Annotated in this window: 52 protein-coding genes, 2 tRNA genes and 1 riboswitch (1 of these 55 cut by a window edge); of the genes, 41 read left to right on the top strand and 13 right to left on the bottom strand. The window is 66.0% G+C overall.

Annotated elements, in window-relative coordinates:
- A protein-coding gene (locus ACUCV3_RS18065; RefSeq protein ID WP_279730572.1) for a TCR/Tet family MFS transporter crosses the window boundary here: on the top strand, positions 1 to 378 show its final stretch. Its footprint begins 858 nt before the window's first position; 378 of the gene's 1236 nt are visible here — the last part of the coding sequence; its start codon lies off the left edge, out of view; it ends in the stop codon at positions 376 to 378.
- A 182-nt stretch (positions 379 to 560) separates the two neighbouring features.
- On the top strand, positions 561 to 2132 hold the full coding sequence (gene guaA, locus ACUCV3_RS18060; protein ID WP_010336491.1) for a glutamine-hydrolyzing GMP synthase: 1572 nt from the start codon (positions 561 to 563) through the stop codon (positions 2130 to 2132).
- 74 nt (positions 2133 to 2206) lie between these two features.
- Here the strand turns inward: guaA and ACUCV3_RS18055 are convergent, their stop codons facing one another.
- Positions 2207 to 3043 carry a LysR family transcriptional regulator gene (locus ACUCV3_RS18055; RefSeq protein ID WP_279730571.1) on the bottom strand — a complete coding sequence of 279 codons (837 nt, stop codon included), beginning with the start codon at positions 3041 to 3043 and terminating at the stop codon, positions 2207 to 2209.
- Positions 3044 to 3145: 102 nt separating this feature from the next.
- Between ACUCV3_RS18055 and ACUCV3_RS18050 the strand changes: the two genes are divergently transcribed.
- Positions 3146 to 4606 (top strand): amidohydrolase family protein, encoded by a 1461-nt coding sequence (locus tag ACUCV3_RS18050; protein WP_279730569.1) that lies wholly within the window; start codon positions 3146 to 3148, stop codon positions 4604 to 4606.
- Between the two features lie 4 nt (positions 4607 to 4610).
- On the opposite strand, the gene ACUCV3_RS18045 is transcribed toward ACUCV3_RS18050, so the two are convergent.
- Positions 4611 to 5387, bottom strand: coding sequence for a carbonic anhydrase (locus ACUCV3_RS18045; RefSeq protein ID WP_279730568.1), 777 nt, complete (start codon positions 5385 to 5387; stop codon positions 4611 to 4613).
- A 169-nt stretch (positions 5388 to 5556) separates the two neighbouring features.
- Here ACUCV3_RS18045 and ACUCV3_RS18040 point away from each other — a divergent pair, with 169 nt between their 5' ends.
- Entirely contained in the window at positions 5557 to 6741 is a 1185-nt protein-coding gene (locus ACUCV3_RS18040) for an aminotransferase (protein ID WP_279730566.1), read from the top strand.
- Here ACUCV3_RS18040 and ACUCV3_RS18035 read toward each other — a convergent pair.
- The 3 genes from ACUCV3_RS18035 to ACUCV3_RS18025 form a co-directional block, all read right to left on the bottom strand.
- Positions 6696 to 7208: a hypothetical protein gene (locus ACUCV3_RS18035; protein WP_482240949.1), complete on the bottom strand. Its 513-nt coding sequence runs from the start codon at positions 7206 to 7208 to the stop codon at positions 6696 to 6698. The genes ACUCV3_RS18040 and ACUCV3_RS18035 overlap by 46 nt on opposite strands.
- Positions 7209 to 7328: 120 nt before the next feature.
- Positions 7329 to 8114 (bottom strand): SDR family NAD(P)-dependent oxidoreductase, encoded by a 786-nt coding sequence (locus ACUCV3_RS18030; RefSeq protein ID WP_482240948.1) that lies wholly within the window; start codon positions 8112 to 8114, stop codon positions 7329 to 7331.
- 133 nt (positions 8115 to 8247) lie between these two features.
- On the bottom strand, positions 8248 to 9078 hold the full coding sequence (locus tag ACUCV3_RS18025) for an alpha/beta fold hydrolase (RefSeq protein WP_482240947.1): 831 nt from the start codon (positions 9076 to 9078) through the stop codon (positions 8248 to 8250).
- A gap of 130 nt (positions 9079 to 9208) precedes the next feature.
- On the opposite strand from ACUCV3_RS18025, the gene ACUCV3_RS18020 reads away from it, so the two are divergent.
- A complete protein-coding gene (locus ACUCV3_RS18020) occupies positions 9209 to 10192 on the top strand; it encodes a GlxA family transcriptional regulator (RefSeq protein WP_279730912.1) in 984 nt (327 codons plus the stop codon).
- Positions 10193 to 10269: 77 nt separating this feature from the next.
- Positions 10270 to 11751: a DNA recombination protein RmuC gene (locus ACUCV3_RS18015; RefSeq protein ID WP_279730914.1), complete on the top strand. Its 1482-nt coding sequence runs from the start codon at positions 10270 to 10272 to the stop codon at positions 11749 to 11751.
- A 12-nt stretch (positions 11752 to 11763) separates the two neighbouring features.
- Here the strand turns inward: ACUCV3_RS18015 and ACUCV3_RS18010 are convergent, their stop codons facing one another.
- Positions 11764 to 12780 carry an acyltransferase family protein gene (locus ACUCV3_RS18010; RefSeq protein WP_279776294.1) on the bottom strand — a complete coding sequence of 339 codons (1017 nt, stop codon included), beginning with the start codon at positions 12778 to 12780 and terminating at the stop codon, positions 11764 to 11766.
- A 35-nt stretch (positions 12781 to 12815) separates the two neighbouring features.
- On the opposite strand from ACUCV3_RS18010, the gene ACUCV3_RS18005 reads away from it, so the two are divergent.
- From ACUCV3_RS18005 to ACUCV3_RS17960, 10 genes are all read left to right on the top strand, one after another.
- A complete protein-coding gene (locus tag ACUCV3_RS18005) occupies positions 12816 to 13445 on the top strand; it encodes a nicotinate-nucleotide adenylyltransferase (RefSeq protein ID WP_279730917.1) in 630 nt (209 codons plus the stop codon).
- Positions 13446 to 13457: 12 nt separating this feature from the next.
- Complete coding sequence (gene rsfS / locus ACUCV3_RS18000) at positions 13458 to 13847, top strand: ribosome silencing factor (RefSeq protein ID WP_004209841.1); 390 nt, start codon at positions 13458 to 13460, stop codon at positions 13845 to 13847.
- Between the two features lie 53 nt (positions 13848 to 13900).
- Positions 13901 to 14323 (top strand): 23S rRNA (pseudouridine(1915)-N(3))-methyltransferase RlmH, encoded by a 423-nt coding sequence (locus tag ACUCV3_RS17995; protein WP_004209840.1) that lies wholly within the window; start codon positions 13901 to 13903, stop codon positions 14321 to 14323.
- A gap of 57 nt (positions 14324 to 14380) precedes the next feature.
- Positions 14381 to 15631 carry a murein hydrolase activator EnvC family protein gene (locus ACUCV3_RS17990; protein ID WP_482240946.1) on the top strand — a complete coding sequence of 417 codons (1251 nt, stop codon included), beginning with the start codon at positions 14381 to 14383 and terminating at the stop codon, positions 15629 to 15631.
- 119 nt (positions 15632 to 15750) lie between these two features.
- Positions 15751 to 16206 (top strand): hypothetical protein, encoded by a 456-nt coding sequence (locus ACUCV3_RS17985; protein ID WP_279730922.1) that lies wholly within the window; start codon positions 15751 to 15753, stop codon positions 16204 to 16206.
- Between the two features lie 103 nt (positions 16207 to 16309).
- Entirely contained in the window at positions 16310 to 17665 is a 1356-nt protein-coding gene (locus ACUCV3_RS17980; RefSeq protein ID WP_004209836.1) for a S41 family peptidase, read from the top strand.
- 73 nt (positions 17666 to 17738) lie between these two features.
- A complete protein-coding gene (locus ACUCV3_RS17975) occupies positions 17739 to 18233 on the top strand; it encodes a disulfide bond formation protein B (protein ID WP_010336967.1) in 495 nt (164 codons plus the stop codon).
- Positions 18230 to 18784 carry a demethoxyubiquinone hydroxylase family protein gene (locus ACUCV3_RS17970; RefSeq protein WP_482240945.1) on the top strand — a complete coding sequence of 185 codons (555 nt, stop codon included), beginning with the start codon at positions 18230 to 18232 and terminating at the stop codon, positions 18782 to 18784. The genes ACUCV3_RS17975 and ACUCV3_RS17970 overlap by 4 nt, the downstream gene beginning before the upstream one ends.
- 15 nt (positions 18785 to 18799) lie before the next feature.
- Positions 18800 to 19360, top strand: a complete 561-nt coding sequence (locus ACUCV3_RS17965; RefSeq protein ID WP_278983557.1) for a hypothetical protein — start codon at positions 18800 to 18802, stop codon at positions 19358 to 19360.
- Between the two features lie 97 nt (positions 19361 to 19457).
- Complete coding sequence (locus ACUCV3_RS17960) at positions 19458 to 19859, top strand: hypothetical protein (protein WP_017501498.1); 402 nt, start codon at positions 19458 to 19460, stop codon at positions 19857 to 19859.
- Positions 19860 to 20057: 198 nt separating this feature from the next.
- Here ACUCV3_RS17960 and ACUCV3_RS17955 read toward each other — a convergent pair whose 3' ends face one another.
- Positions 20058 to 20474: a DUF1801 domain-containing protein gene (locus tag ACUCV3_RS17955; protein WP_279730926.1), complete on the bottom strand. Its 417-nt coding sequence runs from the start codon at positions 20472 to 20474 to the stop codon at positions 20058 to 20060.
- Positions 20475 to 20508: 34 nt separating this feature from the next.
- Positions 20509 to 20617, top strand: a riboswitch (yybP-ykoY riboswitch).
- 93 nt (positions 20618 to 20710) lie between these two features.
- Here ACUCV3_RS17955 and ACUCV3_RS17950 point away from each other — a divergent pair.
- From ACUCV3_RS17950 to gltB, 6 genes are all read left to right on the top strand, one after another.
- A complete protein-coding gene (locus tag ACUCV3_RS17950; RefSeq protein WP_010336962.1) occupies positions 20711 to 21289 on the top strand; it encodes a TMEM165/GDT1 family protein in 579 nt (192 codons plus the stop codon).
- 162 nt (positions 21290 to 21451) lie between these two features.
- A complete protein-coding gene (locus ACUCV3_RS17945) occupies positions 21452 to 22381 on the top strand; it encodes a complex I NDUFA9 subunit family protein (protein WP_279730927.1) in 930 nt (309 codons plus the stop codon).
- 183 nt (positions 22382 to 22564) lie between these two features.
- The gene (locus ACUCV3_RS17940; RefSeq protein WP_279730929.1) at positions 22565 to 23374 is read left to right on the top strand and encodes an undecaprenyl-diphosphate phosphatase; all 810 of its coding nucleotides are present in this window, start codon (positions 22565 to 22567) and stop codon (positions 23372 to 23374) included.
- A 165-nt stretch (positions 23375 to 23539) separates the two neighbouring features.
- Positions 23540 to 24991, top strand: coding sequence for an NAD(P)-dependent oxidoreductase (locus ACUCV3_RS17935; RefSeq protein ID WP_482240944.1), 1452 nt, complete (start codon positions 23540 to 23542; stop codon positions 24989 to 24991).
- Positions 24991 to 25710, top strand: coding sequence for a DUF2059 domain-containing protein (locus ACUCV3_RS17930; RefSeq protein ID WP_279730931.1), 720 nt, complete (start codon positions 24991 to 24993; stop codon positions 25708 to 25710). Before ACUCV3_RS17935 ends, ACUCV3_RS17930 begins: the two co-directional genes overlap by 1 nt.
- A gap of 85 nt (positions 25711 to 25795) precedes the next feature.
- A complete protein-coding gene (gene gltB / locus ACUCV3_RS17925; protein ID WP_279730933.1) occupies positions 25796 to 30331 on the top strand; it encodes a glutamate synthase large subunit in 4536 nt (1511 codons plus the stop codon).
- On the opposite strand, the gene ACUCV3_RS17920 is transcribed toward gltB, so the two are convergent.
- The gene (locus ACUCV3_RS17920; RefSeq protein WP_279776295.1) at positions 30332 to 30847 is read right to left on the bottom strand and encodes a hypothetical protein; all 516 of its coding nucleotides are present in this window, start codon (positions 30845 to 30847) and stop codon (positions 30332 to 30334) included.
- Positions 30848 to 30987: 140 nt separating this feature from the next.
- Here ACUCV3_RS17920 and ACUCV3_RS17915 point away from each other — a divergent pair.
- From ACUCV3_RS17915 to ACUCV3_RS17825, 19 genes are all read left to right on the top strand, one after another.
- Positions 30988 to 31074: transfer RNA gene (locus ACUCV3_RS17915), tRNA-Leu, on the top strand.
- 136 nt (positions 31075 to 31210) lie between these two features.
- Positions 31211 to 33478: an FdhF/YdeP family oxidoreductase gene (locus tag ACUCV3_RS17910; protein ID WP_279730665.1), complete on the top strand. Its 2268-nt coding sequence runs from the start codon at positions 31211 to 31213 to the stop codon at positions 33476 to 33478.
- Entirely contained in the window at positions 33475 to 34326 is an 852-nt protein-coding gene (fdhD, locus tag ACUCV3_RS17905; RefSeq protein WP_278983570.1) for a formate dehydrogenase accessory sulfurtransferase FdhD, read from the top strand. Before ACUCV3_RS17910 ends, fdhD begins: the two co-directional genes overlap by 4 nt.
- A 287-nt stretch (positions 34327 to 34613) precedes the next feature.
- Entirely contained in the window at positions 34614 to 34772 is a 159-nt protein-coding gene (locus ACUCV3_RS17900) for a hypothetical protein (RefSeq protein ID WP_004209804.1), read from the top strand.
- An 8-nt stretch (positions 34773 to 34780) separates the two neighbouring features.
- Entirely contained in the window at positions 34781 to 37216 is a 2436-nt protein-coding gene (locus tag ACUCV3_RS17895; protein WP_279730661.1) for a TonB-dependent receptor, read from the top strand.
- 22 nt (positions 37217 to 37238) lie between these two features.
- The gene (locus tag ACUCV3_RS17890) at positions 37239 to 38648 is read left to right on the top strand and encodes an MFS transporter (protein WP_279730660.1); all 1410 of its coding nucleotides are present in this window, start codon (positions 37239 to 37241) and stop codon (positions 38646 to 38648) included.
- A gap of 31 nt (positions 38649 to 38679) precedes the next feature.
- Positions 38680 to 39618 (top strand): TauD/TfdA dioxygenase family protein, encoded by a 939-nt coding sequence (locus tag ACUCV3_RS17885; RefSeq protein WP_279730658.1) that lies wholly within the window; start codon positions 38680 to 38682, stop codon positions 39616 to 39618.
- A gap of 92 nt (positions 39619 to 39710) precedes the next feature.
- The gene (locus ACUCV3_RS17880) at positions 39711 to 41345 is read left to right on the top strand and encodes an arylsulfatase (RefSeq protein ID WP_482240943.1); all 1635 of its coding nucleotides are present in this window, start codon (positions 39711 to 39713) and stop codon (positions 41343 to 41345) included.
- Between the two features lie 152 nt (positions 41346 to 41497).
- Positions 41498 to 42283: an LPS export ABC transporter ATP-binding protein gene (lptB, locus tag ACUCV3_RS17875; protein WP_010336951.1), complete on the top strand. Its 786-nt coding sequence runs from the start codon at positions 41498 to 41500 to the stop codon at positions 42281 to 42283.
- Positions 42284 to 42328: 45 nt separating this feature from the next.
- On the top strand, positions 42329 to 43846 hold the full coding sequence (gene rpoN, locus ACUCV3_RS17870; RefSeq protein WP_279730656.1) for an RNA polymerase factor sigma-54: 1518 nt from the start codon (positions 42329 to 42331) through the stop codon (positions 43844 to 43846).
- Between the two features lie 207 nt (positions 43847 to 44053).
- Positions 44054 to 44905: a D-amino-acid transaminase gene (locus tag ACUCV3_RS17865; protein WP_037507221.1), complete on the top strand. Its 852-nt coding sequence runs from the start codon at positions 44054 to 44056 to the stop codon at positions 44903 to 44905.
- A gap of 220 nt (positions 44906 to 45125) precedes the next feature.
- On the top strand, positions 45126 to 46115 hold the full coding sequence (locus ACUCV3_RS17860) for a MarR family transcriptional regulator (protein WP_482240954.1): 990 nt from the start codon (positions 45126 to 45128) through the stop codon (positions 46113 to 46115).
- A gap of 68 nt (positions 46116 to 46183) precedes the next feature.
- Positions 46184 to 46259, top strand: a tRNA-Val gene (locus ACUCV3_RS17855).
- Positions 46260 to 46408: 149 nt separating this feature from the next.
- Positions 46409 to 46588 carry a hypothetical protein gene (locus tag ACUCV3_RS17850; RefSeq protein ID WP_017501515.1) on the top strand — a complete coding sequence of 60 codons (180 nt, stop codon included), beginning with the start codon at positions 46409 to 46411 and terminating at the stop codon, positions 46586 to 46588.
- 54 nt (positions 46589 to 46642) lie between these two features.
- The gene (locus ACUCV3_RS17845) at positions 46643 to 46870 is read left to right on the top strand and encodes a zinc-finger domain-containing protein (RefSeq protein ID WP_279730654.1); all 228 of its coding nucleotides are present in this window, start codon (positions 46643 to 46645) and stop codon (positions 46868 to 46870) included.
- Positions 46871 to 46926: 56 nt separating this feature from the next.
- On the top strand, positions 46927 to 48369 hold the full coding sequence (gene tldD / locus ACUCV3_RS17840) for a metalloprotease TldD (RefSeq protein ID WP_279730653.1): 1443 nt from the start codon (positions 46927 to 46929) through the stop codon (positions 48367 to 48369).
- Positions 48370 to 48456: 87 nt separating this feature from the next.
- Positions 48457 to 49032: a DUF924 family protein gene (locus tag ACUCV3_RS17835; RefSeq protein WP_010336942.1), complete on the top strand. Its 576-nt coding sequence runs from the start codon at positions 48457 to 48459 to the stop codon at positions 49030 to 49032.
- Between the two features lie 156 nt (positions 49033 to 49188).
- Positions 49189 to 49527 (top strand): P-II family nitrogen regulator, encoded by a 339-nt coding sequence (locus ACUCV3_RS17830; protein ID WP_004209785.1) that lies wholly within the window; start codon positions 49189 to 49191, stop codon positions 49525 to 49527.
- A 14-nt stretch (positions 49528 to 49541) separates the two neighbouring features.
- Positions 49542 to 50888: an ammonium transporter gene (locus ACUCV3_RS17825; RefSeq protein ID WP_279730646.1), complete on the top strand. Its 1347-nt coding sequence runs from the start codon at positions 49542 to 49544 to the stop codon at positions 50886 to 50888.
- A 434-nt stretch (positions 50889 to 51322) separates the two neighbouring features.
- Here ACUCV3_RS17825 and ACUCV3_RS17820 read toward each other — a convergent pair whose 3' ends face one another.
- From ACUCV3_RS17820 to ACUCV3_RS17800, 5 genes are all read right to left on the bottom strand, one after another.
- On the bottom strand, positions 51323 to 52276 hold the full coding sequence (locus ACUCV3_RS17820; protein ID WP_482240942.1) for a phytoene/squalene synthase family protein: 954 nt from the start codon (positions 52274 to 52276) through the stop codon (positions 51323 to 51325).
- A 54-nt stretch (positions 52277 to 52330) separates the two neighbouring features.
- On the bottom strand, positions 52331 to 52912 hold the full coding sequence (locus tag ACUCV3_RS17815) for an LOG family protein (RefSeq protein WP_278983596.1): 582 nt from the start codon (positions 52910 to 52912) through the stop codon (positions 52331 to 52333).
- A 31-nt stretch (positions 52913 to 52943) separates the two neighbouring features.
- Positions 52944 to 54425 carry a phytoene desaturase gene (locus tag ACUCV3_RS17810; RefSeq protein ID WP_010335595.1) on the bottom strand — a complete coding sequence of 494 codons (1482 nt, stop codon included), beginning with the start codon at positions 54423 to 54425 and terminating at the stop codon, positions 52944 to 52946.
- Positions 54425 to 55573, bottom strand: coding sequence for a lycopene beta-cyclase CrtY (gene crtY, locus ACUCV3_RS17805; RefSeq protein WP_279730643.1), 1149 nt, complete (start codon positions 55571 to 55573; stop codon positions 54425 to 54427). The genes ACUCV3_RS17810 and crtY overlap by 1 nt, the downstream gene beginning before the upstream one ends.
- Before the next feature lie 117 nt (positions 55574 to 55690).
- Positions 55691 to 56137 carry an Imm30 family immunity protein gene (locus ACUCV3_RS17800; protein ID WP_279731559.1) on the bottom strand — a complete coding sequence of 149 codons (447 nt, stop codon included), beginning with the start codon at positions 56135 to 56137 and terminating at the stop codon, positions 55691 to 55693.
- Between the last annotated feature and the right edge of the window lie 306 nt (positions 56138 to 56443).

The raw sequence follows: 56443 nt of genomic DNA, 5'->3' as shown, positions 1-56443 counted from the left end.
ACGATGGTCGTGGGCCTTGGCTTCGGCGCGGTCGGCATCGCCGCCATGGGCCTGGCGCCCACCGGCTGGCTGTTCGTCGCGGCCATGTTCCCCAATGCGCTCTGGGGCCTCGCCATGCCGACCATCCAGTCGCTGATGACGCAGCGCGTCTCCGAAAGCGAACAGGGCCAGTTGCAGGGCGCCAACAACAGTGTCGGCGCGATCGCCGGCATCGTCTCCCCGCTCTTCTTCGGCGCGGTCTATTCCGCCTCGGTCGGTGCCCGCCCGATCCTGCCCTTCATCGGCAGCGCCTTCCTGATCGCGGCGCTCGTCCTCGCCGGCGCCGCCCTGCTCGGCCGCGCAGCGGGACGCAAACAGGATGGTCCTGCGCCGGCCTAGAGCATTCTGAAGTCGGCTGGAACAGCCGACGACTCGCAGAATGCGGCGAACAAAAGGAAATCAGAGCATCATCCGATTTACCCTAATCGGATGATGCTCCGAACCGGGAAAACTGGACATATCGGGGCGGTGCGACTAACCGGGCGCGAATCCCTTCCACCGCTCGACATAAAGGCGATTCGATGACGCTGCCCCTTCAGGATTCCATCCTTATCGTGGACTTCGGCAGCCAGGTGACTCAGCTCATCGCCCGGCGCGTGCGCGAAGCCGGCGTCTATTCCGAGATCGCCCCCTTCACCCAGGCCCAGGCCGCGTTCGACCGCATGAAGCCCAAGGGCATCATCCTGTCGGGTTCGCCCGCCGGCGTGCCGGAGGAAGGCAGCCCGCGTGCGCCGCAGGCCCTGTTCGACGCCGGCGTGCCGATCCTGGGCATCTGCTACGGCCAGCAGGTGATGAGCCATCAGCTGGGCGGCGAAGTGCGCCCCGGTCACGAGACCGGCGAAGGCGGCGAATTTGGCCGCGCCTTCCTGACCGTGACCGAACCCTGCGCCCTGTTCGACGGGCTGTGGGAAGTCGGCGAACGGCATCAGGTGTGGATGAGCCATGGTGACAAGGTCACGAAATTCGCGCCCGGCTTCAAGATCGTGGCGGTGTCGGACGGCGCCCCCTTCGCGGTGATCGCGGACGAGGAACGGAAATTCTACGGTACGCAGTTCCACCCCGAAGTCGTGCATACGCCCGACGGCGGCAAGCTGATCGCCAATTTCGTCCGCCATGTCTGCGGCCTGGCCGGCGACTGGACCATGGCCGAATTCCGCCAGGTCAAGATTGCCGAAATCCGCGAGCAGGTCGGCAATGGCCGGGTCATTTGCGGCCTGTCAGGCGGCGTCGACAGCGCGGTGGCCGCCGTGCTCATCCATGAAGCGATCGGCGACCAGCTCACCTGTGTGTTCGTCGATCATGGCCTGATGCGCCTGGGCGAAGCCGAGCAGGTGGTCAGCCTGTTCCGCGAACATTATGGCATCAAGCTGGTCCATGTGAACGCCGAGGAGCGCTTCCTGGGCGGCCTCGCCGGCCTCACCGATCCGGAAAAGAAGCGCAAGTTCATCGGCGGCGAATTTATCGCCGTGTTCGAGGAAGAAGCCGCCAAGATCGGCGGCGCCGACTTCCTGGCGCAGGGCACCCTCTATCCCGACGTCATCGAATCGGTCAGCTTCACCGGCGGGCCTTCCGTGACGATCAAGTCGCACCATAATGTCGGCGGCCTGCCCGAACGCATGAACATGAAGCTGGTCGAACCGCTGCGCGAACTGTTCAAGGACGAAGTCCGCGTGCTGGGCAAGGAACTGGGCCTGCCCGACATCTTCGTCGGCCGCCATCCCTTCCCTGGGCCGGGCCTTGCCATCCGCATCCCCGGCGAAGTCACCAAGGAACGCTGCGACATCTTGCGCAAAGCCGACTTCATCTATCTGGAGGAAATCCGCAACGCGGGCCTCTATGACGCAATCTGGCAGGCCTTTGCCGTGCTGCTGCCGGTCCGCACCGTCGGCGTGATGGGCGATTACCGGACCTATGACAGCGTCTGCGCCGTACGCGCGGTCACCTCGACCGACGGCATGACCGCCGACATCTATCCCTTCGACGCCGCTTTCCTCAGCCGCGTCGCGACCCGCATCATCAACGAGGTCAAGGGCATCAACCGCGTGGTCTACGACTACACCTCGAAGCCCCCCGGCACGATCGAGTGGGAATAAATCGGAACAACTGACCGTCCGGGGGACGGTCATCCGATTTACTCGGCGGCGCAAGCCGCCGCAGCCCTTGCCGCTTACCGCGCCGCCAGCACCGCCGCCATCTGCGCGACCAGTTCGGCGGTCGGCCCGGCATCGTCCCAGGCATAGAGCGACACGCGCATGGCGGCCTCCGCCCCGAACGGCGCATAGGGTCGCACCGCCCGCCCGGTCGCCGCGCGCATCGGCACCAGCGACAGGCCCATGCCCGCCTCCACCGCGGTCAGCACGCTGGTGAGGTCGCTGCCGGTGAAGGCCACATGGCAGCGCCGCCTCTCCCGCCCGATCCGGTCGAACATCGCATCGCGATAGAGGCCGCCCGCCGGAAAGGCGACCAGCGGCAGCGGATCGGGCCAGTCGCCCAGTCGGTCCGCGCTTTCATGCCAGCCGATCGGTTCGGGGAAACTGGCGCGGCAATCGGCGCTCGGCGTCGGTTCCTTGACAGCGATGATGTCAAACTCGCCGGCGCGGTATCGGCGCGTGAGGTCACGGCTGAGCCCGATGGTAACGTCCAGCCGCACCGCCCGATATTGTTCGGAAAAGCGGGCAAAGACCCGCATCATGGCGCGACTGGCTATGTCGTCGGGCAGGCCGATGCGGATCGACGCGCTGCCGGCCGGATCGGCAAGCAGGCTTTCCGCCTCCTGCTGCAGCGACAGGATGCGCCGGGCATGACCCAGCAGCCGCTCGCCCGCCGCCGTCGGCCGCACCGGCCGCGCCGCCCGATCGACCAAGACGTGGCCCACCGCCTGCTCCAGTCGACCCAGTTGCTGGCTGATGGTCGACTGGGTCATGTGCAGCCGCTGCGCCGCGATGGTGAAGCTGCCGCTGTCGGCGATCGCGACAAAGGCACGGAGCAGGCGCGGATCGAGCATGGCATTCCATTTGGATCATGAATGATTGCCATTCATATATGTTGTTTGTCGATGATGCAGCCCCTGCCTATCCTGCGCGCCGCACAAGAACCGGGGATTTTCATGAAGACGCTTCTCGCCGCGCTGCTGGCCGCCACTGCCCTGTTGCCCCTGCCCACCGCAGCGAAGGCCGCGCCGGCCCGCGCCGACCTGCTGATCCGCCATGCGACGCTGGTCGATGTCGAGCATGGCCGGCTGGTCCCCGATCAGGCCGTCGCGACCAGGGGCGACCAGATCGTCGCGGTCGGCAACGACGGCACGATCGCCGCCGCCTGGCGCGCGGGCAAGAATGTCGAGGCCAAGGGCCGCTATCTGATCCCCGGCCTGTGGGACATGCATGTCCATTTCGGCGGCGGGCCGGAGCTGATCGAAGAGAATAAGGCGCTGCTGCCGCTCTATATCGCCAATGGCATCACCACCGTGCGCGATGCGTCGGGCGACCTGCCCTATGATGTGCTGCGCTGGCGCGGCGAGATTGCCGACGGGCGGCTGTTCGGCCCGACCCTGCTGAGTTCCGGCCCCAAGATCGAGGGGATCAAGCCGGTGTGGAAGGGTACGCTGGAAACCGGGTCGGAGGCCGATGTCGAGCAGGCGATCGCCAAGCTGAAAGAACTGAACGTCAATTTCGTCAAGATCACCGACAGCACCTTGAAGCCCGAGCTGTTCCTCTATGCCGTGCGCCAGGCGCGCGGCGCCGGGCTGCGTGCGTCAGGCCATATCCCGATGGCCTTGACCGTCGGCCAGGCGATCGAGGCCGGGATCAGTTCGATCGAGCATATCGACTATGCCCACAAGGCGGGCGTGAAGGACGAGGCGCGGATCACCGCCGATTTCGCCGCCGGCAGGATCGACCGGGCACAGGCGAGCGCGCAACTGGATGCCGGCTTTGACGAAGCCACCGCCATGGCCGCCTATCGCGACATGGCCGCGCGCGGCGTGTTCGTGACGCCGACGCTCAGCATCTCCCGCACCGTCGCCTATCTCGACAAGGAGGATCACAGCGCTGACCCAGAACTGGCCTATATCGGCCCGCGCCTGCGCAAGACCTATGACTGGCGGATCGAGCGCGCGGCCAAGGCGACGCCCGAGCAGATCGCCCAGCGCCACGCCATTTACGAGCATAATGCCGCGATCCTGCCGCTGTTGCAGCAGGCCGGTGTGACGATCATGGCCGGCACCGATGCGGGCTTCCTCAACAGCTTCGACTATCCCGGCTTTGCCCTGCACCAGGAACTGGCGCTCTATGTCGATCGCGGCCTGACCCCGGCCCAGGCGCTGGCCAGCGCCACCCGCGCCGGCCCGGCCTGGTTCGGCCTGCTCGACCGCTATGGCGCGGTGGCAGAAGGCAAGCAGGCGGATATGGTCCTGCTGACCGCCAATCCGCTGGAAGATATCCACGCGACCAAGGCGATCGACGCGGTGATCCTGCGCGGCACATTGCAGGACCGCGCCCGGCTCGACGCGCTGCTGGCAGAGACGAAGGCGAAGGTCGCCGCCTGGGATGCGGCGGCAACCCGGCCCTGACGGATCAGCCGCGCATCAGCATGTCGGCTGGCACTGGCAGCATGTCGACCTTGCCGGTCGCCACGTCATAGACGGCGGCGACCACCTTCAGCGTGCCCGCCTTCACCTTCTCCTCGATCACTGGCGAGGCGTTGACCAGAGTCGCCGCCTGCACCAGTGCATTGGTACGGGTGACGATGGCCGCATCCTTGCTGCGGGCCAGATAGAGGGCGGGCAGGATCGCGGGGAAGAGCGCACTGATCTGGCCCGGCACCTCGGGATTGTCGATCGCCGCCTTCACCGCGCCGCAATTGCTGTGGCCCATGACGACCAGCGCCTTCAGCCCCAGCACCGCCACGCCATATTCCAGGCTGGCGACGATTTCGGGCGTGGTGATGTTGCCGGCGATGCGGGTGACGAACAGCCGGCCGATATATTCGTCGAACACCATCTCCACCGGCACGCGCGAGTCGGCGCAGGACAGGACGCCGACCACGGGCCATTGCCCCTCGGCCGCGCGCGCCTTGATGATCGACAGGTCCTGCAGATGGGCGGTCGGCTTGCCGGCGACGAAGCGGGCATTGCCGGCCACGATCTCGGCCAGGGCAGCGTCCGGCGTCATCGACGCATCCGGGCCATCGACGGGAGGCGCTGCCATCGCCGGCACGGACGGCAGAGCGGCCATGGCCACCCCGCCCGCCATCGTCATCGCTGTCAGAAAAGCGCGGCGGGAGGGTGTGGCGCCATCCTCCTCCTGCGTCCCGTGCAGCTGGTCATGCATGCCATCGACGTCCGAACACATGGGTCTGTCTCCCTGTGATGAGGAGGCGCCATGATGCCGGACCTGTTTGCGCGGGGCAATGGAAAGACCGGGATCAAGAAGCAGAGCCTGATTCACGTCATCGGTAGAAGCGCAAGGCGCTTCCACCTCGAACGATCAGGCTCTAGATCAAACCACCGCCGACGATCCGATGGAGCCCCGCTTGCCCGACACCCGACTTGGCCATCCCGTCTATCGCGACATGCCGACCACCATTTTCGAGCATATGTCGGCGCGCGCGCGGGAAACCGGTGCGATCAATCTGGGGCAGGGCTTTCCCGAAGGGCCGGGACCACAGGAAGTGCTGCAGGCCGCGGCGAACGCGCTGCTGACCCGGTCCAGCCAATATCCGCCGATGCCGGGCCTGATCGAACTGCGCACGGCGCTGGCCGATCATTATGCCCGGCGCCAGGGGCTGAACCTCAACCCGCAGGACATCATCGTCACATCCGGCGCGACCGAGGCGATTGCCGCCAGCCTGCTGGCGCTGGTGCGGCCGGGGGACGAGGTGCTGATGCTGGCGCCGCTCTATGACGCCTATCTGCCGCTGGTCGAGCGGGCTGGCGGCGTGGCCAGGGTGGTGAAGCTGACGCCGCCCGACTGGCGCGTCACCCGCGACGCGCTGGAGGCGGCGATCACGCCCAGGACCCGCATCCTGCTGATGAACAATCCGGTCAATCCGACCGGCATCGTGCTGCGTGAGGCGGAACTGGCGCTGCTGGCGGATCTGTGCGTCAGCCATGACCTGATCGCGCTCTGCGACGAAGTCTGGGAGGAGACCGTCTATGACGGGCTGCCGCATCGCCCGCTGATCGGCTTTCCCGGCATGCGCGAGCGCACGGTCAAGATCGGGTCGGCGGGCAAGATCTTCTCCGTCACCGGCTGGAAGGTCGGCTGGATGTGTGCCGCGCCGCCGATCGCCACCCTGCTCGCCCGCGCCCACCAGTTCCTGACCTTCACCACCCCGCCCAACCTGCAATGGGCGGTGGCGCAGGGGCTGGGCTGGCCCGAAGATTGGCTAAACGACCAGCGCGCCGCCTATCAGGCGTCGCGCGATCGGCTGGCGGCGGGGCTGATCAAGGCGGGCTATGTCGTGCAGCCGAGCGGCGCCACCTGGTTCCTGTCTATCGACCTGCCCGCGTCGGGCATCGCGATGGACGATGTGACCTTCTGCAACCGGATCATCGACGAAGCCGGCGTGGCGGCGATCCCGATCTCCGCCTTCTACCCCGACGATCCGGTCACCCATCTGGTCCGCCTCTGCTTCTCCAAGTCGGACGCGACGCTGGATCAGGCGATCGAGCGGCTCGCCGCCTTCCGCGCGAGCCTTGGCTGACGCAGGATCGCCGCGCCCAGAATCAGCATGACGATCAGCAGAAGGCCTTGGGCGGCGAGGAAGGGCGGCTCCGTGCCGGTCGGCGCCAGCCGATTGAGCGCCGGCACCTTGAGGAAACCCTGTACGACCAGCACGAAAAGGTTGAGCCACAAAGCGATGGTCGCGGTCACCGCATAAATGCCCCGCGCCCGGCCCCGCAGGCCAAGGCCGTAAAAGGCGGCGAAGGCGATAATCAGTACCAGCGTGGAGAGGATACCGACGCCGATCGCCGGGGTGAAGCCGCGAAAGGGAAAGAGGAAGCCGGTCAGGCTGGTGAGCAGGGTCGTCACCAGGAACAGGCCCTGCATTTTTGGCAGGACATGCCCCCTGGCCATGGCCGGCAGGGCGACAAGGCCGCTGACGATGCCGACCAGGCTGATCGCGACATGCAGGGCGATGAAGGCGGGAATGGAAAGACCGAGGATCATGATTTTTCTCCCTGGGAAATTCCCGTCACCCCCGCGAAAGCGGGGGTCCATCTCCCAACGATGCATCCAGACGCAAGGCCAGGAGATGGATTCCCGCCTTCGCGGGAATGACGAAAGAGGTCAGGCGGTCACCCGATACCGGAGCGCCGCATCCTTGAGCGACAGGTTGGGCCGAAGCGCGGCCCGCGCGGCGAGATAGGCGTCGAGATCGGCATTGTCCGGCAGGGCCGGAATGGTGATCGCCTCGCCCATGTCGAGCCCGGCCAGCGCCGCGTCGACCATCACCTCGACATCCATCACCATGTGCGGCGGCAGGCCGGCGATCTGTTCCGCCGTCCAGATGGCGGTGCGGGTGATGCCGGGCAGCACCGCCTGCACCTTCACGCCCTTGCCGCCCAGTTCGACCTGCAGCGCCTCGGTAAAGGCCAGCACATAGGCCTTGGTCGCGGGATAGACGGCGGTGAAGCCGTCCGGCATCAGCGCGGTGACCGACGTGATGTTGATCAGCGTGCCCGCGCCTCTGGCCGCCAGCCGCGGCGCAATGGCGCGGGACAACCGCGTCACCGCCAGAATGTTGAGGTCGATCAGGCCGGTGAGATAGGCAGGGTCGGTCTCGACAAAGGCCTGCTCCCCGGCGATGCCGGCATTGTTGACGAGGCCGGTGATCGCGTCATCGTCGCGCAGCCGCGCCTCGACCCGCGCCAGATCGTCAGCTTGTGACAAGTCGGCGGCGATCACTTCCACGCTGACGCCGCTGTCGGCGCGCAGGCGGGCGGCCAGCGCCTCCAGCTTTTCGACGCGCCGGGCGACCAGGATCAGATTGGCGCCGCGCCTGGCAAAGCGATCGGCATAGACGGCGCCGATACCGTCCGACGCGCCGGTGATGAGGATGGTGTCTTGGGTCATGGGATGTCTCCTTTGAAAGACTATTTTCCCGTTCGGGCTGAGCGAAGTCGAAGCCCTTGCCTGAGCGAAGCGAAGGCACCTCGCTCCGCTCGGTGGAACCCTTCGACTTCGCTCAGGGCGAACGGTATTTATGTCAGCCGTTGATGAAATCGAGCAGGTCGGCATTGAACCGGTCCTGGTGAGTCTGCGTCAGCCCATGGTCGGCGCCTTCATACACGATCAACACCGCATCCGTAACGATCTTGATGGTGGAGAGGGCCGCCGCGCCGATCGGCACGATCTGGTCGTCGTCGCCATGCAGGACCAGCGTGGGCACATCGACCTTCGCCAGGTCGGCATGGAAATCGCTTTCGGAAAAGGCGCGGATCGAGTCGAGTTGCCCCTTGAGGCCGCCCATCATCCCCTGCCGCCAGAATTCTTGCACAATGCCTTCGGAGATGACCGCGCCATCCCGGTTATAGCCGTAGAAGGGGATGGTCAGATCCCTGAAGAACTGGCTGCGATTGTCGAACGTGCCCTTGCGGATGCCGTCGAACACGTCGATCGGCAGACCGCCGGGATTGGCTTCGGTCTTCAGCATCAGCGGCGGGACCGCGCCGATCAGCGCCAGCTTGGCAACCCGGCTGGTGCCATGGCGGCCGATGTAGCGGGTGACTTCGCCGCCGCCGGTCGAATGACCGACCAGGATGATGTCAGACAGGTCCAGCGCCGCGATCAGATCGGCCAGATCGTCGGCATATTGGTCCATATTATTATTGTCCCACACCTGGTCCGACCGGCCATGGCTGCGGCGGTCATGGGCGATGGTGCGGAAGCCCTGATTGGCGAAATAGACCATCTGCGCGTCCCAGGCGTCGGCGCTGAGCGGCCAGCCATGGGAGAAGAGGATCGGCTGGCCGTCGCGCGGTCCCCAATCCTTGTAGAAGATGCGGGTGCCGTCCTTGGTGGTGACATAGTTGCTCATGTGAAATTCCCTTCTTCTGTTCCAGAAGGGCGCCTTCACGCCCTGTGCTTGCAGAATTACGAGCAATGGCCGAGGATCGGGATTGGCGGTTCCGACATTAAGCGGGCCGATTCCGACAAAGGATCAGCATATGGCCGACAGCAGCCTTCCGCGCGCCGAAGTGGGCATCTTGCTCTATCCGGGCTGCCAGCAGGCGATGGTCCATGGCATGACCGACCTGATCGACATTGCCGGGCAGTTCTCGGTCCAGCATGGCGGCCCGGTGGTGCGCGTCAGCCATTGGCAGATGGGCGATGACGGCTGCTTTGCCCGCAGCCATGACACACATGAAGGATTGGGCGGCACGCCCGACATCTGGCTGGTCCCCGGTCGCCTGACCGGCGTGCCCGAGGCGGAGGAAGCCGCGCCCTATGCCCGCTGGCTGCTCGATCGCCATGCCGCCGGGGCGACGCTCGCCTCCAATTGCGGCGGCGCCTTCCTGCTGGCGGCGACCGGCCTGCTCGATGGTCGCCCCGCCACCACCCACTGGTGGTTCGCCGATGCCTTCCGCACCCGCTTCCCCGCCGTGAAGCTCGATTGCGACCGCATCGTCATCGATGATGGCGATATCATCACCGCCGGCGGGCTGATGGCCTGGACCGACCTTGGCATGCGGCTGGTCGACCGGTTGCTCGGCCCGACGGTGATGCTCGACACCGCCAAATTCCTGCTGATCGACACAGCCGGGCGCGAACAGAAGCATTTCGCCCGCTTCCTGCCGCGCCTGACCCATGGCGACGAACCGATCCTGAAGGTGCAGCACTGGCTCGCCGCGCGGGAGGCGAAGGCGGTCAGCGTCACCGAGATGGCGGCGCAGGCCGCGCTGGAGGAGCGCACCTTCCAGCGCCGGTTCAAGGCGGCGACGGCCATGACCCCGATCGAATATGTCCAGCATCTGCGCGTGGCAAAGGCGCGCGAGCATCTGGAATTTACCCGGCGCACGATCGATCAGATCGCCTGGAGCGTCGGCTATGAGGATGCCGCCGCCTTCCGCAAGCTGTTCCACCGCCTGGTCGGCCTGTCGCCAGGCGACTATCGCGCCCGCTTTGCCGCGCCCAGCGCACAGGCGGCATGACGGCACGCATAAGGAAGATTCTTGCGACCTTCGACGCGGCCCGCTAAGTTCCTGTTTCGTTCCAAAAAAGGATAGTTATGGACAGCCTCGCCGCCCTTCTCATTCCCGTCGCGCTGCTGATCGGCCTGGCCGTCGGCTGGCTGCTCAAGGGCAAGGCGCTGGCGCCGCTGACCTCCGAAAAGGCCGATCTGGCCGGCAAGCTCGACATCGCGACCGCCCAGCGCAATGGCGCGATCGCCGAACTGGCGGTGGAGAAGGAAAGGGTCGCGCAGGGCATGAGCCAAGTGGCCCGGCTCGAATCCGCCCAGGCCGCGTCCGAGCAGCGGATCGAGGCACTGCAGGCCGCCGCCAGCCAGCGTATCGAAGCGATCCAGACCGAGCGCGAGGCCGCGCTGCGTGACCTCGCCGCCCTCCAGTCCGACATCCATGCCCGCACCCAGGCGTTCGAGCAGCAGATCGCCGCGCTCAAGGATGCCAAGGAACAGCTCTCTGCCCAGTTCAGCGAGATTGGCGGCAAATTGCTCGAATCCGCCCAGACCCAGTTCCTGACCCGCGCCGACCAGCGCTTCGCCCAGGCGAGCGAGAAGAGCGAGGCGCAGTTGAAGACGCTGCTCAACCCGGTTGAAACCACGCTCAAGCGTTATGAGGAGGGCCTCGCCCGCGTCGAGAAAGACCGGGTCGGCAGCTATGCCGAACTGCGCGAGGCGGTGCAGCAGGTTCATCTGGGCCAAGGCCAGGTGCGCGAGGAAACCGCCAAGCTGGTCAACGCCCTGCGCGCCGCGCCCAAGACGCGCGGTCGCTGGGGCGAGCAGCAGTTCAAGAATCTCATCGAAACCGCCGGCCTTTCCCCCTTCGTGGACTTCAAGGAGGAAGTGTCGGTCGCGGTCGAGGACGGCCGCCTGCGCCCCGACTTCGTCATCAACCTGCCCGGCGACCAGCAGATGGTGGTCGACGTCAAATGCTCGCTGGTCGCCTATCTGAACGCGGTCGATCAGGTCGATCCGGCGCTGCGCGACGCCCATATGCTCGACCATGCCCGCGCCATGCGCACCCATGCCGACGCACTGGGGCGCAAGGCCTATTGGGAACAGTTCGACAAGGCCCCCGACTTCGTCATCATGTATGTGCCGGGCGACAATTTCGTCACTGCGGCGCTGGAAGCGGACATGGAGCTTTGGGAACGCGCCGCCAAGAATCGCGTCATCATCTGCGGCCCGGCCACCTTCCTGCCGCTCGCCCGCACGCTGGCGGGCCATTGGCGCCAGGCCAAGATGCAGGAACAGGCGCAGCAGGTCGGCCAGCTCGGCAAGGAACTTTATGAGCGCCTGGCCGTCGCCGCGACCCATTTGCGCAAGCTGGGATCAGGCCTCAACAGCGCGGTCTCCAACTATAACAGCTTCATCGGCAGCTTCGAAACCCGCGTCCTCTCCACCGGCCGCAAGTTCCGCGATCTCGACATCGAGACCGGCGGCAAGGAGATCGAGGCGATGGAACCGCTCGACGTCCTCGCCCGCGACGCCCAGGCCGACGAGGCGCGCGCGCTGCCCGCAGCGGAATAGGATCGTCTCGGGCTAGCTTGCCGCCACAGGCGCGGACGAAAGCGTCGTGGGTCTCGGGCGGCACGGCCGCGCCTGCACCCAGGCGATCAGTCCGGCCACCACCAGGCTGGCGGCAACCCCGCCAGCCACGGGCACGCCCAGCATCAGCCCCGTCATGCAGACCGGGGCATGAACGGCATAAAGCGGAAAGGAAAGTGCGCCCGCCGCCGTCATCCACCGCGATTGTCGCTGCCAGCGCAGCCCGCCCGCCAGCATCAGGGGACAGATCAGCAGGATGAAGACCATGCCGCTGGCCCAGCCATCCGCGTCGATCATCGTGCCGATGCCGAAATAGAGCGGCATCGCGACCAGGGCCGCCAGCGGCGGAACGGCTATGGTCGGCCTGTCACGCCACCAGCGCCACAATATGACCCCCATGCCATAGGCGCACATCACCCGCGGCAGGCCGAAGAGAAAGCTGGCAGGCTGCGCCCCCACGTCCACCCCCACACGACTGGCGACAACCGCGAACAGGGTCGCGCTCAGCAGCACGACATGCACCAATATCCTGGTCGACAAGCGGCGCAGGACAAGGCCGTGGGCCATATTGGCGATCAGTTCCAGGAGGATCGACCAGGCCGGCCCGTTCAACGGATAGAGACGCCCGGTGAATAGGCTGGGAATCAGCAGCAGATTGGCAAGGGCCACCGGCCAGAGCGACATCTCATTGGTAAGGAGGAAGCCGGGCAGCGCGATCAGCCCCGCCATAGCCATGACCGGCAGGAAACGCCGATATCGCGCGCGGACGAACGCGCTGGTCGACAACTCCTGCCCCAACCGCGCCTCATAGGTGCGCGCCATCACATAGCCGCTCAGCATGAAGAAGAAGTCGACCGCCAGATAGCCGTTGCCCCGCGCGTCGCCCGTGGTCCAGGTCAGCGCATGGAACAGCAGGACGCTGAGCGCGGCGATCCCGCGCAATCCATCGAATCCGATCAGCCGCCCCTGCATGGCGCGGCTATAGTGGGCAAGCCTTAAGAATCTGCCCATTGCCGCCCCGCCCCCGCGCTGGCATGGCTGCCCCCATGAAAAAGATCGGCCTGCTTGGCGGCTCCTTCAATCCGGCGCATGGCGGGCATCGCGCCATTTCGCTGTTCGCCAGGGACGCCTTGGGCCTCGACGAAATCTGGTGGCTGGTATCGCCCGGCAATCCGCTGAAGCCCGCCAGGGGCATGGCGCCGCTGCCCGTCCGCCTTGCCCATGCGCAGAAAATCGCCCGCCGCGCGCCGATTCGTGCCAGTGCGATCGAGCGCCAATTGGGCACCCGCTACACCGTCGACACGTTGCGCGCGCTTCGCCAGCGCTACCCCCGCAACCGCTTCGTCTGGCTGATGGGCGCCGACAATCTGGCGCAATTTGGCCAATGGCGCGACTGGCGCGGCATTGCGCGACAGATACCCATTGCCGTTATCGCCCGTCCGGGCTATGATGACGCTGCCCGTGGCTCTACGGCCATGAGCTGGCTGCGGCGCTTCGTCCGGTCCGCGCGCCAGAGTGCAGACTGGACGAATTGGAGACCACCGGCGCTCGTGCTATTGCGCTTTCGCCCTGATCCAAGATCGGCAACCCTGCTACGGCAGGCGGACCCCCTCTGGCATCGCGAATATGAAGCAACGTGTGTGCGCGATCCGCTCACGCGCCGGATGATCGTCTAGATTGGAGTTTAATTGACTAACCTCGCCCCTGCCAACGATACGGCGCCCGCCGCCGATAGCGTGGCCGCCCTGCACGCCCTTGTCATGCAGTCGCTCGACGACGACCAGGCGCAGGAAACCATCTCCATCCCCCTCGAAGGCAAGAGCAGCATCGCCGATCATATGGTGATTGCGAGCGGCCGTTCGTCGCGTCAGGTCGCGGCGATCGCCCAGCATCTGGCCGAACGGATCAAGAAGGCCACCGGCCGCTCCGCGCGGGTCGAAGGCCTGCCAGTCGCCGACTGGGTGCTGATCGATGCCGGCGACGTGATCGTCCATCTGTTCAAGCCGGAAGTGCGCAGCTTCTACAATCTGGAACGGATGTGGGGCTTCGTCGACGCACCGGTCGCGGGCAACGCTTGATCCTTGCCGTCGCGCCCTTCGACATGGGCGCGATGACAGGCTAGGGGGGAGCCATGCTCCTCCACATCATCGCGCGCGGCAAGATCGGGCGCTCGCCCGAAGCCGATCTGGTCGACCGCTATGTCAAGCGGCTGACCATGCCGCACAAGATCACCGAAATGCCCGACCGGGGCGGCAAGCTGCCGCCCGTCGGTCCCGGCACGGTGACGGTCATGCTCGACGAAAAGGGCAAGCAGCTTTCCTCGATGGACTTTGCCAGGCGGATCGAGGGCTGGCGTGACACCGGCACGCGCGAGATCCGCTTCCTGATCGGCGCGGCCGACGGCTTCGACGATGCCGAACGGACCAATGCCGATCTGCTGATCGCCTTTGGCGCCATGACCTGGCCGCACATGATCGCCCGCGCCATGCTCGCCGAACAGCTGTGGCGCGCCTGCTCGATCCTCGCCAACCACCCCTATCATCGCGAAGGCTGAGGCTCGACATGCCCGCGGCTTGCGCCTAGTCAAAGCCCTATCGGGCGGGACAAGCGGTTGAAGCGCAGCATCATCAGCAACAGCATCACGGGCATCGCACTGGCGGGCATCGTGGCCCTTGTCGCCACACGCCTGCCCGCCGCGAACGATGCCGCGATCATCCTGCCCGGCACCGCCGGCACCACGCTGGCACAGGAACAAAAGGCGCTGCGCGACGCCCGCCGCCAGTCGGTGGAGGCCGCCGACCGTTCGGTCCGGCAGGAGCGGCAGGCCGGCATGGCCCGTGACGAGGCCGAACAGGCCGGCCGCCGCGCCGCCGCCATGGCCGCCCGCATCCAGCAGGCCGAGGCCGATGTCCAGGCCGCCCAGGCCCGCATCGCCATCATCGCCCGAATGCAGCGCGCCCAGGCCGCGCGCCTCGCCGCCCGGCAGGAACCGGTGGTGCGCCTGACCGCCGCGCTGCAGATGATGAGCCGCCGCCCGCTCGCCCTTGCCCTCGTCCAGCCCGGATCGATCAGCGACGCCGTCCATATGCGCGCGGTGCTGGGACAGGTGCTGCCGGTGATCGAGCAGCGCACAGCGGGCCTGCGCGCCGAACTGGACCGCAGCCGCGCGATCCGCGCCACCGCGCAGCAGGCCGCCGACGCCCTGACAAAGAGCCGCCGCGACCTCACCGATCGCCAGGCCGCCCTGCGCCAGCTCGAAACGCAAAAGCGCGTCGCCGCCCGCGACTATCGCGCCAATGCCGGGCTGGAGAGCGAACGCGCGCTGGCGCTGGGCGAGAAGGCGCGTGACATTGTCGACCTGATGGACCAGCTGGAGGTGGCGAGCGACCTGCGCGATCGCCTGGCGCAACTGTCCGGTCCGGTGCTGCGGCCCGCCCGCCCCGACCGGGCCGGCGCCCCTGCCCCCGACCGCGAGACGCTGGACAGCGGCCCGCCGCCCTATCGCCTGCCGGTCGTCGGCCAGCTCGTCACCGGCATGGGCGAGGTGAATGACGGCGGCGTGCGATCGCGCGGCCTGACCCTGGTGACCCAGGCCGGCGCCCAAGCAGTCGCGCCGACCGCCGGCCGCATCGCCTTTGCCGGCCCCTATCGCGGCTACGGCCAGATCCTCATCATCGACCATGGCCAGGGCTGGACCACCCTCATCACCGGCCTGCACCGTGTCACCGCTCAGGTCGGCGAGAGTGTGCGTCAGGGCGACCCGGTCGGCCTCACCGCCGCCCAGGGCCGCCCCACCGTCACCGTCGAACTGCGCCGCAACGGCCGTCCGGTGGACATCGTGCCGCTGGTGGGACTGGGCTAACGCAATCGCAAGACTTGCCGCTTACGCCTGCTTGGGTGAACGCTCATACGCCCTTGCCCTTGCCCGCACATGAGATCTGGCCCGATCTGTGGCAGAGCGCCAGTGCTTGGCGGGGACGAATGATCGAAGAGTTTGCTCGCGCCGAGGCCGCCGTGACCGAGGCGTTGATCCAGCTTTCCAATGTCCCGACCAAGGGCAAGAACATCAATCTGCCCCATCTTGTGGGCCAGCGATTTGCCGCACTGGCCAAGGCCATCGGCACCGACGGCCCATTTGCCGTTGAAGGCAAGGCACTAGCCAAGGCCCTGGAAGAGTTCATCGCCTTTGAAACGCTGCGCGCGACCTTGTGCCATGGCACGCAGACCGTCACCGTCGATCACAAGGGCCGATGGCACGTCACATTGCGCTTGCAGATATTGCGAGGCGGCAAAGCCTTGCGCGAGACGCTGGTGCTCGACGAAAACGAAGCCATCGAACGTTGCAAAATGATACATGCGGCGCGGCAACGGCTGGAGTCCAAGATCAGCCTCATGATCAGCGGCCTAGCCCGACAAGGGGGAAATCAAACCCATTAACCCCACGCTCATCGACGCCAAGCAACATTGGTCGAAGCGCGCTTTTGCGTTGGATAGCGAATCGACGTATATCGATCCCTCGATGCGGACTCCAAGGACAGCCATGAAATCCACCTTCCTGCAGGGCGCGGTCGCGCTCGGCGCGCTTGCGCTCATCCCCGCCACCACCGCGGCGCTCGCCGATGGCGAGGCATCGAGCTACAAGGCGCTCGACGAATTCATGGACGTCTTCCAGAAGGTCCGCAGCGACTATGTCGAGAAGGTCGACGACGAGAAGCTGATCAAGGGCGCGATCGACGGCATGCTCGCCAGCCTCGATCCGCACAGCAGCTTCCTCGACGCGCGCGATTTCCAGAATCTGCGCACCCAGACCGAGGGCAGCTATGGCGGCCTTGGCCTGTCGGTCACGCAGGAGGATGGCGCGGTCAAGGTGATCGCCCCGACCCAGGACACGCCGGCCTGGCGCGCCGGGATCAAGGCGGGCGACTATATCACCCATATTGACGGCCAGCTCATCTATGGCGGCACGCTGGACGAGGCGGTGGACAAGATGCGCGGCGCACCGGGCACCAGCATCAAGCTGACCATCGTGCGCACCGGCCGCGACAAGCCGATCGACCTGACCCTCACCCGCGAGATCATCGAGATCAAGCCGGTGAAGTGGGAAGTGAAGAACAATATCGGCGTCATCAACATCGTCAGCTTCTCGGCCAATACCGGCGCCGATGTCCGCTCGGCGATCCGCAGCATCGACAAGAGCCTGGGCCACAAGCCGACCGGCTATATCCTCGACCTGCGCTCCAACCCCGGCGGCCTGCTGGACGAAGCGGTATCGACCAGCGACGTCTTCCTGGAACGCGGCGAGATCGTGTCGCAGCGCGGCCGCAACAAGGGCGATGTCGAACGCTATTATGCCAAGCCCGGCGACGACGCGAAGGGTCTGCCAGTAATCGTGCTGGTCGATGCGGGCTCCGCCTCGGCCTCCGAAATCGTCGCCGGCGCGCTGCAGGACCAGCATCGCGCGCTCATCATGGGCGAACGCAGCTTCGGCAAGGGCTCGGTTCAGACAATGCTGCCGCTGTCGAACACCACCGCGCTCAAGCTCACCACCGCGCGCTACTTCACCCCGTCGGGGCGCAGCGTGCAGGAAGGCGGCATCCAGCCAGACATCAAGGTGCCGCAGCTCAGCGACCCGGATTACAAGGATCGCCCCAAGTTCCGCGAAAGCGACCTGCGCCGCCACCTGATCAACGAGATCAAGACCGACGACGCCGCGCTGGAAGAGGATAGCAAGGAAGATCCGCGCTTCGCCCAGACGGCCGAGGAGCTGAAGAAGAAGGGGATCGAGGACTTCCAGCTCGATTATGCGCTCAAGACCATTTCCCGCCTCGCCGGCACGCCAGGCGCCACCATCGCCCAGGCGCAGCAGGCCGCTGCGCGCAAGCCCGGCGCGAAATGAGTCGTGCCCGTTCGGATGACCGGACGGGCAAGTTCAGCATGACGAAAGGCGGACAAGGGTTTAAGCGGGCGATATGAACAGCTTGTCCCCCGCCCTGGGCCGCGCCCGCCTGCTTGCCCTGCTCGTGCCCGTGATCGCGCTGGGCACGGCCTATGCCTCCCAATATCTGGGCGGGCTGCATCCGTGCGAAATGTGCTGGTGGCAGCGTTATCCCCATATGGCCGCGATCCCGCTGGCGCTGGTCGCCTATGCCCTGCGCGGCCGCGCCTGCATGAGCGGCCTGTTCGCCGGTTTCGCCGGCATCGCCATTGGCATCAGCGGCGCCATCGGCCTGTTCCATGCCGGGGTCGAATATGGCTGGTGGGAAGGGCTGACCGCCTGCTCGACCACGCCGACCGGCGGCAGCAGCGCCGATATTTTGAGCCAGATCATGGCAACGCCGATCACCCGCTGCGATGTCGCGCCCTGGAGCCTCTTCGGCATTTCGCTGGCAGGCTATAACGGCCTCTTGTCGGGCGCGGCCGCGCTCGCCATCTTGGCCCTGCTGCTGAAAGCGAGGAAGGCATGAGCGCCACCAAGGATTTCCCCCGGCCGGGCCGTCGCACGAACAAGGTCGATCGCGCCTCCATGGTGCGCGTCGATCAGGCCGGCGAATTCGGCGCGGTGCGCATCTATGCCGGGCAGCTTGCGGTGATGGGCGATCGCCATCCCTATGGCCGGCTGATCGCCGGCATGGCCGCGCAGGAGGAACGCCATCGCGCCGCCTTCGACGCGCTGATCGCCAGGCGCGGCGTGCGCCCGACCGCGATCCATCCGATCTGGAATGTCGCCGGCTTCGCCCTGGGCGCCGTGACCGCCGCGATGGGGCCGAAGGCCGCAATGGCCTGCACCGCCGCGATCGAGACAGAGATCGACCTTCATTATGAGGAACAGTTGCAGCAACTGGGCGAGGATGATCCGGAACTCTCTGCCCTGATCAAGGATTTCCAGGCGGAGGAGGTCGAGCATCGCGACGCCGCCATCGCCCATGGCGCGGAACAGGCCCCGGCCTATCCGCTGCTGTCCGGCGCGATCCGCCTGGGTTGCCGCGCCGCCATCGCGCTGTCGAAGCGCATCTGAACAAGGGACGGACCGATGATGAAGACCCCGTTGATCGCTCTGGCCGCCGGCCTGATGCTGGGCACCGCCGCCTCCGCGCTTGCGCAGCAGGACAGCGCCCCCACGGCCGCCACCAGCACCGGCTCCGAAAAGGTCAATCTGGTCATCGTCTATGGCGATGATGCCTGTCCGCAGAGCCAGGGCGACGGCATCGTCGTGTGCGCGCGCAAGGGCGAGGAGGAACGCTACCGCATTCCCGAGCCGCTGCGCGGCGACCCCAACAAGCCCAGCAACCAGGCCTGGGGCGAGCGGGTGAAGTCGATGGAATATGTCGGCCGCGACGGCACCGAAAGCTGCTCGCCGGTCGGCGGCGGCGGCGCCACCGGCTGCTTCGCCAAGCTGTCGCGCCTCGCCAAGGCGGAACGGCAGCAGGCCGACAATGCCAGCTGGAAGGATCTGGTCGAAGCCGAGCGCGCCAGGCGCCTGTCGACCATCGACGCCGACAGCGAAGCGATCGAAAAGCGCGTTCTGGCCGAGGAAAAGGCCGACGCCGATGCCAAGAAGGCGCAGGAACAGGAAGTCCCGCCCCGGCCGTGACGGCATGGGGCGTCCTGCGGCGTCTGTTCATATCGATCCCGCGCCAGTGCAGCGCGGGACGAACGGGGTGCAACCGGGGCGAATGAAGGAATTGATGATGCGTCTCCCCCGCCCCCTGCTGATCGCCGGCCTGGCCGCGCTGGCCCTGCCCGCCGCGCCGGCCGTCGCCCAGGATGATCCGCCGCAAAAGATCTTCAACCTCATCGTCTATGGCGATGATCCCTGCCCGACGGGCGAGGGCGAGGAAATCGTGGTCTGCGCCCGCAAGCCCGAATCCGAACGCTATCGCATCCCCAAGAAGCTGCGAGAGAAGCCCGAAGAAGTGGGTGGCCCCGGCTGGGGCAGCCAGGTCGCGACGATGGAACAGACCCAGCGCCAGATCCTGCCCAACAGCTGCTCGGCCATCGGCAGCAACGGCTTCACCGGCTGCACCGCCCAGATGCTGCAGCAATGGTTCGCCGAACGGCGGATGCAGCAGAGCAGCAGCAGCACGCCCTGAGCCGCTTCAGGCGAGCGGGCCTGAATGGATAGAGCCTCGCCATTCTTTCTGGCGTCATGCTGAACCTGTTTCAGCATCCATCAGGCCCCAGGACCGGTGGACCTGTTGGGAAGGATAGACCCTGAAACAAGTTCAGGGTGACGGCGATGGGTGACACAGGCGATGATCACCAACAGAGCTAATGTATCAACACACGCCCTAGCGCGGATACAGCCCGTCCATATGCGCCAGGCTCTGCGCGATCAGCGCCTCCAGCGCTCCCATGTCGATATCGGCCAGCCGCTTGACATAGAGGCAGCCCTTGCCGCGCCGATGCTTGCCCAATGCCATGAAATCGGCGTCGTCGAGACCGGCGAGATAGAAGACCAGCTCCGCCTTGCGCGGCGCAAAGCCGATCCGGCACATGTCGCCCTCACGCCCGCTGTCATAGCGATAATGATAGCGGCCAAAGCCGATGATGCTCGGCCCCCACAGCCGTGGCGGCTCGCCCGACAGCCGCGCCATCAACGCCGCGACGATCCGACCATCGGCCTGCCGCTCGGCCGGTTCGACCGTGTCGAGATAGGCGGCGACATCCGCCATCGTCTCCATGGTCTTGTTCTCACCCGTCGCCATCGGCTTGCCTTTCGCGGCCTGTCCGACTACAGGCTAGCGCGTCATCTGGGGAGTAGCCAGCCGTTCCGCCGAAAGGGACGGGCCATATGTCAACATATTTGGCCGAGAGGCCATGGCATATGGGATGCGGTATCAGCCGCATCGGGCGAGACCAATGGCATCGGCTTCCCAGTCCGGCCGGGCGGGGAAGGCGGTGGCATTGTGTCTTTTGTCAGAGCCCGGCCCGGACGTTCTTCATGGAAGCCTTCCTCACCTCCACCGCCCTCGTCGCGCTTGCCGAAATGGGCGACAAGACGCAGTTGCTGGCCATGCTGCTCGCCACCCGCTTTCGCAAGCCGGTGCCGATCATCCTGGGCATCTTCGTCGCGACCATCGCCAATCATTTCCTCGCCGCGCTGGTCGGCCATTCGATCGCCGGGGTGCTGACCCAGCCCTGGTTCCGCTATGCCGTGGCGGGCAGCTTCATCGCCATGGCACTCTGGACGCTGGTGCCCGACAAGATCGATGAGGATGCGCCGCTGAAGGCCCCGTCCAAGGCCGGCGTGTTCGTGACCACGCTCGTCGCCTTCTTCCTGGTCGAGATGGGCGACAAGACGCAGGTCGCGACCGTGGCGCTGGGCGCCCAGTTCGACAATCTGCTCGCCGTCACCGCCGGCACCACCTGCGGCATGATGCTGGCCAATGTCCCGGCCGTGCTGTTCGGCGAAGCACTGGCCAAGCGCGTGCCGATGCGCGCGCTGCAGGTCGGCGCGGCCCTGCTCTTCCTGCTGCTGGGCCTGTGGATGATCGCCGGGCTGCAGGGCTGGATCGGCTGATTGGCTGGTCGCGTTTTCGCAAGCGTCGGGTGATGCCACCCGATTAGAAAACGCTCCAGAAAAGGGAACGCCGCCGCCGGCGGGCGGTTGTCAGCGGGCGGCGGAAGTTGCAAGGGAAACGGCACGAACTTTCCCCTTTTCGAACAGCATGGGACGCGCGTGATGAAGGACAATCTGGTAACCATCTTCGGCGGCGGCGGTTTTCTCGGGCGCCAGGTCGCCCAGGCGCTGATGGCACGCGGCGCGCGCGTGCGCATCGCCCAGCGCGACCTCGCCAATTCGGTCAAGGTGAAGGCGCTCGGCAATCTGGGCCAGACCCAGTTCGTCGCGGCCAATATCCGCAAGCCCGACACCGTCGCCCGCGCCCTGCACGGCAGCGACATCGTCATCAACCTGGTCGGCATATTGAGCGGCGATTTCGACGCCGTCCAGCATGAGGGCGCTGCCAATGTCGCCAGGGCGGCGGCCGCCGCTGGCGTCACCGCGCTGGTCCATGTCTCGGCGATCGGCGCCGACGCCAACAGCCCCTCGGCCTATGGCCGGTCCAAGGCTGCGGGCGAAGCTGCCGTGCTGGCCGCCTTTCCGACCGCGACCATCGTGCGCCCGTCGATCATCTTCGGCCAGGAGGACCAGTTCCTCAATCGCTTCGCCGGCGTCGCCAGCAGCGGCCCGGTCGTGCCGGTGATCGGCGCCGCCACCAAATTCCAGCCCGTCTATGTCGGCGACGTTGCCGAGGCGATCGCCAACGCGGCGCAGCAGCCCGGCCTCTTTGGCGGCAAGACCTTCGAACTCGCCGGCCCGCAGGTCATGAGCATGAAGGAAATCAACGCCTGGGTCGCCAAGGCAATCGGCCGGGGCGACAAGCCGCTGGTCGAAGTGCCCGGCGCCTTCGCCTCGCTGCTGGCGATGCTGCCCGGCGGCCCGATCACCCGCGACCAGCTCGCCATGCTGGGCCAGGACAATGTCGCCGCGCCCGGCGCGCCGGGCCTTGAGGCGCTGGGCGTCGCGCCCACGCCGATGGCCGCCGTCGCCGAACGCTGGATGGTCCCCTATCGCAAGCATGGCCGCTTCGCCGGCCGCGTGAAGGCCTGATCCATTCCCGCCATCGGCTCGACGGGCCGATGATCGGCCACGACCGGCCGTGGCCATGCCGCTTTGCCTTTTCGCTGCACTGCGGCATGGTGCATCCCTGACATATAGGCATTGCCCGGCCCTCTCCCTTCGCGGGGGGAGGGCTTGGCTTATGCGCCCCCTGCTTGAGGATCCGACATCCCCATGGACATGCATTATCTGACGGTCATCCTGCTCGGTATCGTGGAGGGATTGACCGAATTTCTCCCCGTGTCCTCGACCGGCCACCTCATTCTGGCGAGCGAGCTGCTCGGCTATGATGCGTCGGTCTGGGCGATGTTCAACGTCATGATCCAGCTCGGCGCGATCCTCGCCGTCGTCGTCCTCTACTGGCGCACCTTCTGGGCGGTGGCCATGGGCCTGCTCCGCCTCGACCCGGTCAGCATCCGCTTCGTGCGCAACCTGCTGGTCGCCTTCATCCCCGCCGTCGTCATCGGCCTTGCCCTGCACGACTATATCGACACGCTGCTCGGCTCGCCCCGCGTCGTCGCCGTCGCGCTGGTGGTCGGCGGCGTCGCCATCCTGGTGATCGAACGCCTGATCAGGGAACAGCGCTTTCACGGCATCGCCGACATTCCGCTGGTCCGCGTCATCGGCATCGGCTTCATCCAGTGCCTTGCCATGGTGCCGGGCGTCAGCCGCTCGGGCGCGACCATCATGGGCGCGCTGACCCTGGGCGTCGAACGCCGCACCGCCGCCGAATTCAGCTTCTTCCTCGCCATCCCGACCATGCTCGGCGCCTCGACGCTGGAACTGCTCAAGAAGGGCGACCAGCTCACCAGCGCCCAGGTCGGCTGGGACAGCATCGCACTCGGCTTCATCGTCTCCTTCATCGTCGCGCTGCTGGTGATCAAATGGTTCGTCGGGCTGGTGTCGCGCCATGGCTTCGCCCCCTTTGCCTGGTATCGAATCATGGCCGGCATCGGCGCCCTGGCCTGGCTCAGCCTGAGATAAGGCCGATACGGACCTAATATTTGAAAGATAATTAAAGCGCCGCGACAGTCTTTTCCCAAACCGCCAGATAATAGGTCAGCTTAACTGCCCTAAATGCCAGAATCCGCGTGACTCCGCGGGTTTTCCTGCTATGCGCACTGCAAACAATCGTTGCAGGGAAATGCCATGGCTGAAAATCCGATGCTGAAGTTCGTGGGCAAGGAACAGGCCTATCCGGAAAAGCGCGGCGCTGATGCGCGCGCCGAGGACTTTCTGGAAATCAGTAAGTCCTTCATCCTGGACAAGGCCGAGGAACAGGCGTCGCGCTGCTCGCAATGCGGCGTGCCCTATTGCTCGACCCACTGCCCGCTGCACAATCATATCCCCGACTGGCTGCGCCTGACCGCCGAGGGCCGGTTGCGCGAAGCCTATGAGCTGTCGAACCTGACCAGCACCATGCCGGAAATCTGCGGCCGCATCTGCCCGCAGGACCGTCTGTGCGAGGGCAATTGCGTGATCGAATTCTCCGGCCACGGATCGGTCACCATCGGCTCGGTGGAAAAGTTCATCACCGACACCGCCTGGAAGGAAGGCTGGGTCGAACCGCTCGTCCCCGGCGCCACGCGCGGCCAGTCGGTCGGCGTCATCGGTGCCGGCCCCGCCGGCCTCACCACCGCCGAATATCTGCGCGTCGCGGGCTATGAAGTCCATGTCTATGACCGGCATGACCGCGCCGGCGGCCTGCTGACTTATGGCATCCCCGGCTTCAAGCTGGAAAAGGATGTCGTCATGCGCCGCGTCCAGCGCCTCAAGGATGGCGGCATCATCTTCCACGAAGGGTTTGAGGTCGGCCGTGACGCCAGCATGGAACAGCTGCGCGCCAAGCATGACGCGATCCTGATCGCCACCGGCGTCTACAAGGCCCGCGACATCAAGGCGCCGGGCGTCGGCGCACCGGGCGTGGTCAAGGCGCTCGACTATCTCACCGCCTCCAACAAGGCGGGCTTTGGCGATGCCGTGCCCGGCCATGAGGATGGCACCCTGCTTGCCACCGGCAAGAATGTCGTCGTGATCGGCGGCGGCGACACCGCGATGGACTGCGTCCGCACCGCCATCCGCCAGGGCGCCAAGTCGGTAAAGTGCCTCTATCGCCGCGACCGCGACAATATGCCCGGCTCGCAGCGCGAAGTCGCCAATGCCGAGGAGGAAGGCGTCGAGTTCGTCTGGCTGACCGCGCCGATCGCGTTCGAGGGCACGGAGCATGTCACCGGCGTCAAGGTCACCAAGATGCGCCTGGGTTCGCCCGACGCATCGGGCCGCCGCGCACCCGAGCCCGATCCGGGCAGCGAACATACGCTGGAAGCCGATCTGGTCATCAAGGCGCTGGGCTATGATCCTGAAGACCTGCCCCGCCTGTTCGGCGCCGACGACCTGTCGGTCACCCGCTGGGGCACGCTGCGCGTCGATCACAAGACGATGATGACCAGCATGGACGGCGTCTTCGCCGCCGGCGACATCGTGCGCGGCGCATCGCTGGTGGTCTGGGCCATCCGCGATGGCCGCGACGTGACCGACCATATGCACAAATATCTCAAGGCCAAGGCCGTCGCCGCCGCCAGCGAGAAGGTTGCCGCCTGATGCGCCTCGCCTTCCTGTCCCTGTTTCTGCTGGCGGCCCCGGTCGCCGTGCAGGCGCAGACGCCGGTGGCGCCTGTAGCCGCCGAGCAGCCGGTCGATCCGGCGCTGCTCGCCAAGGCGCAGCCGATCGCGGCCCTCATCCTGCCCGACGGCACGATGGAAAAGATGATGGGCCCGATGATGCAGAAGATGATGGGCCCGATGATGGACAGCATGACCAAGATGCCCATCCGCGAGTTCCTGAAGGTCGGCGGCATCGACCCCGAACGGGCCGAAGGCCTGGGCGAAGGCACGATGGAGGAAATGATGGCGATCCTCGATCCCAATTTCCGCAAGCGGATGGACGTGATCGTCAACACCATGATGCCGGCCATGGGCCGCTTCATGGGCCGTTACGAACCGGACATGCGCGCTGGCATGGCGGAGGCATTTGCCTATCGCTACAATGCGACCGAGCTGGATCAGATCGCCGCTTTCCTGAAGACACCGACCGGCGCCAAGTTCGGCGAGGGCTTCATGCAGCTGGCAACCGACCCCCATTATATCGGCCGCATGCAGAAGATCATGCCCGACATGATGAAGGCCATGCCGGAGATCATGCAATCCTCGCAGGCCGAACTCGCCAAGCTGCCCAAGCCGCGCACCTATAAAGACCTGACCAAGGCCGAACGCGACCGCCTCACCGCATTGCTCGGGGCGGACACGCAAAAGGCAAACTGACGATCGACGCCGGCACGCCGGCACCAACAGAATGAAGGCGGCCGTGCCCCAAGAAGGGGACGGCCAGATGCAAGGGTAAGTCATCATGACCGACACCAATTTCATGGCCAGCCCCGAAGAGCGCGCACGCATCGCTGCCGAGGGCATGTATCATCCCGAGATGGAGGGCGATGCCTGCGGCGTCGGCCTGGTCGCCGCCACCGACGGCCGGCCCAGCCGCCGCGTCGTCTCCTCCGCGATCGATGCGCTGAAAGCCGTGTGGCACCGCGGCGCGGTCGACGCCGATGGCAAAACCGGCGATGGCGCCGGCATCCATGTCGACCTGCCGGTCCGCTTCTTCGACGATGCGATCGCCGATTCGGGCCACAAGCCGCTGCCCAACCGCCTCGCCGTCGGCATGATCTTCCTGCCGCGCACCGACCTCAGCGCGCAGGAAACCTGCCGCACCATCGTCGAGGCCGAGATCATCGACGCGGGCTACACCATCTATGGCTGGCGCCAGGTGCCGGTCGACGTCTCCGTCATCGGCGAGAAGGCGCAGCGCACCCGTCCCGAGATCGAGCAGATCATGATCGCCGGCCCGATGCCGGAGGAACGCGACGTCGGCGAGTTCGAGAAGGATCTCTACCTGATCCGCCGCCGCATCGAGAAGAAGGTGATCGAAGCGCAGATCAGCGACTTCTACATCTGCTCGCTGTCGTGCCGCTCGATCATCTACAAGGGCCTGTTCCTCGCCGAATCGCTGTCGGTCTTCTATCCGGACCTGCAGGATGAGCGGTTCGAAAGCCGCGTCGCCATCTTCCACCAGCGCTATTCGACCAACACCTTCCCGCAATGGTGGCTGGCCCAGCCGTTCCGCACCCTTGCCCATAATGGCGAGATCAACACGATCCGCGGCAACAAGAACTGGATGAAGAGCCACGAGATCAAGATGGCGTCGCTGGCCTTCGGCGAGCAGTCGGAAGACATCAAGCCGGTGATCCCGGCCGGCGCGTCGGATACCGCTGCACTGGACGCCGTGTTCGAGGCGATCTGCCGTTCGGGCCGCGATGCGCCCACGGCCAAGCTGATGCTGGTGCCCGAGGCATGGCAGGCGGAAAGCGCCGAGCTGCCCAAGGCGCATGCCGACATGTATGAATATCTCGCCTCCGTGATGGAGCCGTGGGACGGCCCGGCCGCGCTCGCGATGACCGACGGCCGCTGGGTCGTGGCCGGCGTCGACCGCAACGCGCTGCGCCCGCTGCGCTACACGCTGACCGGCGACAATCTGCTGATCGTGGGTTCGGAAACCGGCATGGTCGTCGTGCCCGAAACCACCATCGTCCAGAAGGGTCGCATGGGTCCGGGCCAGATGATCGCGATCGATCTGCAGGAAGGCGAAGTCTATGACGACCGCGCGATAAAGGATCGCATCGCGGGCGAGCGCCCCTATGGCGACCTGATCAAGGACTTCCTCGACATCACCGACCTGCCCGACGTCCCCAGCGCCCTGCCGGCATGGGACAAGGCGGAACTGACCCGTCGCCAGGTCGCGGCCAACATGACGCTGGAGGATATGGAGCTGATCCTCGCGCCGATGGTGGAGGATGCCAAGGAAGCGATCGGCTCGATGGGTGACGACACGCCGCTGGCGGTCATCTCCGACAAGCCGCGCACCATCAGCCATTTCTTCCGCCAGAATTTCAGCCAGGTCACCAACCCGCCGATCGACCCGTTGCGCGAACGGCATGTGATGAGCCTCAAGACGCGCTTCTCCAACCTCCACAACATCCTGGAGGAAGATGCGCAGAACAGCCATGTGCTGGTGCTGGAATCGCCGGTGCTCAACAGCGCCGAATGGGCGCGGCTCAAGGCCTATTTCGGCCCGGCCGTGGCCGAAATCGACTGCACCTTCCCCTCGACCGGCGGCCAGGAACAGCTGCGCGCAGCGATCGCCCGCATCCGTGAGGAAGCCGAGCAGGCGGTGCGCGAAGGACGCAGCGAACTGTTCCTGACCGACGAGCGTGCCGGGCAGGACCGGGTCGCGATCCAGGGCGTGCTGGCGGCCGCGGCCGTCCACACCCATCTCGTCCGCAAGGGCCTGCGCAGCTATGCGTCGATCAACGTGCGGTCGGCCGAAGCGCTCGACACCCATTATTTCGCGGTGCTGATCGGCGTGGGCGCAACCACGGTGAACGCCTATCTGGCCGAAGCCAGCATCGCCGATCGCCACGCCCGTGGCCTGTTCGGCGACCTGACCCTCGACCAGTGTTTCGAGCGTCAGCGTACCGCGATCAACGAGGGTCTGCTCAAGATCATGTCCAAGATGGGCATCGCGGTCGTCAGCTCCTATCGCGGCGGCTATAATTTCGAAGCGGTCGGCCTGTCGCGCGCCCTGGTCAACGATCTCTTCCCCGGCATGCCGGCGAAGATTTCGGGCGAAGGCTATGCCTCGCTCCACTATTCGGCGATGCTGCGCCACGACAAGGCCTATGACAGCGCGGTCGTCCGCCTGCCGATCGGCGGCTTCTATCGCCAGCGCAACGGCGGCGAGGCCCATGCCTATTCCGCCCAGCTGATGCACCTGCTGCAGACCGCCGTCGGCACCGACAGCTATTCGACCTATCTGCAATTCTCGCGCGGCGTGCGCGACCTGCCGCCGGTCTATCTGCGCGACCTGATGGAGTTCAACTTCGCCCGCGAGGCGGTGCCGATCGACGAGGTCGAAGCGACCACCGAGATCCGCAAGCGCTTCGTGACGCCGGGCATGTCGCTGGGGGCGCTCAGCCCCGAAGCGCATGAAACGCTGGCGATCGCCATGAACCGCATCGGCGCCAAGGCGGTGTCGGGCGAGGGTGGCGAGGATGCCGCGCGCTTCAAGCCCTATGAGAATGGCGACAATGCCAACTCGGTGATCAAGCAGATCGCGTCCGGCCGCTTCGGCGTCCATGCCGAATATCTGGGGTCGGCCGAGGAAATCGAGATCAAGGTCGCACAGGGCGCCAAGCCCGGCGAGGGCGGCCAGCTGCCCGGCTTCAAGGTGACCGAATTCATCGCCCGCCTGCGTCACTCGACGCCCGGCGTGACGCTGATCTCGCCGCCGCCGCACCATGACATCTACTCGATCGAGGATCTCGCGCAGCTCATCTATGACTGCAAGATGATCAACCCGCGCGCCCGCGTCTGCGTCAAGCTGGTCAGCCAGGCCGGCATCGGCACGGTCGCGGCCGGCGTTGCCAAGGCGCATGCCGACGTCATCCTGGTCGCCGGCCATGTCGGCGGCACCGGCGCCAGCCCGCAGACCTCGATCAAATATGCCGGCACCCCCTGGGAAATGGGCCTGTCGGAAGCCAATCAGGTGCTGACCCTCAACGGCCTGCGCCACCGCGTGAAGCTGCGCACCGATGGCGGCCTCAAGACCGGGCGCGACATCGTCATCGCCGCGATCCTGGGCGCCGAGGAATTCGGCATCGGCACTCTGTCGCTGGTCGCCATGGGCTGCATCATGGTGCGCCAGTGCCACAGCAACACCTGCCCCGTGGGCGTCTGCGTGCAGGATGAGAAGCTGCGCCAGAAGTTCACCGGCACCCCGGAAAAGGTCATCAACCTGATGACCTTCATCGCCGAGGAAGTGCGCGAGATCCTGGCCCGCCTTGGCTTCCGCAGCCTGGACGAGGTGATCGGCCGCACCGAACTGCTGAAGCAGGTCAATCGCGGCGCCGAGCATCTCGACGATCTCGATCTCAACCCGATCCTGGCCAAGGTCGACGCGCCCGACGAGCATCGCCGCTTCAGCCTGCCCCAGTGGCGCAATGAAGTGCCCGACAGCCTCGACGCGCAGATGATGAAGGACGCCCGCGCCGTGTTCGAGCGCGGCGAGAAGATGCAGCTGACCTACACGGTGCGCAACACGCACCGCGCCGTCGGCACCCGCCTCTCCTCCGCCGTGACCGAAAAGTTCGGCATGTCGACGCTGGCCGACGGCCATCTGACCGTGCGCCTGCGCGGTTCGGCCGGCCAGTCGCTCGGCGCCTTCCTCTGCAAGGGCATCACCCTCGAAGTGTTCGGCGACGCCAACGACTATGTCGGCAAGGGGCTTTCGGGCGGCATCATCAAGGTGCGCACCACCGTCTCCTCGCCGCTGTCGTCGAAGGACAACACCATCCTTGGCAACACCGTCCTCTACGGCGCGACCAGCGGCAAGCTGTTCGCCGCGGGCCAGGCCGGCGAGCGCTTCGCGGTCCGCAATTCGGGCGCGAAGGTGGTGGTCGAAGGCTGCGGCGCCAATGGCTGCGAATATATGACCGGCGGCACCGCCGTGATCCTGGGCAAGACCGGCGCCAATTTCGGCGCGGGCATGACCGGCGGCATGGCCTTCATCCTTGACGAGGATGGCAGCTTCCCGAGCCGCGCCAACCCGGAAAGCATCGTCTGGCAGCGCCTGGACAGTGCCCATTGGGAAAGCGAGCTGAAGGCGCTGATCGCTGAACATGCGGTCGCGACCGACAGCAAATGGTCGAACACCATCCTGGAAGATTGGGATCGCTGGCGCCGCTATATCTGGCAGGTCTGCCCGAAGGAAATGGTCAATCGCCTGGCCCATCCGCTGAGCGACGCATCGACCCCGGTCGCTGCCGAATAATTACTGCGGCAAGCCCGCCTCTGCCGGTTCTGCGGGGACCGGCGGGGGCGGCGCCGCCGTCGCCGCGACCAGCCTCAGCGCCGGTCCCGGTTCCGCCTCGCCCGCCGCGAATCGCTCGATCCGCGGCGGCAGGCGATCGACCCGCACCGTCGGCTGCGGCAGCGGCGGATACCCCAACGCCGCCGATTCGACCGGCTGTTCCTCTTCCGCCAGATAGTCGCGCACCGCCGGATCACGCGATTCGCCGATCATGCCATCGGCATCCAGTCCCGCCATGTCGGCCTGCATGCGCCGTTCCTCCAAGGTCGGCCCGCACCCGGTGCAGGTCACGAATGCCGGTCCGCGCTCGGCCTCCGGCAAATTCGGCACCGCCGCCATGTCGCCGCTGTCCAGTTCCGCCTCCAGCGCAGGCCGCACCGGCTTTTGCGGGCTGGTGACATAGGCGCCAAGGCCCAGGCCCATCACGGCGGCGGCCACCAGCGCGCCGCCCGATCCCACCCAGAAATGCAACGACATGGGGCCAGCCCCCTTTCGCAACCGACTTTCTGCCAAACAAAGATAACGTCGATGCCGATCACTGGTTGCATGACCCAAAAGCCTTTGCTAAGGGCCGCCTCCTACCAAGGCACCGGCCCCGCCGGTTTCCCTGTTGATGTGCGGTCGTGGCGGAATTGGTAGACGCGCAACGTTGAGGTCGTTGTGGCCGAAAGGCCGTGGAAGTTCGAGTCTTCTCGACCGCACCATCACTTTCCCGATAGCTGCAGATGATGATGACAGCCCCCTGCGGGCACGCCCCATCCTGCCTGCCCGGCCTTGGTTCTCCAGCCGAATTTTCCTATATCCCACGCGGGGCACCGCGATGATGTGGGACAGACGACCATGGACAAATCCGCCGAAGACCTGATCCCCGACACGGTGGAAGGCGTCTCCAGCTATGACGGCCCGGCCGGCGGCTGGGGCGCCCTGCGTGCAGTGGCCAAGACGGTCGCGGAACAGATGCGCGCCAGCCCCGACACCCGCGCCCTGCTCCAGATGAACCAGCCCGACGGCTTCGACTGCCCCGGCTGCGCCTGGCCCGACCCCAAACACACCTCTTCGTTCGAATTCTGCGAGAATGGCGCCAAGGCCGTCACCTGGGAAGCGACGGTCAAGCGCGTCGATCCCGATTTCTTCGCCCGCCACAGCGTCAGCGAATTGTGGAACTGGACCGACCACAAGCTCGAAGATGCCGGCCGCCTGACCGAGCCGCTGCGCTATGATGCCGCGACCGACCATTTCGTGCCGATCAGCTGGGACGAAGCCTTTGCCCGCGCCGGCGCCGCGCTCCAGGCGCTCGACCATGCCGACCAGGCCGAATTCTACTGCTCGGGCCGCGCGTCGAACGAATCCGCCTTCCTCTATCAGTTGTTCGCCCGCGAGTTCGGCACCAACAATTTCCCCGACTGCTCGAACATGTGTCACGAGGCGACCAGCACCGGCCTCCCCAAGTCGATCGGCATCGGCAAGGGCACGGTGACGCTGGAGGATTTCGACCATGCCGACGCGATCTTCTGCATCGGCCATAATCCGGGCACCAACCATCCCCGCATGCTGAGCACGCTCGCCGCCGCCTCCAAGCGCGGCGTGCCGATCATCGTCGCCAACCCGATGCGCGAACGCGGGCTGGAACGCTTCAAGTCGCCCCAGCATCCCACCGAAATGCTCTCGCCTGGCGCCACCCCACTCGCGTCCGCCTATCATCAGGTGCGGATCGGCGGCGACATGGCGATGCTCAAGGGGATGATGAAGGCGCTGCTGGCGATCGAGGCGCAGCAGCCCGGCACGCTCGACCACGAGTTCATCGCCCAGCATACCGAGGGCTTCGACGCCCTGCGCGCCGATATCGAGGCCACCCAATGGCCGTGGATCGAGCGCCTGTCCGGCCTCACCCGCGAAGCGATCGAGAGCATGACCCATGTCTATGCCAGGGCCGACCGGGTCATCATCTGCTATGGCATGGGCATCACCCAGCATCGCCATGGCACGCAGAATGTGCAGGCGCTCGCCAACCTGCTGCTGCTGCGCGGCAATTTCGGCAAGCCGGGTGCCGGCATCTGCCCGTTGCGCGGCCATAGCAATGTGCAGGGCGACCGCACCGTCGGCATCACCGAACTGCCGACCGAGGCGATGCTGCAACGGCTCGACACCGCCTTTTCCATCCAGTCGCCGCGCAAGCATGGCCATAATGCGGTCGAGGCGCTGGCCGCCATGCACGCTGGCGAATCAAAAGCGCTGATCTCGCTCGGCGGCAATCTCGCCGTCGCCATGCCCGATCCCGACGCCTGTTTCGCCGCCGTGCGCCGGCTCGACCTGTCGGTCAACATCCTCACCAAGTTCAACCGCACCTGCCTGCTGACCGCGCGCGAGACACTGGTCCTGCCCTGCCTTGGCCGCACCGAACTGGATCTGCAGGCCGCCGGCCCGCAATGGGTGACGGTGGAGGACAGCATGTCGATGGTCCATGCCTCGCGCGGCAAGCTGAAGCCCCCCTCGCCCCATGTCCGCTCCGAACCGGCGATCGTCGCGGGTCTGGCCAAGGCCGCCATGCCCGCCAGCCGCACCGACTGGGACGGCATGGTCGCCGATTATGACCGCATCCGCGACGGGATCGAGGCGGTCTATCCCGACTTCCGCGACTTCAACATCCGGGTGCGCGAACCGGGCGGTTTCCGCCTGACCATCGGCCCCAGCGAACGGATCTGGAACACGCCCAGCGGCAAGGCGCAGTTCATCACCCACCCGGCCGCGCCCGACGAGGGCGCGCTGCCGCTGCTGCTCACCACCATCCGCAGCCATGACCAGTATAATACGACCATCTACAGCTATGATGATCGCTATCGCGGCATCCATGGCCGGCGCGACATCATCTTCGCGAACGAGATCGATCTGGCGGAGATGGGCCTGGCCCATGGGGACAAGGTCGATGTGACGACGCCGGCCGGACGCGAACTGCGCGGCTTCACCATCGTCATGCACGCCATCGCGCGCGGTTCGCTCGCGGCTTATTACCCCGAGGCGAACAATCTCGTCCCGCTCGACGATTATGATCCGGCCAGCGGCACCCCCGCCTACAAGTCGATTCCCGTCACGGTGCGCGCCGCCCGATGACCGATGCCGACCGGCCCGTCCGCTTCACCCGGATCACCCCGGACGGCGGCCGCGCGTCCGTCACCCGCGCGGTCGCGGTCGAATGCCCGGTCGCGCTCGAATATAATGGCATCGGCTATGCCGTGCTGATGGCGACCCCGGCCGATCTCGACGATCTCGCCACCGGCTTCGCTTTGTCCGAACGGCTGATCGATAGTGCCGCCGACATCATCGACATCGACATCCATGAAGCGCCCCAGGGCCTGCTACTGCGCATCCGCCTGATCGCCGACCGCCATGACCGCATCCTTGCCCGCGTCCGCCACCGCGTCGCCGAATCCTCCTGTGGCCTGTGCGGTATAGAGAATCTGGAACAGGCGCTGCGCCCGCTGCCGCGCGTCACCGCCGTCACTCAGGCCAGCGACGATGCCCTGTTCCGCGCCCTCGAAGCGCTCGACGCCCGTCAGCCGGGCAATCAGCGCACCGGCGCGCTCCACGCCGCCGCCCTTGCCGCATCCGACGGCACGCTGCGCCTCGCGCGCGAGGATGTCGGCCGTCACAACGCCTTCGACAAGCTGATCGGCGCCATGGCCCGCGCCGGCCTTGGCTGGGATGGCGGCTTCGCCCTCCTCTCCTCGCGCTGCTCCTATGAACTGGTGGAAAAGGCCGCGCTCGCCGCCTGCCCGCTGCTCGTCACCCTCTCCGCCCCCACCAGCCTCGCACTCGATCGCGCCGCAGAATCGGGCCTGCGCCTCATCACCCTCGCCCGGCGCGACGCCATGCTCGAACGGGCGGACGGACCGGCACAGCGCAATTTGGGCACGGCCAAGCAAAACTTGGTTGAGCCAGACACTCTATCTTATAAGTAGAGATTGCCTGAAACGGAGCGGACTGGTCCCCGCCCGGATGACGACATCGGCATCGGACCCGCGGCTTTTGATCGGGATGCAGCTTGCTCCGCGTCACCAACAGCTAAAGCGCACGATGCTCGGGCGACGACGCCAGCTTCGTGTTCCCCCCAACAGAACGGGGAATGAAACGATGTGCCATCCATCTGAAATCTAGGGCCTGACGCCCGCCACGCAGCGCGCTGCTTGTCAGCGCGCCTCCATCCGCCCGTCCTCCGCCGATGCGTCGTGCGGGAAAGGGGGATCGCATGCCCGTGGAAGCTCGCGGCCGACGCGCGTCGCCGCACCCAGCCTATTCCGTGTCGCTGCTCCAGGCGGCCGCCGCGCTCTACGGCCTGAATGCCGTGCGCGACGATGCCCTGCGTCCGCAGCCCACAAGCAGAACAGACAAGAAATTCAGGGAGTAAGCCTCTTCATGTCCCAAGTCCTCGCGCCCAGCCGACCCCGGCACGGCCTGTCCCTCCGTCGCCTGCTGCTCACCGGCGTCGCCATCGGCCTGTTGCCGAGCGCCGCTCATGCTGCCGACGAACCCGCCGCCGCCGCGCCTGCCCCGGCGCCCGAAGCCGCCCTGGATGAAGGCGATTATGGCGCGCCCATCCTGGTCACCGCCCGCCGCCGCGCCGAAAAGGCGCAGGACGTGCCGGTCGCCCTCTCAGTCGTCAGCGGCGATCTGGTCGAACAGCGCGGCGACTATACGCTCGCCGCCGTGCAACAGGTCGCGCCCAGCCTCCAGCTGTTCAGCTTCAACCCCCGCAACACCAACATCAACATCCGCGGCCTCGGCTCCAACGTCGCCCTGACCAATGACGGTCTCGAAAATGGCGTCGGCGTCTATATCGACGATGTCTATTATGGCCGCGTCGGCGCCAGCCAGTTCGATCTGGTCGACCTCGAACGGATCGAGGTGCTGCGCGGGCCGCAGGGCACCTTGTTCGGCAAGAACACCACCGCGGGCGCGATCAACATCACCACCCGCCAGCCGAGCTTCGATTTTGGCGGCCAGGTGGAAGCGACGCTGGGCGATTATGGCTTCCATCAGGTGCGCGGCTCGGTCACCGGTGGCCTCACCGACTGGGCAGCAGTGCGCGTCAGCATTGCCGACACCCATCGCGATGGTTTCCTGACCAATGTCCATAACGGCAAGAAAATTCACGATTACGACAATTTCACCGCGCGCGGCCAGCTGCTGCTGACCCAGGGTGAGGGCTTCAGCCTGCGCCTGATCGGTGACTATGCCAAGCAGACGCTCAATTGCTGCGTCCGCCTGCCCAGCACCGTCTTCACCACCTATGATGACGGCAACACGATCGCGAACAATTTCGCGATCCGCGCCGCCCGCGCCGGTTACACGCCGCTCGCCACCGATCCCTTCGCCCGCAAGGTCGATGTCGACGGCCAGTTCCAGGCGAACATGAATCAGTGGGGTATTTCGGGCAAGGCCGACTGGGATGTCGGCCCGGTCACGCTCAGCTCCATCACCGCTTATCGCGCCTGGAACTGGTATCCGCGCAACGATAGCGACGCCACCTCGCTCTCGGTCAACACGCTCAACCATCAGGAAAATAACCAGCGCCAGTTCAGCCAGGAATTTCGCGTCGCCTCCAATGGCGACACCCGCCTCTCCTATGTGCTGGGCGCCTATTATTTCTGGCAGATCATCAACGGCTCGGGCGCCGCCGGCTATGGCGTGGACGCGCCGCTCTGGCTCTTCCCCAATGCCGATCCGGTGGTCAGCAATGCGGCTGTCAACGGCTTCGTCGCCCGCTCCAGCTCCAATCCGGAAACCAAGAGCGCCGCGCTGTTCGGCCAGGCCAGCTACGCCATCATCCCCGACAGCCTCTCGCTGACGCTCGGCCTGCGCTACACGCACGAGAAGAAGCAGGGCAGCTACAGCCAGTGGTGGGCGGAGGGGAATGATCTTTCCAGCCTGACCGCGGCCCAGCGCACCGCCGCGATCGCGCTGCGCAACAGCCTCAACCCCGTCACCAGTTACTCGACCGGCTTCACCGACAACAGCCTCTCGGGCCTGGCCACCTTGTCCTACAAGGTAACGCCGGACCTGCTGGTCTATGCCACCTATTCGCGCGGCAACAAGTCGGGCGGCCTCAACCTCACCAACATCCCGGCCGGGGTCAGCCCCGATGTCGGCGGCGAGAAGGTCGACAATTACGAAGCCGGCGTGAAGAGCCAGTTCTGGGGCGGCAAGGCAACGCTCAACGCCGCCGCCTTCTGGACCAACATCTTCGATTACCAGACCGCGATCACCGAACAGATTGTCGGCACCAACAGCACCCGCAATTATATCACCAACATTCCCGAGGCGCGCGCGCGCGGCTTCGAGCTGGACGGTGCGCTGGCGCTCAGCCGTTACGTCAATCTGAACGCGTCGCTCGCTTACACCGACGCCTATTATGTCGACTTCAAGAATGGCCCGACCCCGGTCGAGGCGCTGAACCCGACCACCGGCGGCTCGGCCGTGACCGACCTTAGCGGCAAGCCGCTGTCGGGCGTGCCCGAATGGTCGTGGAGCGCGGGCGGCGACTTCGCCATTCCGCTCGGCACCACCAAATGGGGCGACGCGCAATTCTATGGCCGCGCCGACTATAGCTGGCGCTCCTCCTACTACACCGCCGTGTCGGACAGCCGCTACTCGCTGGTGCCCAGCTACGGCGTCGCCAATGCCCGCATCGGCGTGCGGCTGGACGATGGCCTGATCGACCTGTCGCTCTGGGCCAAGAACCTGTTCGACAAGGATTATGTCGACACGCTCTCGGTCGCGAACACCGGCCTCGTCACCGCCACCGTCGGCGATCCCCGCACCATCGGCGTCACCCTGCGCAGCAAATTCTGACCCCCAATCCGGAGGCAAGATCATGGCTACCCTTCCCTACGCAGACTATCTGGATGACCGGAGCATCACCCGGCCGGAACCCGCCCGCGTCGGGGAGGGGGAGCCCTCGCGCCTGCGCCTCACCGGCTTCGCCTCGATCGCGGTGCCGATCGCCGGCGCCGGCCTGCCGCTCGCCCTGTTCGTGCCCCAGCTCTACGCCACCCAGTTCGGCCTCTCGCTCGCGACCATCGGCTTCATCTTCCTGCTGGGCCGCATCTGGGACGTCAGCGCCGATCCGCTGGTCGGCGCGCTCAGCGACCGTACCCGCAGCCGTTTTGGCCGGCGCCGCCCGTGGATCGCGGCCGGCGGCCTGCTGTTCGGCCTGTCCTCGGCGCTGCTCTTCTTCCCGCCCGCCGCGCTGGTGACGCCCGCCTATCTCGGCGCCGCCCTCTTCTTCTTCTACCTCGGCTGGTCGATGATCGAGATACCGGCCTCCGCCTGGGCCGGCGAGCTGTCGCGCCATTATCATGGCCGCACCCGCGTCGTCAGCTATCAGGCGCTGCTGCGCGCCATCGGCCTGCTCGCCGTGCTGGTGCTGCCGACCATCCTCGATCAGGTCGAACCGGGCAATGGCACGCTGAAGCTCCAGCTGGTCGGCGGCTTCATCATCGCCACCCTGATCCCCAGCCTCGCCCTCACCCTCTTTTCCGTGCCCGAACCGCCGGTGCCCGCCACCCCGCCGGTCCGCCAGAGCTTCTGGCGCGCCACCAGCGTCATCTTCTCCGACCGGCTGCTGCTGCGCGTCCTCGCCTCCGACGCGGTGGTCACCGCCGGCCAGTCGATCCGCGCCAGCCTGATCGTCTTCTTCGCCGTCTGGTATATGGGCCTGCCCGCCTGGGCGAGCGGCCTCTATCTGCTCCAGTTCATCTTCGGCGTCGCCGCCGCACCGATCTGGCTGCGCATCGGCACCCGCATCGGCAAGCGCCAGGCGGCGATCAGCGGCGAAATCGCCCAGGCGGCGATCAATATCGGCCTGCTCTTCGTCTTCCCCGGCGGCCTGCCGCTGCTGCTCGCCCTCACCATTGCCCAGGGGCTGACCCAGGGCTCGGGCAACCTCATGCTGCGCGCCATGGTCGCCGATGTGGCCGACGCCCATCGACTGCGCACCGGCCATGACCGCACCGGCCTCTTCTTCTCGGTCTTCGCCCTCTCGGCCAAGCTCGGCCCGGCGATCGGCATCGGCATTGCCCTGCCGCTCATCGCCTGGCTCGGTTTTGCCGCCGGCCCGCACAACAGCCCGGCCGCGCTCGAAGGACTGAAGACCGTCTTCGCCCTCGGCCCGGCCCTGGCCCACATCATCGCCACCCTCATCATCTGGCGCTTCCCGCTCGACGAAGCCGCCCATGCCGAAATCCGCCGCGCCCTCGACCAGCGCGACGCGATCCCCGCCTGACCGTCCACGCATAAATTCAAGGAGACCTGCCATGACCATCCTGACCCAGAGCTTCCTCAACGCCGCCGATGCCGACGGTCCGCTCGATATCGTTCCCGTCGCCGGCCGCATCGGCGCGGAGATTCGCGGCGTTGCGCTGGGCGGCGACCTTGACGACGCCACCATCGCCGCGATCCGCGCCGCCCTCGTCCGCCACAAGGTGATCTTCTTCCGCGCCCAGCATCATCTCGACGATGCCGGCCAGGAAGCCTTTGCCGAACGGTTCGGCAAGCCCGTCGCCCACCCGACCGTCCCGGTCGTGCCCGGCTCCAAATATCTGCTGGAACTGGATTCGAAGGAAGGCCGCGCAGCATCGAGCTGGCACACCGACGTCACCTTCGTCCCCGCCTATCCCGAATCCTCAATCCTGCGCGCCATCGTCATCCCGCAGGCGGGCGGCGACACGCTCTGGGCCAATACGGCGGCCGCCTATGAGGAACTGCCCGAACCGCTGCGCCAGCTCGCCAACAGCCTGTGGGCGGTCCATTCCAACCTCTATGACTATGCCTCGGTCGTCACCAATGCGAACGAGGAAGCGGTGAAGCGCTATCGCGAAGTCTTCGCCTCGACCGTCTATGAAACCGAACATCCGCTGGTCCATGTCCATCCCGAAAGCGGCGAGCGCTCGCTGATCCTGGGCCATTTCTTCAAGCAATTCGTCGGCCTCAGCCAGGCCGACAGCCAGCGCCTGTTCGCCACCTTCCAGGATGCCGTGACCCGGCCGGAAAATACCGTGCGCTGGCGCTGGCAGCCGGGCGACGTCGCCATCTGGGACAATCGCGCCACCCAGCATCGCGCCATCGCCGATTTCGGCACCCAGCATCGCCAGCTGCGCCGCGCCACCATCGCCGGCACCGTCCCCGTCTCGATCGACGGCCGCAACAGCCGCATCATCAAGAAGGAAGATGGCAAGATTGCCGAAGCCGCCTGAGCAGGGCTTGCTCACCCCCTTACCCTGACCCTGACCTTCGGCACACTGGGCCGCGTTCCTTTCGGACGCGGCCCCTTTTCACGGAAGACCCCATGAAGCTCCGCACTGTCCTTGCCAGCCTGGCGCTGGCCACCGCCCTCACCACGCCCGCGGCGGCGCAGGAAAAGCGTCCCAATTTCCTGGTGATCGTCGCCGACGACCTGGGCTATTCCGATCTCGGCGCCTTTGGCAGCGAGATATCCACACCCAATCTCGACCGGCTCGCTTTGTCGGGCGTGCGCCTCACCGGCTTCCACACCGCGCCGACCTGCTCGCCGACCCGCTCGATGCTGTTGTCGGGCACCGATAATCATCGCGCCGGCCTTGGCACCATGGCGGAAATGCAGGCCCCCAATCAGGTCGGCAAGCCCGGTCATGAAGGCTATCTGCGCACCGACATCGCCGCCCTGCCCGAAGTCCTGACCGCCGGCGGCTATCGCACCCTCTTTTCGGGCAAATGGCATCTCGGCCTCACGCCCGAGCAGGATCCCCATGCCCGCGGGTTCCAGCACAGCTTCGCGCTGCTGCAGGGGGCGGGCAATCATTATGGCACCGACATTTCGGCCACGCCCAAGCCCGGCTTCACGACCTATCGCGAGGATGGCCGCACGCTCGACAGCCTGCCACGCGATTATTATTCCTCCGACGCCTTCACCACCAAGCTGATCGACCAGATCAAGACGACGAAGGACGACAAGCCCTTCTTCGCCTATCTCGCCTTCACCGCACCGCACTGGCCGCTACAGGCCCCGGCCGAAACCATCGCCAAATATAAGGGCCGCTATGAGGCGGGCTATGAAGCGCTGCGCGCCGAGCGGCTGAAGAAGCAAATCGCCCTCGGCCTGGTCCCGGCCAGCGCCGCCCAGCACCCCCTCGAAAACAGCAAGCCCTGGGCAGAGCTGACCCCGGACGAGAAGAAGACCGCGTCGCGCACGATGGAAATCTATGCCGCGATGGTCGACCGGCTCGACCAGAATGTCGGCCGGGTGATCGATGCGCTCAAGGCCAGCGGGGAGTATGACAATACCGTCATCCTCTTCCTCGCCGACAATGGCGCCGAGGGGATGGACCTGGTCCATGCCAGGAATCCCCGCTTCCGCGCCCGCGCCGAGGCGGCCGACAACAGCTATGACAATCTCGGCAAGGACAGCAGCTATATCAGCTATGGCCCCGGCTGGGCGCAGGCGGCAACCACCCCCTCCTGGCTCTACAAGGCGTTCGCGACCGAGGGTGGCACCCGCACCACCGCCTTCCTCTCCGGACCAGCGGTAAAGAAGCCCGGCAGCATCGCCCATGACTATCTCAATGTCATGGACGTCGCCCCCACCCTGATCGACCTCGCCGGCATCGCCCCGCCCAAGGGCACGTTCCAGGGCCGCACCATCCAGCCGATCCGCGGCACCAGCTGGGCGCCCTGGCTCGCCGGCACGGCGCAGACGGTGCATCCCGCCAGCGAAGCGATCGGCACCGAATTGTTCGGCTCGCGCGCATTGCGTCAGGGCGACTGGAAGATCACCGATGCCGGCGATGGCCAATGGCATCTGTTCAACATCGCCGCCGATCCGGGCGAAACCACGGACCTGTCCGCCCGCGAACCGGCGCGCCGGGCGGCGCTGGAAAAGGCGTGGGATGCCTATGCCAGCGATGTCGGCGTCGTCCTGCCCAACCCGCGCATCATGGTGGAATAACCCGCGCATCAGGGGAATGGCGCACCCATCCCCCTCTTCTCCATCGCATTTTCCCCTTGCTCCGGCGGCGATCCCATGCACAAAGCTTGCCAATTGCCGCGGGCGGACCCATGTCCGCCGCACCCCGATTTGGCGGCACAAGGATTGAAGTGATGGACGATGTGACGATCCAGGACAGGGCCGCCTCCGCGCGACCGCTCGCTCCGCAGGAAGTGGGCGAGGGCCTGTCCGTCATCTCGATCGCGAAAAGCTATGACAAGCGCGTCGTCCTGTCCGACGTGTCGCTGACCGTGGGCAAGGGCGAGGTCGTCGGCCTGCTCGGCCCCAATGGCGCGGGCAAGACGACCTGCTTCTATTCGGTCATGGGCCTCGTCCGTCCCGATCAGGGCCGCATCATCCTCGACGGCCAGGATATTACCGGCCTGCCCATGTATCGCCGCGCGATCCTGGGCCTGGGCTATCTGCCGCAGGAAACCTCGATCTTCCGCGGCCTGACGGTCGAACAGAATATCGGCGCCGTGCTGGAAATGGCCGAACCCAACAAGGCCGCCCGTGCCGAGAAGCTGGAACAGCTGCTCGACGAATTCGGCCTGACCCGTTTGCGCGATTCCGCCGCCATGGCGCTGTCGGGTGGTGAACGGCGTCGCTGCGAAATCGCCCGCGCGCTGGCCGCCGATCCCTCGATCGTGCTGCTGGACGAGCCCTTCGCCGGCATCGATCCGCTGTCGATCGCCGACATTCGCGACCTGGTGAAGCAGCTCAAGACGCGCGGCATCGGCGTCCTCATCACCGACCATAATGTGCGTGAGACGCTGGAAATCGTCGACCGCGCCTGCATCATCTACAGCGGCCAGGTGCTGTTCGCCGGCAGCCCGACCGAACTGGTCGCCCATCCCGATGTTCGCCGCCTCTATCTGGGCGAGAATTTCCAGCTCTGACATGATCGGCCGGCGCCCCCTCGCTGATGCAGGACGGCCCGGCTGATGGCGCTCGGGCCACGCCTCGACATCCGCCAGAGCCAGTCTCTGGTGATGACGCCGCAGCTCCAGCAGGCGATCAAGCTGCTGGCGCTGTCCAATCTGGAGATCGAGGCGTTCGTCGCGGGCGAACTGGAAAAGAACCCGCTGCTCGAACAGGGTGCCGCCGATGACGGCGGCCGGGACGGCAGCGGCGTCGACCGCGAGGTGGAGGCGCCGACCCTGGCCGCAGAAACCGGCGCCAGCGACGATCTGATCGCCCAGGGCCTGGGCGGCGCCGACAGTCCGCTCGACGTCGATCATGGCGCGGAAACCTTCATCGACGATGGCCCGGCCGACCGCATGGCCGCGGGCAGCGGCTCAGGCTCGCTCGACATGCTCGGCGGCGGCAGCGGTTCGGGCGAAGCGGTCGATTTCGACAGTTTCGCCAATGCTGCGCCCAGCCTGCAGGAACATCTGATGGACCAGGCCCGCAGTACGCTGTCGGGCATGGACCTGCTGATCGCCACCCAGTTGATCGGCCAGATCAGCGAGGCGGGCTATCTGGAGGCCAATCTGCTCCAGACCGCCCATGGCCTGGGCGTGCCGCTCTTCACGGTCGAGGCCGTGCTCGAAGTTATCCACAGCTTCGATCCCACCGGCGTGGGCGCCCGCTCGCTCGCCGAATGCCTCGCCCTTCAGGCGAAGGAGGCGAACCGCTACGATCCCTGCATCCAGCGGCTGCTCGCCAATCTCGACCTGCTGGCCAAGGGCGCCCTGCCCCAGCTGCGCCGCATCTGCGGCGTGGATGAGGAGGATCTCGCCGACATGATCCGCGAACTGCGCGGCTATGATCCCAAGCCCGGCCTGCGCTTCGCCAGCGACAGCGCGACGCCGGTCACGCCCGACCTGTTCGTCAGCCGCACCCGCGAGGGATGGGGCATAGAGGTCAACAGCGCCACCCTGCCGCGCGTGCTGGTCAATCGCACCTATTATGTCGAACTGGCCGGCGGCCCGCAGGACAAGGCGAGCAAGGCCTGGCTGGCCGACTGCCTCGCCAGCGCCAACTGGCTGGTAAAGGCGCTCGACCAGCGGCAGAAGACGATCATCAAGGTGGCGAGCGAGATCGTCCGCCAGCAGGAGGATTTCTTCCGCAACGGCGTCGCCTATTTGAAGCCCCTGACCCTGCGCGCGGTCGCCGACGCGATCGAGATGCATGAATCGACCGTCAGCCGCGTCACCTCGAACAAATATCTCTCCTGCCCGCGCGGCCTCTATGAACTCAAATATTTCTTCACCAGCGGCGTCGCGGCGGCGGATGGCGACGGCGCCGTCTCGGCCGAGGCGGTGAAGAGCCATATCAAGGCACTGATCGGCGCGGAGGAGGCCCATGCCATCCTCTCCGACGATACATTGGTGGACCTGCTGCGCGCCAAGGGCATGGACATCGCCCGCCGCACCGTCGCCAAATATCGCGAATCCATGGGCATCGGCTCCTCGGTCCAGCGCCGCCGGCAAAAGGCGCTCAAGGGCAAGGCCGCCTGAACCTGTCCTACAGCGGGCCTTTCCCCTATCATCGGCGCTGCCATCCCCTGACTTTCCGATAGGATCAGGCCAGCGCAAGATAATGTCACGATGTGCGGGAAATATGCGAAGTTAAGCGCCGCAAATCCTATTTCGCTGCCTTGACCCCGGCCGCCGCGGCGGCAAAAGCGGCGGCGTAAATCACCAGACCAAGGATCGCCCGCCGCCATGTCCGTCGCCTATCTCAACGGCCAGTTTCTGCCGCTCGAAGACGTCCGCATCTCCCCGCTCGATCGCGGCTTCCTGTTCGCCGACGGCATTTATGAAGTGGCGGCCGTGATCGATGGCCGGCTGGTCGACAGCGCCAGCCATCTCGCCCGGCTGGAACGTTCCTGCACCGAAATCGGCATCACCCTGCCGCTGACCCTGGACGAGATCGAGGCGGCGCAGAAGGCGCTGGTCGCCCATAACGGCCTTGGCGAAGGACTGGTCTATCTCCAGATCACCCGCGGCGCCGATGTCACCCGCGACTTCATCCCGCCGGCCGGGCTGCAGCCGACCCTGTTCATGTTCGTCCAGGACAAGACCTTCCTCGATGTGCCCGCCGCCAGGACCGGCGTCGCGGTCGCCACCATGGCCGACCTGCGCTGGGCGCGGCGCGACATCAAGAGCGTGGGCCTGCTCGCCCAGGCGATGGCCAAGATGGCGGCCAAGGAAGCCGGCGCGCAGGAAGCCTGGATGATCGAGGACGGCTTCATCACCGAAGGCGCCTCCTCCACCGCCTTCATCGTCACCGACGAAGGCATCGTCACCCGCCCCTACAGCCAGTCGGTGCTGGCCGGTTGCACCGGCGCGGCGCTGACGGCCCTTGCGGAAGAAAGCGGCATCGCCGTCATCCGCCGCCCCTTCACCCTCGCCGAAGCGCTCGCTGCCAAGGAAGCCTTCATGACCAGCGCCTCGACCTTCTGCCTCTCGATCGTCAGGATCGACGGCCAGCCAGTCGGTGACGGCACCCCCGGCCCGGTCGCGACCCGGCTGCGCGAACTCTATATCGACTTTGCCCGCCGCACCGCGGTCTGACCTGCGACGAAATGACTCCATTTCGGATCGAATAGGCAGAACAGGGCGCCCGCATCAGCCGGCGCCCTTTTCGTTTCCGCACTCCGCCCGATATCGTGGTCGCGTGACGGCCATCACGACAGCCCCGTGCATTTGCGCCATTATGGAGTCAGCGCCGGCTGCGCCCGGTGGGCAAGCGGCTAAGCTGCGGAACATAACAGGCACGGGAGATTGCGTGGTGATGGCCGATCCCTTCTCGACCGATCATGATAGCCCCTATGCCGCGCCGGATGACCGGCGCGGGCTGCTGATCGTTGCCGATGACGAGTGGTTCGACGATGCCGCCATGCTGGCCGATGCCGCCGGCCTGCGCCTGCTCGGCACCGTGCCGCTCGGCCAGGCCGCCGCCCGGCTCGACATGCAGGTGGGCTGCGACGTCGTGCTGCTGCTCTGCCACCAGCCTGATCCGTTGCTCGAACGGCTGATCGTCCAGGTCGAGACGATCGCGATTCAGAATCGCATGGCGGTCGTCCTGCTCGCCGGGATCGAGACGCTCGACATGGCCTATGCCTGCATGCGCAGCCCGCAGACCCAGTTGCTGTGCAGTCCCGACAATGGCGACATCGCCGCCGCCCTGCTCGTCGCCGCGCACAGCGATGCCCTGCCCCATAATCTGCATGACGCCACCCATGAAAGCGACGGCAATCGGCTGCAGCGGCTGAGCGAGGAAGTCAGCCGTCTCGCCCGCACGATCGAGGCCCTGACCGATCGGCCGCGCCCGACGCTCCCCGCGTTCGACATGCCCGCCCGCATCGCCGATCGCCAGGGCGGCTATACCGCCATGCCGGCCATGGCCGCGATCGGTGCGGCCACCAGGCCGGAAACCGACTCCGTCACCGCCGCGCAGGTCCGCGACATGCTCCGCGCCCTCCGGCTGCGCGCCGATTTCCTGCCGGGCGACCTGTTCGCCGATCCGGCCTGGGACATGATGCTCGACCTGCTCGCCGCCCGGCTGGAACAGGCCCATGTCTCGGTCTCCAGCCTCTGCATCGCCTCCGCCGTGCCGCCGACCACGGCGCTGCGCTGGATTCGGACATTGACGGACAAGGCCCTGGTCGAGCGCCGCGCCGATCCGCATGACGGCCGCCGCATCTTCATCGCGCTCGCCGACGACGCGGCTGACCAGTTGATCCGCTGGTTCGGCGCCAGCCATCGCTATCGCGCGCACTGATCTGCCCCATCGGATAAAGGCCGCTTGACCCGCGCCCAAAAAAATCTAGAAGCGCCCGCACCCCATGGGGGCGATTAGCTCAGTTGGTAGAGCGTCTCGTTTACACCGAGAATGTCGGCGGTTCGAGCCCGTCATCGCCCACCAGTTTTGCGGCCTTTAGAGCCCGTCCGGGGGACGGGCGGCCGAAAAACTCCCGAGCGACAGCGAGGGCTTGCCGACCCTCGCAAACCAGCCCCGATCCGCACCCGTAACATTCATCCTGCAGCAAGCATGATTGCGGCATCCTCGCCACCATGCCGATCAGCTTCTTCCTTGGCGGCTCCGTCGCGCCGATATTGCTGATGCTGTCGCCCTTCGCGGTGATGGCGGTTGGCAATTGCGCCGACTGGCAAGCCAAGGCCCCAAGCGCAAGGATCGCGGCAAAGCCCCCCGCCGACGCCGGCTGCACCCAGCCCCGCTACCCGCTGATGTAATCGCGCGCTGCCAGATATTGCGGCGCCGCGTCACCGCTGCTAATTCCGCCTCCCATGATCCAGCCGCCCGAAATCATCCGAGTCACCAAGTCCCGCGTCTCCTGCGACGGTTCGGGTGACATTCCCGCCGCCCTTGGCCATCCGCGCGTCTTCCTGGAAATCGACGAGCATGGCTATGTCGATTGCGGCTATTGCGATCGCCGCTTCGTGCTGATCGGCGGCGTCGCCGACAATGCCGAGATCGGCAACAAGCCGGACATCGCCTCGGGCGCCAGTCTCTAAGGCACCCTCTAAAATTTCCATTGGGCATCCGTCATGCCGCGCCTATATCGGGCGGCATGACCGATCTCGCTTCGCAATTCACTGATGCCCGCGGCCTGCTCTATCGTCCGGGCCTGCTCGATCCCGATGGCGCGCGCCGCCTGACCGCCGATGCGCTCAGGGCCTGCGACGATGGCGAGCTGTACCTCCAATATCGCGCCAGCGAGAGCTTCGGCTTTGACGACGGCCGGCTCAAGACCGCCGATTATTCGACCGATGCGGGCTTCGGCCTGCGCGGCGTGTCGGGCGAGATGACCGGCTTTGCCCATGCCAACGACCTCAGCGAAGCGGCAATCGCCAAGGCGGCGCAGACGCTGACCCTGCTCGATCCGGCCAAGGGCCAGCCCGCCCCGCCGCCCCAGCGCACCAATCGCCACCTCTATACCGACGCCAATCCGCTGGAACTGGTGCCCTTCGCCGAGAAGGTGACCCTGTGCGCCGCGATCGACGCAGCCGCCCGTGCCCGTGACCCGCGCGTCGCCCAGGTTTCGGTCAGCCTGGCCGGTAGCTGGTCGGTGATCGAGATCGTCCGCGCCGACGGCTTCACCGCCAGCGACATCCGCCCGCTCGTCCGCCTCAACGTCTCGGTCATCCTGGAGGAAAATGGCCGGCGCGAAACCGGCGTGTTCGGCATTGGCGGCCGCTATCTCTACGATCAGGTGATGGACCCCAAGATCTGGAACCGCGCCATCGACGAGGCGCTGGCCCAGGCGCAGGTCAATCTCCGCTCGGTCGCCGCGCCTGCCGGCGAAATGACCGTGCTGCTCGGCCCCGGCTGGCCGGGCGTACTGGTCCATGAAGCGATCGGCCATGGCCTGGAAGGCGATTTCAATCGCAAGGGCACCAGCGCCTTTTCCGGCCGCATCGGCCAGCGCGTCGCCGCACCCGGCGTCACCGTGGTCGACGATGGCAGCATCCTCGACCGCCGCGGCTCGCTCTCGATCGATGACGAAGGCACGCCGACCCAGGAAAATATCCTGATCGAGGACGGCATCCTCAAGGGCTATATGCAGGATCGCCTCAACGCCCGGCTGATGGGCGTCTCACCGACCGGCAATGGCCGCCGCGAATCCTACGCCCATGCGCCGATGCCGCGCATGACCAACACCTTCATCAAGGGTGGCCAGGACAATCCGGAAGAACTGCTGTCGCGCGTCAAGTCGGGCATCTTTGCCAAGAGCTTCGGCGGCGGCCAGGTCGACATCGTCTCGGGCAAGTTCGTCTTCTCCTGCACCGAGGCCTATAAGGTCGAAAATGGCAAGATCGGCGATCCGATCAAGGGCGCGACCCTGATCGGCGACGGCCCGACCGCGCTGACCAAGGTGATCGGCATCGGCAATGACTGGGCGCTCGACGAAGGGATCGGCATGTGCGGCAAGGGTGGGCAGAGCGTGCCGGCCGGCGTCGGCCAACCGACCCTGCTGATGGATGGCCTGACCGTCGGCGGCACCGCCGCCTGACCCCATTCCTTCCATGGCGGCGCGGTCACCCGACCCGCCGCCGCCATGGGCCGAGGAACCGGGCGGCGATCGATACGTATTTTGCGTATGAACATGCTGACCGACAGCCATGACGCCGTGACCGCCGACTGGGCGGCGGCCCTGCTCGACTTCTGGTTCAACCAGGTGGGCGAGGAAGGCTGGTACAGCCATGATCCGGCGCTCGACCAGCATTGCATCGACCGCTTCGCCGTCCTGTGGAGCGAGAAGCGGACGCTTCCGCCCGAAAGCTTCCTCGACCGCGCCGACGATGCGCTGGCCGCGGTGCTGCTGTTCGACCAACTGCCCCGCAACATGTTCCGCGGCCAGGCCCAGGCCTTTGCCACCGACCCGATCGCCCGTGAGGTAGCGCGCGGCGCCATCGCGCTGGGCTATGACATCCAGATTGGCGGGGCGGGCCGGCTCTTCTTCTACATGCCGTTCCAGCATAGCGAGGATCTGGCCGATCAGGAGCTGTCGCTCTCCCTGTTCGAAGGGACCGGCGACGCCCGGTCGCTCGATTTCGCCCGCCAGCATCATGCAACCATCGCGCGCTTCGGCCGTTTCCCCCATCGCAACGCTGCCCTTGGTCGCACCACCCTGCCCGCCGAAGCGGCAGCGGTCGCCGAAGGATCGCAATGGTAGGCGGGAACATGCCTATTTTTTAGGCATGGCTGTGCATCTGCACATTTTTTCGGCGGCGCAACAATCTCCCCTAGTGGAAATCCCGCGTTAATGCGTCATTAGCAAATTGGCACGCCTCTTGCTGGTATGTCGCCGCACACCAAATAAGGGGGCGACATGAAACTTGTCATGGCTATCATCAAGCCGTTCAAGCTTGACGATGTCCGCGAGGCTCTTTCCTCGCTTGGCATCGCCGGTATGACGGTCAGCGAAGTGAAGGGCTTTGGTCGCCAGAAGGGCCAGACCGAAATCTATCGCGGCGCCGAATATTCCACCAACATGGTTCCCAAGATCAAGATCGAGGTGGTCTGCGACGACGACCTCGCGCCGCGCGTGGTGGAAGCGACGCAGGCCGCCGCCAATTCGGGCGCGATCGGCGATGGCAAGATCTTCGTCCTCGATGTCGGCCAGGCCGTGCGCATCCGCACCGGCGAGACCGGCGAAACCGCGCTGTAAGAAGGGGGGGAATAATGACCTTTTCGAAGAAACTCTGCGGCGCGCTGGGGGCCACTGGCCTTTCGCTGTTCGCCGCGCTGCCCGCCTGGGCACAGGACGCGGCCGCGCCGGCCGCGACCGTGGACAAGGGCGACGTTGCCTGGATGATGACCTCCACCATCCTCGTTTTCCTGATGATCCTGCCCGGCCTCGCCCTGTTCTACGGCGGTCTTGCCCGCAGCAAGAACATGCTGTCGGTGATGACGCAGATCGGCGCCGCCGCCTGCCTCGCCATGCTGATCTGGGTCATGTACGGCTATTCGATGGCCTTCGGCCCCGACTATACCAGCGGCCTCTCCAACTTCATCTCGACCTTCGACAAGGCGTTCCTGAAGGGCATCACGCCCGCTTCGCAGGCCGCGACCTTCACCGCCGGCGTCGAGATTCCGGAATATGTCTTCGTCTGCTTCCAGATGACCTTCGCCGCGATCACCGTCGCGCTGGTGCTGGGATCGGTGGTCGAACGCATCAAATTCTCGGCTGTGATGGTGTTTGCCGCCGTCTGGCTGACGATCGTCTATTTCCCGATCGCGCACATGGTCTGGGCGGCTTCGGGCTATTTCTTCAAGGCCGGCGCGCTTGATTTCGCAGGTGGCACCGTGGTCCACATCAACGCCGGCGTCTCGGCGCTGGTCGCCGCGATCATCCTGGGCAAGCGTATCGGCTATCCCAAGGAACCGATGGCGCCGCACAGCCTGACGCTGACTGCGGTCGGCACCGGCCTGCTGTGGGCCGGCTGGTTCGGCTTCAACGCCGGTTCGGCGCTGGAAGCCAATGGTTCGGCCGCGCTCGCCATGATCAACACCTTCGTCGCCACCGCATCGGGCGGCCTGTTCTGGATGCTGATCGAACGCGTCAACGGCCACAAGGCGTCGGCCCTGGGCTTCTGCTCGGGCGTCATCGCCGGCCTCGTCGCGGTCACCCCGGCCGCCGGCAACTCGGGTCCGTTCGGTGCGATCGTGCTGGGCGCCATTGCCTCGATCGTCTGCTTCTATGCCGTCACCGTGCTCAAGCCCAAGCTTGGCTATGACGACAGCCTGGACGCCTTCGGCATCCACGGCATCGGCGGCATGATCGGCGCCATCGGCACCGCCATCGTCTACTCGCCGGCCCTCGGCGGTCCCGGCGCGGCGGACTATGAAATCGGCGCCAAGCTGCTCGTCCAGATCGAAGCGGTCGTCGTGACCATCATCTGGGCCTCGATCGGCACCGCCATCGCCATCTTCATCGCCAAGGCCATCACCGGCCTGCGGGTCAGCCAGGAGGTCGAATATGAAGGCCTCGACCTCGGCGAGCATGGCGAACGCGCCTACAACTACTGAGATTGGCAGGGCGGGCCGCCCGACCGGGATACGGCCCGCCCGCCTCACCTTGTTCCTCCTGCGAACATGCCTTGGGGTCGGTACGAAAGTACCGGCCCTATTTTTATCCACAGGGCAGGCAGTCGGTAGAATCGAGAGGGCAGGCAGCAACCATCTCCCGTCATTGCGAGCGTAGCCAAGCAATCCAACATGGCTAGATGGATTGCTTGGCTACGCTCGCAATGACGACGTCGGGCTTCGATCAAGAGCGATCGTTCCTCCCCGACACGGAGAGGCGGCAGGCGCGGAGCGCCTGACGGAGGGGCAAGTGCCTATTAGCGCTGCGCTATCCGACCTGTGCCCCTCCACCACTCGCTACGCGAGCGGTCCCCTTCGGCACAGTCGCGTGCCGCTGCCGAACCGCACCGGGGAGGAATGCCTTTTTCCCAACCCAATCAAACAGCCGGTCGTGTCCACAACCCCACAGCCCGCGCCGTTCCTGCCGGCCAGCGCCGCGCCCGTCCCGGCACCTGTCGGCCCGCGCGGATCACCCAGCCCAGCTTCTCGCGCCCCGGCGTCACCACGCGATGGTCCCAGGCATGCTCGCCCCGCCGCGCGACTTCGCGCGCGATGTCGCCATAGATGCCGGCCGCCGCCAGCACTGCCCAGGCCGCCCGCGCCGGCAGCGCGCCGGTGCCATGGCGCGCACTATCCTCATAGGCCGCCGCCATGTCGGCCAGCCGCTGGCCCAATATCGCCAGCTGCGGCCGCAGCCAGGGCTTCATATGCTCGCCGGGTGGCATGTCCATTTCCACCAGCCATTCGACCGGCAGGTAGCAGCGGTCGGCCAGTTCATCCTCGCTGATGTCGCGGGCGATATTGGCGAGCTGGAAGGCGATGCCCAGGTCGCAGGCGCGGTCGAGCGTCGCCTCATCCTCCGGGTCGACGCCCATCAGCACCGCCATCATGCAGCCCACGGCGCCCGCGACATGATAGCAATAGCGCAGCATGTCCGCCTCGCTGCGCGGCCGCCAGTCGCGCGCATCGAGCGCAAACCCCTCCAGCAGGTCATGGGCATAGCGGTGCGGGATCGCGCATTCGCGCATGACGACGCCAAAGCCGTCAAAGGCCGGGTCGCCGGTCGGCTCGCCGCGCAGCGCCGCATCGGTCAGCACCCGCAGCGTCGACAGCCGCGCCTGCCCGTCGGCGACGCCCTGCATCGTCCCGCCATGGTCCTGCCCGTCGGCGATATCGTCGCATTTGCGGCACCAGGCATAGAGCAGCCAGGCCCGCTCGCGCGTCACCGGGTCGAACAGCTTCGACGCCATGGCAAAGCTCTTCGAGCCCCGCGCAATGCTGTCGCGGGCATGGGCGACCAGGGCGGGGCGATCGAGACTGTCAGAAACCATGGTCGGGACATGCCCTGTCCGGCGGGCAATGTCACCCGACCATGAAGGATCAGATCAGAGCCGCGCGGCCTTCATCGCGAAGATCGTCTCATGCGGCTGATACGCCGCCATCTGGTCCAGCAGCCCTTCGATACTGTCATCATGGATCATGATGCCGGCATGCTGCGGCCGGATGAAGCCGGCTTCCACCATCTGCCGGTTGAAGCCGATCAACTGGTCATAGAAGCCCGCGACATTGAGCAGGCCGACCGGCTTGTTATGATAGCCCAGCTGCGCCCAGCTGATCGCCTCCCACAGCTCGTCCATCGTGCCGACGCCGCCCGGAATCGTGACGAAACCGTCCGACAGGTCGGTGAAGAACTGCTTGCGCTGGTGCATGGTCTCCACCACGTGCAATTCGGTGCAGCCGCGATGCGCGACTTCGGCGCCGACCAGCGCCTCGGGGATCACGCCGATCACCTCGCCGCCCGCTTCCAGCGCCGCATCCGCCACCGCGCCCATCAGGCCCAGCCGCCCGCCGCCATAGACGACGCCGATTCCGCGCTGTGCCAAAGTGCGGCCGACATGGCGTGCCGCGTCGATATAGGTGAGGTCGGCCGGCGTCGCCGAACCACAATAAACAGCCAGTCTTTTCATCATCTTCCAGTCCCGAAGCGCCGCGCGCTCCTCAAGCCATGTCCTGCAGCATCAGCGCCGCGGTCGCCTTGGCGCTGCCCACCACGCCGGGGATGCCCGCGCCGGGATGGGTGCCGGCCCCTACCAGATAAAGGTTGGGAATGACATCGTCGCGATTATGGGCGCGGAACCAGGCGCTCTGGGTCAATAGCGGCTCCAGGCTGAAGCCGCTGCCCAGATGGGCATTGAGGTCGCGGCCAAAATCGCTCGGCGCATAATGGAACTGGGTCACGATGCGCGATCGTATGTCGGGGATCAGCCGATGCTGGATCTCGTCCAGGATACGCTCGGCATAGGCCGGCGCGAAGCGATCCCAGTCGATCGGTAGCTTGCCCATGTGCGGCACCGGGGCGAGCGCATAGAAGGTCGAATAGCCTTCTGGCGCCATCGACGGATCGGTCACGGTCGGGTGATGCAGATAGAGCGAGAAATCCGCCGGCAGCACGCCATGGCTGTAGATATCGGTCAGCAGCCCCTCATAGCGCGGGCCGAACAGGATCATATGGTGGGGAATGCCCGGCCAGCTGCCCTTGATGCCGAAATGCAGCACGAACAGGCTGGGCGACCATTTCTTGTGCTGCAGCTTTTCCGCCTGCTTCTGCCCGCGCGGGTGATGGCCCAGAAGATCGCGATAGCTGTGCATCAAATCGCCATTGCTGGCGATCGCGTCTGCCTCCCCGCGCCAGCCCGACGCGGTGCGCACCGCCACCGCCCGGTCGCCATGGGTCTCGATCTCGACCACCGCGTCGCCCAGCCGCAGCACGCCGCCCAGCCGCTCGAAATGGGTCGCCATGCCCTGCACCAGCCGGTTGGTGCCGCCCTTGGCGAACCACACGCCGCCATCCTTTTCCAGCTTGTGGATCAGGGCATAGATGCCGCTGGTGGTCATCGGATTGCCGCCGACCAGCAGGCTGTGGAAGGACAGCGCCTGGCGCAGCTTCTCGTCCTTCACATGGCTCGACACGATCGAATAGACCGATCGCCAGGCCTGATATTTGGCAAGACTCGGCCCCGCCCGCACCATCGAGGCGAAGTCGAGGAAGGCGACCGAGCCGAGCTTGCGATAGCCCTCCTCATAGACGCCGTCGGCATAGTCGAGGAACCGCTCATAGCCCGCGACGTCCTCGGGATTGAGCTTGGCGATCTGCGCGCGCAGCGCCACTTCGTCGTTGGAATAGTCGAAATTGGTGCCGTCGCGCCAGTTGAGCCGGTAGAAGGGCGACACCGGCACCAGGCTGACATCCTGCGCCATGTCGTTCCCCGACAGGCGCCACAATTCGGCCAGGCAGGCCGGATCGGTGATGACCGTCGGCCCCGCGTCGAAGGTAAAGCCGTCCTTCTCCCACATATAGGCGCGGCCACCGGGGCGGTCGCGCGCCTCGATCAGGGTGGTTGCCACCCCGGCCGACTGCAGACGGATGGCCAGCGCCAGGCCGCCAAAGCCCGCGCCAATGACAATCGCTTTCCGCTCCATCAGGCGGGTGGGTTCAGCAATGCGTGCATGGCATCCCTTATGCGCACCGGGGGACGCCCGCACAAGATGCGGATGCGATCGGCGATGGTCGATCGCCCAGCATAGAAGCGCTGGATCAGCCCCGGCCGCAATCGATAGAAGCGCGCAAAGATGCGCCAGCGCTGGTCCGGCACCGCAGCGCCGAAGAGCATCCGGCCAAGCAGCCGATAATAAAGTCCCTTCTTCCAGTGCGCCGCAGCATAGGTCCGCGTTGCCGCCGGCAGTCCCTTCAGCGGCTGCTCCACCAGCCAGGTCGCGAATCGCACCGCATCGGGCAGCGAATAGCCGGTCATCGGCTGGAACAGCCCGGCCTTCACCCCGGCCCGCGCGACCGGATCATCGGCCGGCCAGTAGCGGTCGAAATCGCCGCCATGCACCACCGGCAGCACCCCGCTCTCGCTGTGGATAACTTCCTCCACCTGCCAACCCTGCGCCTGCGCATAGGCGGCGATCCGCTCCGCGATCCCTGCCGCGTCCAGCGCCGGCCCGTCGCTATAATAGGTATCCTCGACAAAGATCGTCCAGGCGTCGCGCGGCAGCAGATAGACGAAGCGATAGCCGTCGATCTGCGCCACCGTCGCATCCATGATCACCGGCCGCGCGATCCCGTGCGGCTGCGCCAGTCGCAGCGTCTGCCCGACGAATTTCTGCCAGCCACAGCGCAGCGCCGACAGGTCGCCTGCCCCCCGCGCATCGATCATCGCAGGCGCGCTGATCCGCCGCCCGTCCTCCAGCACCAGAAATTGCCGGCCGATCGTCGCCACCCGCGCGCCGGTCAGCAGGCGTTCGCCCAGCGCCGCCCGCACATGCGCGTCGAAACGGGGGGAGGCGATGCTGTTATAAGGGGTGTCGAGTTGCCGCCGATAGCCGGGAAAGCGCACTTCATGCCCCTGCGACCAGCGGCTGCTGACCAGCGGATCGACCAGCCAGCGGTCGCGCGCATCCACATCCCCATCGAAGAAGGACCAGATATGATTGCCGCCGACATGATCGGCCTGCTCGATCAACAGGATGCGCGTGCCCGGTCGCCGCTCGGCAAAGGCAAGCGCGATCAGCCCGCCGGCAAGGCCCCCGCCGATAATCGCAAGATCGCATTCCAGATCAGCCACTCACTCCTGTTAGCGACGCCAACGCCAAAGGAAAAGCCGGACGGGCAGGCAGGGGTGTCCGGGATGAGTGGTAGGCGGACTGTCGGCTTTGAAGCACAGAACTGCACTAGCGGTCGTTCAGCTATTCCGAGCGGCGATTATGACCGGCACTGTCTTCGCGAGGAATATCGGATCGGTCTGATTAATGTCTTCGCAGATTAAGGCGGCCGTGCTTCGACTCGAAACCGACGCATCTCGAAGTTGCCTCACCAATTCCAACTTATACTCTTCGGAATTGAGCACACGCATCATCATGATAGATGCCCAGCGGCGTGATGCGATAACGAGATCGGGAAGGGTCTCGATGAAATGGGTGATGTAGACCATACATTCGAACTGTTCTGCGGCGTGAACGAGCGACCACATCCCATGGTCTTCACTGTCGTCATTCAACATAAGCAAGAGCGGCTTTATCGATGCCGGATTTCGGGCGGCGGCGATTGGAACCAACGCAGCATCCGTGTGGGCAACCGATTGCCCGTCAGCGAAAAGTCCACGTAATCGTTTCAGGTCGTCTTCAAGCATTTGTAGATCATGGCCTTCTGCGTGAACGTCTGCAATTAGCCGGATCAGAATTTATGCCGAGCGGCAGATTTTGGTCGTCAGTTGCCATCCTCCCGTCCGTCATGCCGGGCCTGACCCGGCATCCCGCTTTCCTACCCGGCCTTTCTCTGATCTACCCTGGGCGATGGACACCCGCTCCACTTTCCAGCCCTCGCCGCCAAGCCGCTGTCGCCCGACCGGCGCGCAAGTGTCGTTTTCCTGTTGCCTCGTTGTCCTCTCCCTGTCGCGTCGAAGGCGCGTTATCCTGACCCGGTTGTCGCGCGCCTG

Source organism: Sphingobium sp. VMM (assembly GCF_056790315.1).
This window is presented reverse-complemented; position numbering and strand designations above follow the sequence as displayed.

Bases quoted from the DNA above. Each gene is read 5' to 3' on its own strand.
- lptB (WP_010336951.1), top strand. From the start codon at position 41,498: ATGGACGATGTGACGATCCAGGACAGGGCCGCCTCCGCGCGACCGCTC.
- rpoN (WP_279730656.1), top strand. From the start codon at position 42,329: ATGGCGCTCGGGCCACGCCTCGACATCCGCCAGAGCCAGTCTCTGGTG.
- ACUCV3_RS18025 (WP_482240947.1), bottom strand. From the start codon at position 9,078: ATGAGCAACTATGTCACCACCAAGGACGGCACCCGCATCTTCTACAAG.
- ACUCV3_RS17995 (WP_004209840.1), top strand. From the start codon at position 13,901: ATGCTCCTCCACATCATCGCGCGCGGCAAGATCGGGCGCTCGCCCGAA.
- ACUCV3_RS17965 (WP_278983557.1), top strand. From the start codon at position 18,800: ATGATGAAGACCCCGTTGATCGCTCTGGCCGCCGGCCTGATGCTGGGC.
- ACUCV3_RS17825 (WP_279730646.1), top strand. From the start codon at position 49,542: ATGACCTTTTCGAAGAAACTCTGCGGCGCGCTGGGGGCCACTGGCCTT.
- ACUCV3_RS18040 (WP_279730566.1), top strand. From the start codon at position 5,557: ATGGAGCCCCGCTTGCCCGACACCCGACTTGGCCATCCCGTCTATCGC.
- ACUCV3_RS18045 (WP_279730568.1), bottom strand. From the start codon at position 5,387: ATGTGTTCGGACGTCGATGGCATGCATGACCAGCTGCACGGGACGCAG.
- ACUCV3_RS18055 (WP_279730571.1), bottom strand. From the start codon at position 3,043: ATGCTCGATCCGCGCCTGCTCCGTGCCTTTGTCGCGATCGCCGACAGC.
- ACUCV3_RS17850 (WP_017501515.1), top strand. From the start codon at position 46,409: ATGCCGATCAGCTTCTTCCTTGGCGGCTCCGTCGCGCCGATATTGCTG.
- ACUCV3_RS17835 (WP_010336942.1), top strand. From the start codon at position 48,457: ATGAACATGCTGACCGACAGCCATGACGCCGTGACCGCCGACTGGGCG.
- ACUCV3_RS17955 (WP_279730926.1), bottom strand. From the start codon at position 20,474: ATGGCGACGGGTGAGAACAAGACCATGGAGACGATGGCGGATGTCGCC.
- ACUCV3_RS17810 (WP_010335595.1), bottom strand. From the start codon at position 54,425: ATGGAGCGGAAAGCGATTGTCATTGGCGCGGGCTTTGGCGGCCTGGCG.
- ACUCV3_RS17900 (WP_004209804.1), top strand. From the start codon at position 34,614: ATGCCCGTGGAAGCTCGCGGCCGACGCGCGTCGCCGCACCCAGCCTAT.
- ACUCV3_RS17940 (WP_279730929.1), top strand. From the start codon at position 22,565: ATGGACATGCATTATCTGACGGTCATCCTGCTCGGTATCGTGGAGGGA.
- ACUCV3_RS18035 (WP_482240949.1), bottom strand. From the start codon at position 7,208: ATGATCCTCGGTCTTTCCATTCCCGCCTTCATCGCCCTGCATGTCGCG.
- ACUCV3_RS17845 (WP_279730654.1), top strand. From the start codon at position 46,643: ATGATCCAGCCGCCCGAAATCATCCGAGTCACCAAGTCCCGCGTCTCC.
- ACUCV3_RS18030 (WP_482240948.1), bottom strand. From the start codon at position 8,114: ATGACCCAAGACACCATCCTCATCACCGGCGCGTCGGACGGTATCGGC.
- ACUCV3_RS17880 (WP_482240943.1), top strand. From the start codon at position 39,711: ATGAAGCTCCGCACTGTCCTTGCCAGCCTGGCGCTGGCCACCGCCCTC.
- ACUCV3_RS17820 (WP_482240942.1), bottom strand. From the start codon at position 52,276: ATGGTTTCTGACAGTCTCGATCGCCCCGCCCTGGTCGCCCATGCCCGC.
- fdhD (WP_278983570.1), top strand. From the start codon at position 33,475: ATGACCGATGCCGACCGGCCCGTCCGCTTCACCCGGATCACCCCGGAC.
- ACUCV3_RS17830 (WP_004209785.1), top strand. From the start codon at position 49,189: ATGAAACTTGTCATGGCTATCATCAAGCCGTTCAAGCTTGACGATGTC.
- ACUCV3_RS17960 (WP_017501498.1), top strand. From the start codon at position 19,458: ATGCGTCTCCCCCGCCCCCTGCTGATCGCCGGCCTGGCCGCGCTGGCC.
- ACUCV3_RS17800 (WP_279731559.1), bottom strand. From the start codon at position 56,137: ATGCTTGAAGACGACCTGAAACGATTACGTGGACTTTTCGCTGACGGG.
- ACUCV3_RS17970 (WP_482240945.1), top strand. From the start codon at position 18,230: ATGAGCGCCACCAAGGATTTCCCCCGGCCGGGCCGTCGCACGAACAAG.
- ACUCV3_RS17910 (WP_279730665.1), top strand. From the start codon at position 31,211: ATGGACAAATCCGCCGAAGACCTGATCCCCGACACGGTGGAAGGCGTC.
- gltB (WP_279730933.1), top strand. From the start codon at position 25,796: ATGACCGACACCAATTTCATGGCCAGCCCCGAAGAGCGCGCACGCATC.
- guaA (WP_010336491.1), top strand. From the start codon at position 561: ATGACGCTGCCCCTTCAGGATTCCATCCTTATCGTGGACTTCGGCAGC.
- ACUCV3_RS17975 (WP_010336967.1), top strand. From the start codon at position 17,739: ATGAACAGCTTGTCCCCCGCCCTGGGCCGCGCCCGCCTGCTTGCCCTG.
- ACUCV3_RS18015 (WP_279730914.1), top strand. From the start codon at position 10,270: ATGGACAGCCTCGCCGCCCTTCTCATTCCCGTCGCGCTGCTGATCGGC.
- ACUCV3_RS17920 (WP_279776295.1), bottom strand. From the start codon at position 30,847: ATGTCGTTGCATTTCTGGGTGGGATCGGGCGGCGCGCTGGTGGCCGCC.
- ACUCV3_RS17865 (WP_037507221.1), top strand. From the start codon at position 44,054: ATGTCCGTCGCCTATCTCAACGGCCAGTTTCTGCCGCTCGAAGACGTC.
- ACUCV3_RS17860 (WP_482240954.1), top strand. From the start codon at position 45,126: ATGGCCGATCCCTTCTCGACCGATCATGATAGCCCCTATGCCGCGCCG.
- ACUCV3_RS18005 (WP_279730917.1), top strand. From the start codon at position 12,816: ATGAAAAAGATCGGCCTGCTTGGCGGCTCCTTCAATCCGGCGCATGGC.
- ACUCV3_RS17885 (WP_279730658.1), top strand. From the start codon at position 38,680: ATGACCATCCTGACCCAGAGCTTCCTCAACGCCGCCGATGCCGACGGT.
- ACUCV3_RS17980 (WP_004209836.1), top strand. From the start codon at position 16,310: ATGAAATCCACCTTCCTGCAGGGCGCGGTCGCGCTCGGCGCGCTTGCG.
- ACUCV3_RS18020 (WP_279730912.1), top strand. From the start codon at position 9,209: ATGGCCGACAGCAGCCTTCCGCGCGCCGAAGTGGGCATCTTGCTCTAT.
- ACUCV3_RS17895 (WP_279730661.1), top strand. From the start codon at position 34,781: ATGTCCCAAGTCCTCGCGCCCAGCCGACCCCGGCACGGCCTGTCCCTC.
- tldD (WP_279730653.1), top strand. From the start codon at position 46,927: ATGACCGATCTCGCTTCGCAATTCACTGATGCCCGCGGCCTGCTCTAT.
- ACUCV3_RS18050 (WP_279730569.1), top strand. From the start codon at position 3,146: ATGAAGACGCTTCTCGCCGCGCTGCTGGCCGCCACTGCCCTGTTGCCC.
- ACUCV3_RS17930 (WP_279730931.1), top strand. From the start codon at position 24,991: ATGCGCCTCGCCTTCCTGTCCCTGTTTCTGCTGGCGGCCCCGGTCGCC.
- ACUCV3_RS17945 (WP_279730927.1), top strand. From the start codon at position 21,452: ATGAAGGACAATCTGGTAACCATCTTCGGCGGCGGCGGTTTTCTCGGG.
- ACUCV3_RS17815 (WP_278983596.1), bottom strand. From the start codon at position 52,912: ATGAAAAGACTGGCTGTTTATTGTGGTTCGGCGACGCCGGCCGACCTC.
- ACUCV3_RS18010 (WP_279776294.1), bottom strand. From the start codon at position 12,780: ATGGGCAGATTCTTAAGGCTTGCCCACTATAGCCGCGCCATGCAGGGG.
- ACUCV3_RS17985 (WP_279730922.1), top strand. From the start codon at position 15,751: ATGATCGAAGAGTTTGCTCGCGCCGAGGCCGCCGTGACCGAGGCGTTG.
- ACUCV3_RS17935 (WP_482240944.1), top strand. From the start codon at position 23,540: ATGGCTGAAAATCCGATGCTGAAGTTCGTGGGCAAGGAACAGGCCTAT.
- ACUCV3_RS17950 (WP_010336962.1), top strand. From the start codon at position 20,711: ATGGAAGCCTTCCTCACCTCCACCGCCCTCGTCGCGCTTGCCGAAATG.
- ACUCV3_RS17890 (WP_279730660.1), top strand. From the start codon at position 37,239: ATGGCTACCCTTCCCTACGCAGACTATCTGGATGACCGGAGCATCACC.